This window comes from Dankookia rubra (genome assembly GCF_004355005.1).
Classification (GTDB): Bacteria; Pseudomonadota; Alphaproteobacteria; order Acetobacterales; family Acetobacteraceae; genus Paracraurococcus; species Paracraurococcus ruber_A.
Genome location: NZ_SMSJ01000024.1, coordinates 1 through 57421, shown reverse-complemented (window position 1 = coordinate 57421; position 57421 = coordinate 1). Strand labels below are relative to the sequence as shown.

General features: G+C 64.6%; 48 protein-coding genes and 4 pseudogenes (1 of these 52 cut by a window edge). 29 read left to right on the top strand and 23 right to left on the bottom strand.

The annotated features are described in order from the left end of the window. A protein-coding gene (locus E2C06_RS17910; protein WP_133289985.1) for a helix-turn-helix domain containing protein crosses the window boundary here: on the top strand, positions 1-9 show its end. Its footprint begins 141 nt before the window's first position; only the last 9 of its 150 coding nucleotides appear in the window; the start codon falls outside the window, past its left edge; it ends in the stop codon at positions 7-9. A gap of 108 nt (positions 10-117) precedes the next feature. Here E2C06_RS17910 and istB (E2C06_RS17905) read toward each other — a convergent pair whose 3' ends face one another. Together istB (E2C06_RS17905) and istA (E2C06_RS17900) are read right to left on the bottom strand one after the other, a co-directional pair. Continuing rightward, positions 118-936: an IS21-like element helper ATPase IstB gene (gene istB / locus E2C06_RS17905; protein WP_133289950.1), complete on the bottom strand. Its 819-nt coding sequence runs from the start codon at positions 934-936 to the stop codon at positions 118-120. After that, positions 933-2465: an IS21 family transposase gene (gene istA / locus E2C06_RS17900; RefSeq protein WP_133289949.1), complete on the bottom strand. Its 1533-nt coding sequence runs from the start codon at positions 2463-2465 to the stop codon at positions 933-935. Before istA (E2C06_RS17900) ends, istB (E2C06_RS17905) begins: the two co-directional genes overlap by 4 nt. A gap of 481 nt (positions 2466-2946) precedes the next feature. Here istA (E2C06_RS17900) and E2C06_RS17890 point away from each other — a divergent pair, with 481 nt between their 5' ends. The 10 genes from E2C06_RS17890 to E2C06_RS17845 all read left to right on the top strand — a co-directional run bounded on the left by E2C06_RS17890 (position 2947) and on the right by E2C06_RS17845 (position 14639). After that, positions 2947-5406, top strand: coding sequence for a VirB4 family type IV secretion/conjugal transfer ATPase (locus E2C06_RS17890; protein WP_133289984.1), 2460 nt, complete (start codon positions 2947-2949; stop codon positions 5404-5406). A 64-nt stretch (positions 5407-5470) separates the two neighbouring features. Beyond that, complete coding sequence (locus tag E2C06_RS17885) at positions 5471-6142, top strand: hypothetical protein (protein WP_165982463.1); 672 nt, start codon at positions 5471-5473, stop codon at positions 6140-6142. A gap of 214 nt (positions 6143-6356) precedes the next feature. Further along, the gene (gene trbL / locus E2C06_RS17880) at positions 6357-7715 is read left to right on the top strand and encodes a P-type conjugative transfer protein TrbL (protein ID WP_165982462.1); all 1359 of its coding nucleotides are present in this window, start codon (positions 6357-6359) and stop codon (positions 7713-7715) included. Continuing rightward, positions 7712-8485: a type IV secretion system protein gene (locus tag E2C06_RS17875; protein ID WP_133289981.1), complete on the top strand. Its 774-nt coding sequence runs from the start codon at positions 7712-7714 to the stop codon at positions 8483-8485. The genes trbL and E2C06_RS17875 overlap by 4 nt, the downstream gene beginning before the upstream one ends. Positions 8486-8508: 23 nt before the next feature. Beyond that, the gene (locus E2C06_RS17870; RefSeq protein ID WP_338324217.1) at positions 8509-9507 is read left to right on the top strand and encodes a TrbG/VirB9 family P-type conjugative transfer protein; all 999 of its coding nucleotides are present in this window, start codon (positions 8509-8511) and stop codon (positions 9505-9507) included. Positions 9508-10234: 727 nt separating this feature from the next. Beyond that, the gene (locus E2C06_RS17865) at positions 10235-11245 is read left to right on the top strand and encodes a TrbI/VirB10 family protein (RefSeq protein ID WP_165982460.1); all 1011 of its coding nucleotides are present in this window, start codon (positions 10235-10237) and stop codon (positions 11243-11245) included. Then, positions 11242-11760 carry a conjugative transfer signal peptidase TraF gene (traF, locus tag E2C06_RS17860; protein ID WP_133289978.1) on the top strand — a complete coding sequence of 173 codons (519 nt, stop codon included), beginning with the start codon at positions 11242-11244 and terminating at the stop codon, positions 11758-11760. The genes E2C06_RS17865 and traF overlap by 4 nt, the downstream gene beginning before the upstream one ends. Further along, entirely contained in the window at positions 11760-12323 is a 564-nt protein-coding gene (locus tag E2C06_RS17855; RefSeq protein ID WP_133289977.1) for a lytic transglycosylase domain-containing protein, read from the top strand. Before traF ends, E2C06_RS17855 begins: the two co-directional genes overlap by 1 nt. Positions 12324-12366: 43 nt before the next feature. Next, complete coding sequence (locus E2C06_RS17850; RefSeq protein WP_133289976.1) at positions 12367-12747, top strand: hypothetical protein; 381 nt, start codon at positions 12367-12369, stop codon at positions 12745-12747. Beyond that, positions 12744-14639, top strand: a complete 1896-nt coding sequence (locus E2C06_RS17845) for a type IV secretory system conjugative DNA transfer family protein (protein WP_133289975.1) — start codon at positions 12744-12746, stop codon at positions 14637-14639. Before E2C06_RS17850 ends, E2C06_RS17845 begins: the two co-directional genes overlap by 4 nt. 379 nt (positions 14640-15018) lie before the next feature. On the opposite strand, the gene E2C06_RS17840 is transcribed toward E2C06_RS17845, so the two are convergent. From E2C06_RS17840 to E2C06_RS17820, 5 genes are all read right to left on the bottom strand, one after another. Further along, entirely contained in the window at positions 15019-17478 is a 2460-nt protein-coding gene (locus E2C06_RS17840) for a PAS domain-containing protein (RefSeq protein WP_133289974.1), read from the bottom strand. A gap of 723 nt (positions 17479-18201) precedes the next feature. Further along, positions 18202-18870, bottom strand: a complete 669-nt coding sequence (locus tag E2C06_RS17835; RefSeq protein ID WP_206664578.1) for a basic helix-loop-helix domain-containing protein — start codon at positions 18868-18870, stop codon at positions 18202-18204. Positions 18871-19217: 347 nt separating this feature from the next. Then, complete coding sequence (locus E2C06_RS17830) at positions 19218-21233, bottom strand: hypothetical protein (protein ID WP_133289973.1); 2016 nt, start codon at positions 21231-21233, stop codon at positions 19218-19220. Positions 21234-21320: 87 nt separating this feature from the next. Then, positions 21321-22316: a DUF3991 and TOPRIM domain-containing protein gene (locus E2C06_RS17825; protein ID WP_133289972.1), complete on the bottom strand. Its 996-nt coding sequence runs from the start codon at positions 22314-22316 to the stop codon at positions 21321-21323. An 86-nt stretch (positions 22317-22402) separates the two neighbouring features. After that, positions 22403-23482, bottom strand: a complete 1080-nt coding sequence (locus E2C06_RS17820) for a coiled-coil domain-containing protein (RefSeq protein ID WP_133289971.1) — start codon at positions 23480-23482, stop codon at positions 22403-22405. Between the two features lie 234 nt (positions 23483-23716). Between E2C06_RS17820 and E2C06_RS17815 the strand changes: the two genes are divergently transcribed. Beyond that, a complete protein-coding gene (locus tag E2C06_RS17815; RefSeq protein ID WP_133289970.1) occupies positions 23717-24319 on the top strand; it encodes a recombinase family protein in 603 nt (200 codons plus the stop codon). A gap of 27 nt (positions 24320-24346) precedes the next feature. On the opposite strand, the gene E2C06_RS37655 is transcribed toward E2C06_RS17815, so the two are convergent. The 4 genes from E2C06_RS37655 to E2C06_RS17800 all read right to left on the bottom strand — a co-directional run bounded on the left by E2C06_RS37655 (position 24347) and on the right by E2C06_RS17800 (position 31175). Then, positions 24347-24679 (bottom strand): hypothetical protein, encoded by a 333-nt coding sequence (locus E2C06_RS37655; protein WP_165982459.1) that lies wholly within the window; start codon positions 24677-24679, stop codon positions 24347-24349. A 46-nt stretch (positions 24680-24725) separates the two neighbouring features. Further along, complete coding sequence (locus E2C06_RS17810; RefSeq protein WP_133289969.1) at positions 24726-26042, bottom strand: replication initiation protein; 1317 nt, start codon at positions 26040-26042, stop codon at positions 24726-24728. Between the two features lie 1121 nt (positions 26043-27163). Further along, a complete protein-coding gene (gene mobF, locus E2C06_RS17805) occupies positions 27164-30625 on the bottom strand; it encodes a MobF family relaxase (protein ID WP_133289968.1) in 3462 nt (1153 codons plus the stop codon). A 211-nt stretch (positions 30626-30836) separates the two neighbouring features. After that, positions 30837-31175, bottom strand: a complete 339-nt coding sequence (locus E2C06_RS17800; protein WP_133289967.1) for a hypothetical protein — start codon at positions 31173-31175, stop codon at positions 30837-30839. A gap of 1115 nt (positions 31176-32290) precedes the next feature. On the opposite strand from E2C06_RS17800, the gene E2C06_RS17795 reads away from it, so the two are divergent. The 10 genes from E2C06_RS17795 to E2C06_RS17750 all read left to right on the top strand — a co-directional run bounded on the left by E2C06_RS17795 (position 32291) and on the right by E2C06_RS17750 (position 42786). Next, positions 32291-33157, top strand: a complete 867-nt coding sequence (locus E2C06_RS17795) for a hypothetical protein (RefSeq protein ID WP_133289966.1) — start codon at positions 32291-32293, stop codon at positions 33155-33157. 107 nt (positions 33158-33264) lie between these two features. Then, the gene (locus tag E2C06_RS17790; RefSeq protein ID WP_133289965.1) at positions 33265-34260 is read left to right on the top strand and encodes a hypothetical protein; all 996 of its coding nucleotides are present in this window, start codon (positions 33265-33267) and stop codon (positions 34258-34260) included. A gap of 602 nt (positions 34261-34862) precedes the next feature. Continuing rightward, positions 34863-35813 carry a tyrosine-type recombinase/integrase gene (locus tag E2C06_RS17785; protein WP_133289964.1) on the top strand — a complete coding sequence of 317 codons (951 nt, stop codon included), beginning with the start codon at positions 34863-34865 and terminating at the stop codon, positions 35811-35813. 744 nt (positions 35814-36557) lie between these two features. Next, complete coding sequence (gene copM / locus E2C06_RS17780; protein ID WP_241671341.1) at positions 36558-36998, top strand: CopM family metallochaperone; 441 nt, start codon at positions 36558-36560, stop codon at positions 36996-36998. Then, positions 36995-38425 carry a YncE family protein gene (locus E2C06_RS17775; protein ID WP_133289963.1) on the top strand — a complete coding sequence of 477 codons (1431 nt, stop codon included), beginning with the start codon at positions 36995-36997 and terminating at the stop codon, positions 38423-38425. The genes copM and E2C06_RS17775 overlap by 4 nt, the downstream gene beginning before the upstream one ends. Positions 38426-38502: 77 nt before the next feature. Beyond that, positions 38503-39036 (top strand): RNA polymerase sigma factor, encoded by a 534-nt coding sequence (locus tag E2C06_RS17770; protein WP_133289962.1) that lies wholly within the window; start codon positions 38503-38505, stop codon positions 39034-39036. Then, complete coding sequence (locus E2C06_RS17765) at positions 39033-39884, top strand: anti-sigma factor family protein (RefSeq protein WP_133289961.1); 852 nt, start codon at positions 39033-39035, stop codon at positions 39882-39884. The genes E2C06_RS17770 and E2C06_RS17765 overlap by 4 nt, the downstream gene beginning before the upstream one ends. A gap of 107 nt (positions 39885-39991) precedes the next feature. Beyond that, positions 39992-41209, top strand: a complete 1218-nt coding sequence (gene sorA, locus E2C06_RS17760; RefSeq protein ID WP_133289960.1) for a SorA family sulfite dehydrogenase catalytic subunit — start codon at positions 39992-39994, stop codon at positions 41207-41209. 11 nt (positions 41210-41220) lie between these two features. Then, entirely contained in the window at positions 41221-41532 is a 312-nt protein-coding gene (sorB, locus tag E2C06_RS17755; protein WP_241671340.1) for a SorB family sulfite dehydrogenase c-type cytochrome subunit, read from the top strand. 150 nt (positions 41533-41682) lie between these two features. Continuing rightward, positions 41683-42786 carry a YeiH family protein gene (locus tag E2C06_RS17750; RefSeq protein ID WP_133289958.1) on the top strand — a complete coding sequence of 368 codons (1104 nt, stop codon included), beginning with the start codon at positions 41683-41685 and terminating at the stop codon, positions 42784-42786. A gap of 3 nt (positions 42787-42789) precedes the next feature. Here E2C06_RS17750 and E2C06_RS17745 read toward each other — a convergent pair whose 3' ends face one another. From E2C06_RS17745 to E2C06_RS40610, 6 genes and pseudogenes are all read right to left on the bottom strand, one after another. Further along, entirely contained in the window at positions 42790-43698 is a 909-nt protein-coding gene (locus tag E2C06_RS17745; RefSeq protein WP_133289957.1) for a LysR family transcriptional regulator, read from the bottom strand. A gap of 359 nt (positions 43699-44057) precedes the next feature. After that, positions 44058-44195: pseudogene (locus tag E2C06_RS17740) on the bottom strand (IS5-like element ISRso1 family transposase); the annotation flags it as partial. Continuing rightward, positions 44143-45858, bottom strand: a complete 1716-nt coding sequence (locus E2C06_RS17735; RefSeq protein WP_133289956.1) for a recombinase family protein — start codon at positions 45856-45858, stop codon at positions 44143-44145. The pseudogene E2C06_RS17740 and the gene E2C06_RS17735, both read right to left, overlap by 53 nt. Beyond that, a complete protein-coding gene (locus E2C06_RS17730; RefSeq protein ID WP_133289955.1) occupies positions 45851-46054 on the bottom strand; it encodes a hypothetical protein in 204 nt (67 codons plus the stop codon). Before E2C06_RS17730 ends, E2C06_RS17735 begins: the two co-directional genes overlap by 8 nt. A 138-nt stretch (positions 46055-46192) precedes the next feature. Continuing rightward, positions 46193-46885 (bottom strand): annotated as a pseudogene (locus E2C06_RS17725) (IS5 family transposase); the annotation flags it as partial. 90 nt (positions 46886-46975) lie between these two features. Further along, positions 46976-47098 (bottom strand): BrnA antitoxin family protein, encoded by a 123-nt coding sequence (locus tag E2C06_RS40610; RefSeq protein ID WP_241671339.1) that lies wholly within the window; start codon positions 47096-47098, stop codon positions 46976-46978. Positions 47099-47511: 413 nt separating this feature from the next. Between E2C06_RS40610 and E2C06_RS17715 the strand changes: the two genes are divergently transcribed. The 5 genes from E2C06_RS17715 to E2C06_RS17695 all read left to right on the top strand — a co-directional run bounded on the left by E2C06_RS17715 (position 47512) and on the right by E2C06_RS17695 (position 50549). After that, positions 47512-47961 (top strand): RusA family crossover junction endodeoxyribonuclease, encoded by a 450-nt coding sequence (locus tag E2C06_RS17715; protein ID WP_241671338.1) that lies wholly within the window; start codon positions 47512-47514, stop codon positions 47959-47961. Then, a complete protein-coding gene (locus tag E2C06_RS17710; RefSeq protein ID WP_133289953.1) occupies positions 47958-48662 on the top strand; it encodes a hypothetical protein in 705 nt (234 codons plus the stop codon). Before E2C06_RS17715 ends, E2C06_RS17710 begins: the two co-directional genes overlap by 4 nt. 94 nt (positions 48663-48756) lie before the next feature. Continuing rightward, entirely contained in the window at positions 48757-49131 is a 375-nt protein-coding gene (locus tag E2C06_RS38755; protein WP_206664576.1) for a helix-turn-helix domain-containing protein, read from the top strand. A gap of 70 nt (positions 49132-49201) precedes the next feature. After that, a complete protein-coding gene (locus E2C06_RS17700) occupies positions 49202-50212 on the top strand; it encodes an ATPase, T2SS/T4P/T4SS family (protein ID WP_133289952.1) in 1011 nt (336 codons plus the stop codon). A 1-nt stretch (position 50213) separates the two neighbouring features. Beyond that, a complete protein-coding gene (locus tag E2C06_RS17695; protein ID WP_133289951.1) occupies positions 50214-50549 on the top strand; it encodes a TrbC/VirB2 family protein in 336 nt (111 codons plus the stop codon). A 140-nt stretch (positions 50550-50689) separates the two neighbouring features. Here E2C06_RS17695 and istB (E2C06_RS17690) read toward each other — a convergent pair whose 3' ends face one another. Then, positions 50690-51508, bottom strand: coding sequence for an IS21-like element helper ATPase IstB (gene istB, locus E2C06_RS17690; protein WP_133289950.1), 819 nt, complete (start codon positions 51506-51508; stop codon positions 50690-50692). Beyond that, positions 51505-53037 carry an IS21 family transposase gene (gene istA / locus E2C06_RS17685; RefSeq protein WP_133289949.1) on the bottom strand — a complete coding sequence of 511 codons (1533 nt, stop codon included), beginning with the start codon at positions 53035-53037 and terminating at the stop codon, positions 51505-51507. Before istA (E2C06_RS17685) ends, istB (E2C06_RS17690) begins: the two co-directional genes overlap by 4 nt. 185 nt (positions 53038-53222) lie before the next feature. On the opposite strand from istA (E2C06_RS17685), the gene E2C06_RS37650 reads away from it, so the two are divergent. Then, positions 53223-53387 carry a hypothetical protein gene (locus E2C06_RS37650; RefSeq protein ID WP_165982458.1) on the top strand — a complete coding sequence of 55 codons (165 nt, stop codon included), beginning with the start codon at positions 53223-53225 and terminating at the stop codon, positions 53385-53387. 925 nt (positions 53388-54312) lie between these two features. Here the strand turns inward: E2C06_RS37650 and istB (E2C06_RS17680) are convergent. The 3 genes and pseudogenes from istB (E2C06_RS17680) to istA (E2C06_RS41145) all read right to left on the bottom strand — a co-directional run. Beyond that, positions 54313-55074 carry an IS21-like element helper ATPase IstB gene (gene istB, locus E2C06_RS17680; RefSeq protein ID WP_133289948.1) on the bottom strand — a complete coding sequence of 254 codons (762 nt, stop codon included), beginning with the start codon at positions 55072-55074 and terminating at the stop codon, positions 54313-54315. After that, complete coding sequence (locus E2C06_RS41150) at positions 55074-55727, bottom strand: Mu transposase domain-containing protein (RefSeq protein WP_408869914.1); 654 nt, start codon at positions 55725-55727, stop codon at positions 55074-55076. The genes istB (E2C06_RS17680) and E2C06_RS41150 overlap by 1 nt, the downstream gene beginning before the upstream one ends. Further along, a pseudogene (gene istA / locus E2C06_RS41145) lies at positions 55713-56366 on the bottom strand (IS21 family transposase); the annotation flags it as partial. The gene E2C06_RS41150 and the pseudogene istA (E2C06_RS41145), both read right to left, overlap by 15 nt. A gap of 208 nt (positions 56367-56574) precedes the next feature. Between istA (E2C06_RS41145) and E2C06_RS37645 the strand changes: the two are divergent. Next, the gene (locus E2C06_RS37645) at positions 56575-56751 is read left to right on the top strand and encodes a transposase (protein ID WP_165982457.1); all 177 of its coding nucleotides are present in this window, start codon (positions 56575-56577) and stop codon (positions 56749-56751) included. Positions 56752-57123: 372 nt separating this feature from the next. Here the strand turns inward: E2C06_RS37645 and E2C06_RS37640 are convergent. Then, positions 57124-57309: pseudogene (locus E2C06_RS37640) on the bottom strand (IS66-like element ISBrsp5 family transposase); the annotation flags it as partial. Between the last annotated feature and the right edge of the window lie 112 nt (positions 57310-57421).

Below are 57421 nucleotides of genomic sequence, written 5' to 3'. Positions count from 1 at the left end.
TTGGTGTAGCGCGACACGAAGGATGGCCGGTCAGCGACAGCAAGGATGTCCGGTCGCTGGCCTGTGGATGATGGGGTGACAGGTACTGCGCGACAAGGTTCGTGTCGGCGCAAGGGGTCAGCCCTGTGGCGTGGTGGTCCTGGTGTCGCGCTTGTTGTCGCTGGCTTTCCAGCGGTTTTGGCGCGTTGCGGCGGCTCGTTTGCGATAGCTTTCGACGTTCATCTCCAGGATGGTGGAGTGATGGACGAGGCGATCGACGGCCGCGAGCGTCATGGCGGCATCGGGAAAAACACTCGTCCACTCGCCGAAGGGCTGGTTCGAAGTCACCAGCAGGCTGCGACGCTCGTAGCGGGCAGCGATCATCTCGAACAGGACGCTGGTTTCTGCCTGGTCACGGCGGACGTAACAAAGATCGTCGAGAATGACCAGGTGGTACTTGTCGAGCTTCTCGACGGCACTCTCGAGAGCCAGGGCCTGGCGCGCGGTCTGCAGGCGCTGGACCAGGTCGGTGGCGCGGGTGAACAGCACGCGGTAGCCGTTCTCGACGAGGGCGTGGCCGATGGCGGCGGCAAGGTGCGACTTGCCGGATCCGCTTGGCCCAAACAGCAGGATGTTGGAGCCCTTGTCCAACCAGGCATCGCCGGTGGCCAGCGCCGAAACGTGGGCGTGGCTGACCATGGGAATGGCGTGGAAGTCGAGGCTGCCGAGGGTCTTGCCGGGCGGCAAGCGGGCCTCGACCAGGTGGCGCTGGACGCGTCGTCGGGCGCGGTCGGCAAGTTCGAGTTCGGCCAGCGTTGCCAGCAGCTGGGCGGCGGGCCAGCCCTCGCGGTCGGCGCGGGCTGTGAACTGCTGCCACATCGCGGCGATGGTGGGCAGGCGCAGCTCCTGCAGCAGCAACGGCAGGCGCGCGGCGTCGACGGTGATGCTGTCGTTCATGCTGTCGCCCCGGCGATCACCTGTGGGCTGGAGAGGAGGGCGTCGTAGCTGGCGATCGGCGGCAGCTCGACGCGGACCTGGGGCGGTGCGGCGATGGCCGGGGCAAAGCGTGCCCGCAGCACCGCCAGCTCCGGCACGCCGCCGCCCCGTCCCAGCTGCTCGGTGATGACCTGGGCGAGGTCGGCCTCGCAGCCACCCTCATGGGCCAGGGCCAGCAGGTCGACCAGGATGCGGCAGGCGGCGCGCGGATCACCGGCGGCGAGCAGATGCTCCCAGGCGGCGCGGTATGCGGGGCGCGGGAACAGCGCGTCGCGGTAGACCAGGTTGAGCAGCGCCATCGGCTTGCGCCGCAGGCTGTGGATGATGTGGCGGTAGTCGACCACCTGGATGCGCCGCCCGTCGCCGGGGGCGCGGCCGCGCGGCAGGGTGAGCACGTGGCTCTGGGCGAGGAAGCATTCCAGCCGGTCGTCATAGATGTGCAGGCTGAGCCGGAAGCCGATCAGCCGCGACGGCACGGTGTAGAACACCTTTTTCAGCACAAAGCCGCTGCTGGAGGTGACCTGCACGACGGCCTCGTCGTGGTCGGTGGTGCGCCGCGGCGGCAGCCGCCCGAGGACGGCCCGCTCCAGCCCGACCAGCCGGTCGCGCCGGGCATTGCGACGCCCGATCAGGTCGGCGAGCCAGCCGCGATAGGCGGTGAGGCTGTCGAAGTCGGCGCTGCCGCGCAGCATCAGGGCCTGGGCGATGGCGCGTTTGAGATGGCCGTGCTGGCTCTCGATGGCGCCGTTCTCATGGGCGATGCCCAGGTTGTTGCGGGTCGGCTGCATGCCGTAGTGGCCGCACAGCGCCTCGTAGCGCCGGGTCTGATCCTCCGCGGCGTCGCGGTCGAGGTTGCGGAAGGCGGCGGAGAGGCTGTCGGAACGGTGCTCGACGGGGGCACCGCCGAGCGACCACAGCGCGTTCTGCAGGCCGCAGGCCAGTGCCGTGAAGCTCTCGCCGCCGAGCACCGGCTCGGCATGCTCCCAGCCGGAGTAGGCGAGGACGAAGTGGTAGAGGCGGTGCGCGAAGGGCGTCCCGCTGAGGCGGACTGCCACGTCGCCCATATCGGTGAAGTCCGACAGGCCCTGCTGTCCCGGCGGATGGTCCTGGCGGAAAATGACCTCGCGCTCCGGGCCATGCTCGCCGCGCCAGCTGCGGACCCGACGCTCCAGGGTGCGCCGCAGCCGGTCCCAATCGCGGCCGGGGTGGCGCAGCTGCATCTCCTCCAGCAGCGTGACCGGCCGCAGGCCAGGGCGGCTGAGGAGCAGCGGCAGCACGTCGCTCTCCCAGAGCCCGTCGAGCGGATCGACCGTCTTTCGCCTGCGCGGGCGTTCGGCCGCCTTCTGCGACGGCGGCCGGGGATCACGCTCGATCCGACGGCCGGTGCGCTCGCTAATGCCGCTGGCGGCGGCGGCAGCGCGTTGGGGATGGTGATGACGGGAGGTCATGTACAGATTCACCTGCTGGTCGGTGGCGGGGCGTCCGGGCACGTCGGACCTGCTCCTCGAAGCGAGGGTCCGATCCTGCCCACACACGCCGCGACCAGAGGGAGGGCGATCAAACCCGCCCGCCGGTTTGGCCGGACTACGGCCGGGCTACGCCCGCCCTGCGTCCGGCCAAACCGGCCAACCTACGTGTCGCTGACCGGCCAAGGTTGCTGTCGCGCGATATCGGCGTCCCCTTCTTCGCGGGTGTGAACTCCCCCCGGCTTTTTGCCGGGGTGGAGCGTACCGCGCTTGGCTGGGTAATCGCGCCTGCGGCCGGGTTCGGAATGCTCGCATTCCAGATGCCACTCCTCTCTTCGCGTCAGTTCGCCGCAGCCGCCCTGGCTGCGCTCGTGCTGACCGGTGGCTTGTGGGGGCTGCGTCGTGTGGCTCGGCACGATCCGATTTTCTGGCGGGTCAGCCGCCGTAACCGCCGGTATCGGCGCTTCTATCCAGCCCGTTCAACCCCGTACCGGAGCCGATAAGCATGCGCCGCTACGTGCGATCGAGTGCCGAAGCATTCTCTGATCTGTATCGCTGGGCAACCCTGGCAGACAGCGGCCTCGTGGTTACGCGTGGCGGCGAAATCCTTGTGGGTTATTGGCAGCGTCCGCCTGACACGGCCAGTTCAGCGAAGGAGATTCGCGCCGCAATCTCGGGGCGGACCAATGCCGCGCTTCAGCGGTTTGGGACCGATTGGTCCTTGTGGAGTGACGTCGCTGTCGTGCCGGTGACTACCTACCCGGCGCCACACCTCAGCGCCTTTCCCGACCCATTGAGCCGCGCGATTGATGAGGAGCGGCGCCAGATGTTCCGCACGCCGGGGCGCTTCTTCCACTCGGGCCGCGCACTGGTTTGGTGCTATTCCCCGCCGCCGGCAGCCGCCCGGAGGCTTGCTGACGCGATGTACCGGGACGACCGGCCGCAGGACCGTCGCACTCCGTTTGCTCTGGCGGTCGAGACAGTTACCAAGGCTATGAACGAATTCGAGGACACTGTTGGCCCCTTACTCGGGCTGCAGCGGATGGTGACCTACACCAGGCCGGACACGTCAGGGGTAGAGCACGCATACGATGAGCTCGTGAACTACTTGGCGTTCACTGCCTACGGTGTGCCATTCGAACTCCAGCTGCCTGACGATGGAGCGTTCCTGGACGCTGTGATCGGCGGGGAAGATTTCACGCCAGGCCACACGCCGTTGCTGGGCCAGGAGTATGTCGCATCCATCGCGCTGGAAGCCTTTCCCGCGCAGTCGACGCCAGGGATTATTGATGGTTTGGCGGCACTTGGCATGCCCTACCGCCTAAGTCAGCGGTTCATCTTCCGTGATACGGCGGACGCGGAACGCGACATCAAGGATGCTGAGCGAGATTGGGTGTCGCTGCAGCAGAACGCAATCCTGCGGGCTCTAGGCTTCAAGAACCTACCCACCAACCAGTATGCGGTGGAAATGGCGCAGAGCTGCCGCGAGGCGCAGGCGATTGCCCGCGAGAACCGGGTCAAGTTTGGATTTTATAACGCCACTTTGGTTTTGCGTCATGAGAACCCGGCAGAACTGGCCGCGATGATCCGCGTGGCCCGGAAGGCGATCCACGAAGCTGGCTTCAAGACGCGCTTGGAAGAGGAGAACGGGACCGAGGCATTCGTAGCGACGTTGCCTGGTAACGCCGAGGCCAATGTGCGACGGCCGATGCTCCACACAGCCAACCTAGCCGATCTGATCACTCCGACCGGCATTTGGACAGGTGAGCCGGAGAACCCGAACCACCTTTATCCTCGGCCCGCGCCAGCCCTGATGCAGGCTGTTACGACGGGAGGGGAGCCCTACTGGTACAACAACTGTGTAGGCGAAAACGGCAACTTCCTGTTCTTGGGCGTGCCCGGGGCCGGCAAAACCACACTGATGAATGCTACCGCGCTGCAGGCCTTGCGCTATCGCGGCGCCAAGGTGCGGGGCATCGACTACAAGAGAGGCATGAAGACCACGGCTCTGTCAGTCGGCGGTCGCCACTATGAGCTGGGTGCTGACGGCGGTCCTGCTTTTGCGCCACTGGCCCATCTGGAAACAGACGCCGAGATGCTCGCGGCGCAGGAGTGGGTAGAGACCTGCTTTGCACTCATCAAGCACAAGACGCCTGATGACGGCGAGAGAGGGGCAATCCGTGAAGCGCTGATCGGCCTCCAGCACCAGCCTGGCCGGCGTTCGGTGACAAACTTCTGCGTCGCTGTGCAAAGCCAGTCCGTGCGCCGGGCTATGGAATTCTACTGTCTGGACAAGGGAGCCGGTGGCTTCCTGTTCGATGCTGCCGATCTCGGGGTGTCAGAGACCCATTTCGACGTCTTTGACATCACGCGCTTGATGGCGATGGGGGATGCCATCCTTCTGCCTGCGCTCTTGTCATTGTTCGCTCGGTTTGACCGCGGCCTTGATGGTCGCCCTCAGTTCTGGTTGCTCGATGAGGTCTGGGTGGCGCTCAAGTCGCCGGTCTGGGCACCTCGCCTCTATCGAGACCTCAAAACCCGCCGCAGCTACGCCGTCTCTGTCGGGCTTGCGACCCAGAATATCGCAGATTTTGCGGCATCCGACCTGCTGCCGGTGATCCTGGAAAACGTGCCGACACGGGTATGTGGAGCAAATCCTGAAGCTCAGACTGGAGATATTGACGCGAAGAACAGCCCGGCCGGCCTTTACGCCGCATTAGGGTACGGCTGGCAGCAGCGCGAGCTGATCCGGACGCTGGAGGCGAAGAGGGAATACTTCGTCACTCAGCCGGCCGGAAGCCGAGTGATCCGACCGGAATTCGGCCCGCTGATGCTCTCTGTGGCCGGCACTACCGGAGAGACGGAGATCCGCCAAGTCGAGGCGCTGATCGCCCAGCACGGCGCCGATTGGCTTCGGCATCACCTCGCAAGCAAGGGGTTGGATTACCATGCGCTCGTTGGCTGATCGCGTCCGCGCTGTGGTCCTGGGGCTTGGGGCTACGACTACCCTCTTCCTTCCGTTTGCCCCCATGGCACCGCAGAAGGCCTTTGGGCAAGCGGCCGTCGCCTGTGTGAATTGCGCGACGTTGATTCAGCAGCTCATGCAGTACGCCAAGGAAGCTGAGCAGCTCTCCGAGACTATCACTATGCGCGTGGCGCAGGCGCAGATGCTCCAGAACCAAATCACTAACATGATGTCTATTCCCGGCCAGGTGCAGGCCGCGATTGCAGGTAACATCGCCGGAGTGAATGGGCTTCTTCAGCGGGGCTCACATCTGACGCTGAACGCCGGGATGGCGTCCTCGCAGCTCGGATCTTTCACTGGATACCTGCGAAACACCGTAGATATGCCAAGGCAGTTCGCACGATGGAGCAATCAGGCGAACGATAGCGTCACAGCCGCCCTGACGTCTCTGGGCCTCCGGCAGCAGCAGGCGGCTGACGAAGGGACGATTAGGGACGCGATCCAGGCACGTGCAGCCAATGCTCCCGGTATCAGGGGGGTTCTCCAGGCGAACACGGAGATGGCGGGGTACCAGGCCGACCAGCTTCGGATGCTCGCAGTAGAGCTCCGGGCTGATACGCAGATGCGTGCGAATGCCCTGCAAATCGCCGCTGACCGGCAAGCAGTGTCGGATGCCGCCGTAACCACATTCCTCGCCCCCAATCCGCCGGCATTTACCGGCGGCGCGCGTTACTGAGGAGAGTACGTATGACCTCTGTCCGGTTTGTCCTCTCCCTTGCTGCGGCATGCGCCGTTGGTGGTGGGCTCACTTATGCGGCGACGGTCGCTACTCGTGTCGAGCTCACGTGCCCTCCGCCCGTCGCTTCATCTCCTCTCGCGGACGAGGTGCCGCCGTCTCGGGACTGGCTGGCTCCGGTCCCACCCCCGGTCAGAGGTGGAGCGCGCTACTGATGCGACTGTTCTCTAAGCCGTCTGCCCGCAAGGTTGCAGGCTTCGCGGTTCGCGAAGCGATCTGGATGGCAAAGCATCTCGCGGTGTTCGGTGCGCTCGCCGCGGTCATCGTGCTCGGCATGGCATGGGCTTCGAGTGCTGATGCGCAGCCGGCGCCCGCCGGTGGGGCAATGAACAGCATTGTCGACCTGTTTAACGGCACGGTTCGCCGCTTCGAAGCCACCCTGATTGCCAGGGCGAGTGAGCTGTTTCTGGCTTTGGCCGCGATTCAGATGACGATCGCTACCGCAAGGCAGGTTCGCGTCGGAGGCGACGTCTTCGACATCATCGGTGTGGTCCTGTGGGAGATGGTGGTCCTCGGCCTCTTTTACTTCTTCCTGGTCAATAGCCCCGAGATCATGCGGGCCATCATCGCTTCGTTCGCTCAACTGGGAAATGAGGCGAGCACCTTGGCGGGTGGCTCTGCCAATATGTCGCCATCGGACGTTTTCAATGCCGGCATCAATGTCGCGCGGGCTATGTGGAACGGCCTGACTTGGCGCGACGTGCCCCTGTCGATCCTGCTCGTCCTCGCCGGATTGGTGGACCTGTGGGTATTCGCGCAGATCTGCGCGATGATGATCGAAGTCATGGTGGAAGGCTACATCGCGGCCTCGACCTGCGTGGTCTTGATGGGCTTCGGCGGCGCAGTCTGGACCCGCGACATTGCGGTCACTCAGTTCCGGTACGCGATCAGTATCGGGATGAAGCGGCTGATGCTGCAGATCCTCGTCGGTCTCGGCGAGGCCATCGTTCTGCGTTGGGCTGAGCAGCTGCAGAACAACACTGCGACCCCTGATTACCTGACTATTGCGACCTTTATCGGTGCTCCGCTGGTCCTGCTGCGCCTAGTGCAGACCCTGCCACAGCGGGCCCAGGATAGCCTGACCGGCATCCATTCAGGCTCGGGCGGCGGCTCTCTCATGGGCACAGGCGGTGCTGCCGCCGCGGCCGGCGCGGCAATGGCGACGACTGCGGCTGGAGGCGGCGCGGCCGTGGCTGGTGCTTTCAGGCAGTCCTCCGCTGCTGTTGCGGCGCGGGAGGCGGAGGGTGGCCGTTCTCCTGCCGGTGGCGCGGTCGGCCGCGTTGCAGCCGTCACGGGCGGGGCTATCGGCAATCTCGGTAGGTCATTCGCTTCCGACATGGGGCAGCGCCTGGCCGGCAACTACGCCGCCAGTCACGGCAGCACCCCTTGGCGTATGGCGCAGGGCATGAACTCCGCGGCTGCGGAAGCCCGCGCCAGCATCGCTGACAAATCGGGGAAGGGCGGTAACGGCAGCGCCGGTTCGGCCGGCAACAGCGGTGGAGAAAACCCGTGAGCCTCTTTTCGATGAGGAAGACCCCTGACGCCACCCCTGTCCAACGTGGCAGCGGCAAGCCCTTCCGCAAGCAGAGGCGGGTTTGGGACGAGTGGATTGGAGACGCGCAGCGCCGCGAGCGGACTGCTTACGGCATCGCGTTCGGCTCTCTGGTCCTGGCGGGGTTTGCGCTTTGGGATGCGCGGACGGAGCACGCTAAGGGGCAATTCGTCCCTTATGTGGTCCGGCAAGACGCTCTTGGTCATGTCCTTGATGCGAGACGTGTAGACCCGAAGCGCACGCCGACTGAGGCGGATCTGCGCAAGATCTTGACCACCTGGGTTCTCGACGTGCGGAGCGTCTATGTCGACTACGCCGCGATCCAGAGGGCTATGCGCAGCGCGTACGCTCACACCGAGGGCGGAAGCCAAGCAGAGAATGCCATCCGCGCGTTCCATCAGGCCGACCCGCCTGAGGATCAAGCGGCGCGGTGGAGCACATTCGTCTACCAGCAAACCGCGTTCCCGCGCGGGGGAGACACGTGGCAGGTTGACTGGCGCGAGCGTCGAACCAGCCGCGACAACAGCCTTATCAGTGACAAGGCTTACCGGGCGGTCCTCACCGTCCGAATCGTCACCCCTTCGACGGCAGAGGCCTTCGCGGAAAACCCCGAGGGCGTGTTCGTCACGCAGTCTTCCTGGGTTGAGGTCAACGAAGGTCCGCGGTTTGTCGACCAGCCGCGCACGCTCGGCCCAGGCGTCAACTCCCTTCCAATTGGAGCCAACCAGTGATCCGCGCCACTACCGCCGCAACCATGCTGCTATTCGCAGGTACTCCGGCGATGGCGCAGCTCGTGCCCAGCTTCGCGGAGGCAAATGCCGGGGCCAGCACGCAAGGCGCTCGGGCCAGTGCTACGGCCGTTACCGCCACTGGTCCGCAGGACCCTGCAAGCGGGGCAGGGGGCACGCGGCAGTTCGTCCCGAGTGGGCCGCCGCCCGCTATCCCAGCTCTTTCCCCAGAACGACCGCTCGCCCCTAGGGAGCGCCAGGCTGTGGCAGCGGTGAACCGCTGGCGGCTCCGCGCATGTCGCGCGAATGTCGACACAGAGGGTGTATTTCACCTTCGCCAAGGTCAGTGCGAACCGACCGTTGTGTGCGCTCCAGGACACCCGTGCGATATCGCATTTGAGCCGGGCGAGTACCCGACTTCGCCTGCCGATCGGGGCGATAGCCGCTGGGACGTTCATCCGCGATTTTCTGGCACTGGCGCGCAGCGGACGTTGCACCTGGTCGTCACGCCATCCGACGCCGGCCTCGACACGAGCCTCGTGGTTCGCACAGACCGGCGGGTAGTCTCGATCCGACTGATCTCCCGTGCACGGGACTACATGCCTTTAGTGGCAATCGATCACCCTCAACGCACTGAGGCTGCGGAGTGGGCAGGGGTAATTGCCAATGGGCAGCGCCAGGCAGCACTCAGCAGTGTCAGCAGCAACCCGTGCGACCAGGCGCCGGTGGTGCCGCCGGAAGCGTTCAAGATTGGGTCTGGGCGCTACTCGTGGCGGCCTGTCCAGGTCTACGCGGTCGGCACGCCGGTCGGCCAAAAAACCTGCATCGAGTTCAGCGCGAGTGTCGGGTCGGTCGGCCTTCCGGTCTTGATTGCTTACGGTGCGGGCGGAGGCGAGGAAGTCATTAGCTACCGGCCGAGCGGCAGGCGGTTTGTGGTCGATGGCTTGCTGGACAAGGCGGCACTCGTCGCCGGAGCCGAAGGCTCCATGGACAGCATCAGCATCGAGCGTCGGGGGTATCGCTGATGCGCGCCCGGGCTCTGGCCAGCCTGCTACTGGCGGCCACCCTACCTGCATGTTCCGGCCTGGGCAGTCTGGGGCCAGTTTTGGGCCTTGGGTCGGGCCAGGCGAGCTCTGTCAGCACATCGATTGAACCGGGTGATGCTCCGGTGCTTGCTGCGTCGATTGCTGACCTCGTAGCTCGTCGTGTTTCCAGTTCCGCGGCTCCCCTGCGGTTAGAGCGCGCAGCAAACGATGGCTTGCTCGGGCCAGAAATCGCCAGAGCCCTGGAGGGATCGGGTTACCGGATCTCAGACAGCGAGGGCTACCGCGTTAGCTACCGAGTGTCTGGGCTGGGCGATGGCCTGCTCGTGCAGGTTGGTCTTAACGGCGCTCGGGCCGCTCGGCTGTTCACCCGAGGACGCGAGGGGGTCCTGATGCCCCGTGGTCCCTATTCCCTGCGGGAGGCAAGCCGGTGAGTGATAGCCAGCAGCAGACACCCGTTATCCTTACCGCTGCTCCTCGAGGGACGCGCCGGCTTGGTTCCATTCCGACGTACGGTCTCCTGGCACTAGGTGGTGCGCTCGCCGTCGGCGCGGTGCTGATCCTACACAACGCCCGCGATAATTCGGCCACCTCTGGGGGTGACACTAAGCCCGTTGCGTCAGGTTCCACATCGGCGCTTGCGGGAATGCCGCCTCAGGGTGAGATCCCCGCGACGCGTCTTGCTGCGGCGCGGGCGCCGGCACCGAATGTGACGCCGACTAGGGAGGCGACCGCCGCGCCGGCCACCACCCTGGCGCCCGCACCAGCTGCCGTCGAAGACGACATCCGCGCGCAGGCGCTGCGGCAGCAGTGGCAGCAGTATTATCAGCAGATCAGCCAAGTCCGCGAGCAGCGCCGGCAAGCTGCTGTCGATGCTCTGCGGGGGGACACGAGCATCGTCATGGCCGAGGGCAACACCCGCCAGTCTGGTGGCAACGCCGATATTGCTGCCGCCAGGGCGGAGCTTCAGCAAGCACAAGCAGCCGCAGCCGCTGGCGTGGGCGGTGGGGGAGGGCAGCAGGTGTCGCGCACGCCCCGGCCGGGCTCGCTATACGAGGGCCCCTCTGATCCGTCGCGGGACTACCTGAATGCAGGCGTGACGCCTCCCATCAGCCGGTATGAGGTCAAGGCAGGCGACCCAATCCTGATCCGGTTCACGAGTGGCGTCTCGAATGAAGCGCCTGGCCAGTGGACAGCGATGGTCGCCAAGCCGGTATTCGATCACGCCACTGGTCTGCACACCTTGATCCCTGCAGGGACGCGCGTGGTTGGCACCTACGACCAGATGATGACGGTCGGCAGCGAACGCCTTCCCGGCGGCGCAACCCGGCTCATTTTCCCGGGCGAGGGCGGCGGTAGCCTGGACCTGGGCTCTATGCCGGTCGGGGACCAGGCCGGTTATTCGGGCATGCGGGATGAGGTGAACCATCACTACGGTCGCCTGATCCTAAATACGGTCCTGATCGGCCTTGCCGGTGCAGGCGCTCAGCTCACGCAGCCGCATGGCAGCAGCAGCTATGGTCACGGCATCGACGCGTCGCAGATTCTGGCGGCGCAACTCGGCCTGCAGTTCGGCCAGGTCGGCGCGGAGTACGCACGGCGCCAGCTGCAGAACAAGCCCACGCATACGATCCGGCCCGGTTGGACGGGCACGATCCAGGTAACTCAGGACGTGGCGTTTGCTGGCGAGTGGGTTGAGGGCGTGGGGTTCGTGCCATGAAGACCCGCACACTCGCGGCGCTCTCCCTGGTTGCCGTCGTGGCGGCAGCTCCGTGCGTTGCCGGCCTACGCTGGAATGCGTCTCCGTCCATGCCGATCGGCGTATGGCAATTTGTCCTGCTGCAAGGGGATCTCGGGCGGGGCCAGGTAGTCGGCCTGTGCCTGCCTGCCGAGTGGGCGAGGCTTGCGCTTTCCCGCGCCTATACAGACGGAGGCGGATGTCAGGAGGGCCATGAGCCCTTGCTGAAGCCGATCGCGGCCGTCCCCGGCGATGTAGTGGACGTCTCCCCCGATGGGGTGCGGGTCAATGGTGTCCTTACTGTGCCGCCGGCTCTCCCCGAGGACGCCGCCGGTCGTCCGCTGACGGCAATGCCGCAAGGCCGCTACCTAGTCCAGCCAGGATCCGTGTGGGTGCTGAGCGACCACAATCCCCGCAGTCTGGATTCCAGGTACTTCGGCCCGGTCCCCGTCTCGGGGCTGATTGCTGCGGCCAGGCCTGTGCTGGTTGGCCGCTGATGTTGGACCTGCCGGCTCTCTACGCCGAATGCGCGAGCGATGTGCATCCGGTCACTATGGATCTGGTGGTACGCCACGAGAGCGGCGGCAACCCACTTGCGATCTACGACAACACGGCCAGGCGCTCGTATCGCCCGACCGATGTAGATGCGGCAATGGACATCATCGCCACCATGGAGCGTCTTGGTCATGACTTCGATTTGGGTCTTGGGCAGATCAATCGTCGCAACCTTCCTCGCCTGCAGCTGAGTGCCCGTCAGGCGCTGGACCCGTGCACCAACCTGCGGGCCGCATCGCTGCTCCTCTCGAGCAACTACGCTGCTGCGCTGCGAGCTGGATTCTCCTCAGGCAAGGCGGCACTGGATGCCGCACTGAAAATGTACAACACGGGCACATTCAGTAGAGGCGACGCATATCTGGCGCGCTACTATGGTCGAGTTCCAGCGTTGTCTTCTGCACCGGCACAGGCCGTTGTTGTGAGGGCGACGACGCACGGTGTCGCAGCAACGTCGCGGCCTCGCAATCCCTTTGCCGGCGACACCACTATCGCCATGGACGAGTGACGAAACGCCCCTTTTCCTTCCTCTTGCCCATGAGGGCCGAGTTATGCGGCGCATCATTTATGTCCTGAGCTTGGCGTTCTTCGGTGCGCTCGTCTTTCTTGGTATCCCATTTTTGCTGATGATGGTGATTGCCGTTCTGTCGGTCGGCTGGGTGGCGGCGTTTGGGCTGGTGGCAGGCACGTTCTCCCTGGTGGCGGGTATGCTGCTCCATGAGCCCGCGGCCTTCCGTGGTGCGCTGTTCCTGCTCGGTGTAGGCGTTATTGCCTTCGTGATCCTGACCCTGACTGGTGGCGCGTGGCACACGATGCGGGCACGACTTCAGAGGGGGCGGCCGGCTTACCGGCAGGCTAGGCCGCTACGCATTTCGCTGCGTCAGGAGCGTGATGCGAGCTTCTTCGATAACCGGAGGGGGGCGCGGCGGTGACCCGCAGGAGACTGCTCCTCTCTGGCAGCGCGGTCGGCGCTGTTCTTCTTGCCGGCAGTGCCGCCGTGACGCAGTTCGGGGCATGGCGCCTGGGTTACGACCAGGCTCTCGGTCAGCCCTTGATCGGGCACGTCTATGCTCCCTGGTCGTGGCTCTCCTGGCAGTTTGAGCAATGGCCCGCGGCGGAGGGGACGCTGCGGATGATGCGCCAGGGCGGGTACTGGACCGGCGGGGCTGCCTTCCTGGCGGGTCTGAAGGTTGGCATGGGCCGAGGGCCTGATACACCCCTTCATGGGGAAACCAAGTGGGCCACAGAGCGTGACATTCGCCGCGTGGGCCTGCGAGACCAGCACGGCGGCATCGTCGTCGGCCGCACTGGCGGCCCAGGCGACGGCCTGCTGGTGCTGGGAGGTCAGGAGAGCGTTGCCCTGATGGCGCCGCCCAGGTCCGGTAAGGGCGTGGGTGTCGTGATCCCTAACGCTCTCGGGTTCGAAGGATCGGGTTTGGTTTTGGACCTCAAGAGGGAGGTATGGGACGCGACCGCAGGATACCGGGCCGAAACCGGTCACCAGGTCGCGCTATTCGATCCGCTGAGCCCTACAGGCGAAACACAGCAGTACAACCCGTTGGCCTACGTGCGTCGTGGCACAGTGGACTGCTACGGCGATGTGGAGCGTCTGGCCTTCATGCTTATCCCGGACGTGCCGGGACCCAACGGATTTTTCCCGAAGGCAGCAAGGGGTGGATTCGTCGGGGTTACCACCATGGTCGCGGAATCCGATGACATCAGGTTCTGCATGGGCGAGATCGTTCGAATTCTAGTCCGCTCAGACGTGAAGGAGTTTCTGAAGAAGCGTTTGGATGAAGCCAGAGATGGCGGGCGCCCGTACAGCCGGGCGTGCGCCGATGCCTGCCGCTCGTTCATCAATGCCCGCAGCGATACCTTCGAGGACATTCGTAAGACGATCACCTCGGATCTCGGGCTGTTTCTCAATCCGCGCGTCGCGGCGGCGACGGAAGAGAACGACTTCGACTTCCGGCTTATGCGTCAGCAGCGCATGTGGGTCTATTTCGCTTTGACCCCGGGGAACGTCGATAGGCTAAGACCCCTGGTCAATCTGTTTTTCCAACAGTTTGTAGACGCCATGGCCGAGGTTCGGCCGGAGCAGGATCCGCTCTCGCGTCACAAAGTCCTGCTGTTGCTGGACGAGTTCCCGCAGCTCGGCCGCATGCCGGTCCTGGCCGGCGCAGCGGCGTTCATGGCCGGCTACAATGTCAGGGTGCTGTATGTCATGCAGGCCAAGCGACAGCTGAGGGAAATCTATGGCGATGCCGGCGGCGAGGCGCTGATCGCAACCTGCGGCCTAGAGGTCGTTTACGGGACCAAGGACCAGCAGTTGGCTGAGGAGCTAAGTCGGCGCATCGGGACCAGCACTGCTAAATCGCGGAGCCTGTCCCGGCCGAGCTCGTGGCTCGGCGGCGGAGGGCGGCAAAGTGAAACGCTGAGCGAGACGGCTCGGCCGCTCCTACTTCCCCAGGAGATCACACGGCTGGAAGCACATGAGGTTCTGCTGTTCCGCTCTGGAGCACCGCCGATCAAAGCGGAGCGGATTAGCCATTTCCGGGAATCTCCGTTTCGGGATGTGTTGCGTGAACCGCCGCAGGTTCCCATTCTCGAGGTCCCCCTGGATCTCGATGAGGGGCACGGAGCCACTGCAGCAAACCCGCAGGCAGGGGGCCGGGGTGTCAGCTCGATGGGTGCGGAACTCATCTCTCCGGAGATGGCCGAAGCGTTCAAGACTGTATTCGACGCCACCTCAGAGGCCGAGGAAGTTGACAAGATCTCCGCATGGATCGAGCGGGATGGCGCGGTGCAGGTTGGGCAGAGCTAATACCTCTGCACAGAGGTTTTGACCGGTTGGATGGCGGCTAGGCAGACCGTCCGGCTGCCCCGGATTGAGGCTCTGCGTGGAAGAGCCGCTTCCGACCCTTCTCAGACCTTCCTGTGCAGTCCTCCAAGGTCTGGATTCGAATGCGAAGCAGTCATATGCCCTAGGACATCCTGATCGGCGGCTTCGCGCCCATCCTCGCCGTTCGGCCCGCGAATTGCTAATCCCAGTACCGGCCGCCCATTCGCGTGCTTTGCCGGGCCACTGGACACCGGCAATTGAGGATCAGGACACTCAGTGCTTTCGTGTCCTGACCCCAAAAAGGCGCACCGCGTCACTACACCCGGGTTCCCCTCGTGCGGTCGCCGGGATTCGATGCCGCTCACGGAGCCTCCAGCGCGTCCCGGCGGCGGTTCCTCCGGCGTGCCTGCCACGCGACGGCGCGACGCAGTACGCGCGAGAGCTGCTCGATGGAGTAGGGTTTGTGCAGCAGTTCAAAGCCATGTTTCCCGTTCTGCGCGAGGACGTGGCTGTAGCCGCTCGTGAGCACGATCGGGATGTCGGGATGGCGCCGGCGGACCTCCTCCCCGAGCTCGATGCCGCTCAAGCCCGGCATGACTACGTCGGAGAACACGATATGGAAGCGCTCGCAGTCCCTCTCCAGTTCCGCAAGGGCCGCCGCAGCGTCGAGCGCGAGGACGCCCTCGTAGCCGATCTCGCGCAGCGCCGCGGTCGCGAACTCGCCCACCCGCTCGTTGTCCTCGACGACGAGGACGCAGACGCCCCCACCCGGGATGGCGTCCGTCGCCTCCTCTTCCTCCGCCTCCTCCGTTCCCGGCTCGGCCCGGGGGAGATAGAGCGTGAAGGTGGCGCCCCCGTCCGGCGGGCTTTCGACGCGGATGTCGCCCCCCGACTGCCTCGCGAAGCCGATCACCTGCGACAGGCCGAGCCCCGTGCCCTCGCCGACGCCCTTCGTCGTGAAGAACGGCTCGAAGATCCGGACCAGGTCGGCGTCGGGAACGCCCGGGCCGGTGTCCGTCATCGTGACCGCCACAAAGTCGCCCGCGACCGGCGCATGGGCACGGATCGCGGGGATGCCGGAGACAGGGCCCGCCGCGATCCTCAGGACGCCTTCGCCGCGCATTGCGTCGCGGGCGTTGATCGCCATGTTCACGATCGCCGTGTCGAACTGGCTCCGGTCCGCAAGGATCGTGAAGGGGGCCTCGGGCAGGTTTAGGTCGAGGCGGACGCGTGAGCCCGTCAGCGAACGGACCATCCCCGCCACCTCGCGGAGGCTGGCTGCAACGTCGAAGGGCAGGGGGGTGAGCGCCTGCCGCCGGGCGAAGGCGAGGAGTTGGCCCGTCAGCCGTGTGGCGCGCCCGGCCGCGTCGCCGATCGCCTCGACGTAGCGGAGCCGCCGCTCCTCCGGCAGGCCCGCCCGGCGGAGCAGTTCCACCGATCCGCGGATGACCGTGAGCAGGTTGTTGAAGTCGTGCGCGACGCCGCCGGTAAGCTGCCCGATGGCCTCGAGCTTCTGTGACTGGCGCAGCTGGTCCTGCGTCGCGGCGAGCGCCTCGGCCGCGGCGCTGTCGGCCGTGATGTCCACGGCGGTGGAGTAGAGGTGCCCGTCGTCCGGCACGCAGGACCAGCGGAGCCAGTGGTAGTCGCCGCGCTTGGAGCGATACCGGTTCTCGAAGCGCAGGAGCGGCACGTGCGCCCGCACCTGGGCCCAGGCGGGGGCGAGGGCCGGCATGTCGTCAGGGTGGACGAAGTCCGTGAAGGGCCGCCCGACGATCTCCGCCTCGCTCCAGCCGAGGACGGCGTGCCAGGCCGGGTTCACGCGGCTAAAGGTGCCGTCCGCGAGCGAGATGACGGAGAGGAGGTGGGGGCTGACCTGCCACGTCAGGCTGCGCTCGTGCGCCCGGTCCGCCACCTGCCGTTCGAGGTCCTGGTTGAGGGCCCGAAGCTGCGCCTCGCTCGCCCGCAGACTCGCGTCGGCCCGCAGGCGCTTGGTGACGTCCACCCCCTCGACAAAGATGCCGGTGACCTGGCCCTCCATGTCACGGAGGGGCTGGTAGACGAAGTCGACGAAGACTTCGCGCGGCGGCGCCCCGCCCTCGCCGTCGAGCACGAAGCGCGCACCGTCGGCGGCGTGGGCGACGCCGGTGCGGTACACGCCGTCGAGGAGTGCCAGGTAGCCCTGGTCCACCACCTCCGGCAGCGCTTCGACGACCGTGTGGCCCACGACGTCCCGATCCCCGACGACGCGCCGGTAGCCCGGGTTCGCCCGCTCGAACCGGTGCTCGGGGCCGGTGAGCAGGGCCATGAAGGTTGGCGCCTGCTCGAACATCTGAGCCAGGCGCAGCTCACTGTTCCGGTGCAGCATCTCGGCCCGGACGCGTCCGGTGACCTCGACGACGGTGACGAGCACGCCCGACACCCTGCCCTCGGCGTGCTCCGCGTCAGGGCAGTCGTGGAGGGGGCTGTAGGTCAGGTCGAACCACGCCTCCTCCGGCCTGCCGTGCCGCTCGACGACGAGGAGTTGCTCGGCGAAGGAGCGGGACCTGCCGCCGAGCACGGCCGCGTAGATCGGGGCGTTGAACGCCCAGACCTCGGGCCAGCACCCGCGCGTCGGCTGGCCGAGGCCGCCGGGGTGCTTCGCGCCCATCACGGCCCGGTAGCCATCGTTGTAGACCTGCACGAGGTCCGGCCCCCAGAGCACGATCATGCCGAGGGGCGAGCCGAGGACGAGGTCCACGGCGGCGCGCAGGCTGCGGGACCATTCCCCCATCGGACCGAGCGGGGTGGCAGCCCAGTCGTGGCCGGAGACGAGGGCGCGCATCTCCTCACCGGCTGCCGCAGTCGGCGCCGGCGCGCCGGCCGTCACCCGCGTCGCACCAGGAGGATCTGCGCGGCGGCGACGATCGGGGCAGGCCAAGCTACTTCGACCTGGACGAGGACGTCCGGGGCCCTGCCCACCCCGTCACGCGGGGTCCAAGACCGGCCCGAGGCAGTCCGCTCGGCGCTGGTGCGCCTGGGTTTCAGGCCGTGGAAGGCGTCGAGACTGGCGCGGTGGACCATCATCGGCCCAGCCTACTGACTTCGTGAGGGAAGTCACGCCGTTCCGCGGATCGGGTCGGAGTGGCCAGGAAGGACAGATCTCCTGGCGGCTCGGCAGATGCAGCGAAGAGTGTGATCGGCGCCGCTGTCATGCGACCTGTCAGCGGGACAGCGGACTTGTGCTGCGGCAGGGATGGGTGACGCCATTGGTACCGGAAGCCCGCGTCACGCTGCCATCCAACCTGGGACGTGAAGTTTTCAACTCGTCGAACGAGGGCTCCAGCCCGCCCCTGGCAGCGCTCAGGCTGCTGCGCACGGCCTTCAGCCTCGCCGCCTGAGTTCCGCCTCTGTTCGCGCGAACCGGACGCTAAGAGCACTTTCGTGTCCGGACCCCAATTGGGACAAAACCGCCTCGGGAAAAAATTTACCGAATGGCAGGTTATAACTAAGAGCAGTCGTTATAGAAAAAGCCAGGTTACGCCGATAATCTGCTCAGCCGAGATATTCAAAACACAGTGACGCGGGCTCCACGCTTACCACATTTCGAGCACTTAAGCCGATTCGTTAGGTCTTTCAGACTCATTCCTGCTGCGACATGCCGTCGAAGGTCGTTTATGGTGAGGATCGCGGGTTTGCGACAGAAGTATGTAGATCCGCAACGTACTAGCATTTCCGAGTCCTCCTCTATCCATTCGGTCAGAGTGTCGGGCGACCTCGAAAGGCGTTCTATATCCGACCGCCACTCCTGGGCTTCGTCACTGTTCCAGTCAATCCGGATGGTGGCCGATCTAGCAACGAAACGGGTTTTACCGCAGTTTATAGAGGGCTCGTAGTCCTTGCCATGATCCTTAATAAGGTCGGCTTCGTAGAGGAAATTGTCGTCCTTCCCGAGTGTATAATCAAAAATGATTTCGAATAAATGTGATGTATCCTTCCCGTCGCTTTCTCTTCTGATGTAGAGGCCCTGTATTCCGCTGCCGTTTAAGTCCCGGCTGAAATTGAAGCGGAGACCTCGGCGAAGGGAGAAGAAATATTCATGATCGTGCATGGCCAGTGCCAATCTGGCTATATCGTCGCACGTGATCTCCTGCAGGGTAGGCCCATTAACCGGTAATTTGATGCTTTCTCCCTGCCGCACGCTACGGATGATCGGTTTTTCGGCGTGCACATTCATGATGTTTCCTGTGTTTAGTATCCAGTCGTGCCCGTGCAGGGTTCTTCCGAATATACGTCGTTTAGCGCGGCTCCGACTACCTGCCATCCATCGAGCGAAAGGCGGCTTTTGTCAGGGCCACGCCATACCGGGCGAGCGGGGCGGACTGCTTCTATGCTCTCCCATGAGGGTATAGCGGACATTTTGGCTGTAACCTCTACAGCCGCTACCCGCCCCAAAGGGCTGCTCTTAGGGAGCCTACCCTTCGCCCGGGCCAAGGCGGCGTGGAGCCATGAGGCCGGAGAACCGCTCCGGCAACCGGTCAAACCTCTGGGCAGCCGTCCTCCATTTTCTATCTGCTCCTGAGTTCAATCGAGACCCAGATGCTTGAAGAAGGCTTCGTTCCTAATGCGGGCGTCGTGCAGGATCTTCTCGTACGGCAATACCTCGATGCTCGCATTGTGTTCGGTCGACACGCCAAAGAACCCCTGGCCGTCGGCGGTGCGGTGGTTGGCGGGTGAGTAGCGCAGCACCCTCAGCAGGCTATCGGTGAAATCGGCGATGACGAAGCAGACGAAGCGCGTCGCTTCGTTGATAGCCTTCACCTGCTTGCCGTTTTTATCCTGCACGGCCTTTCCGGCGCGGAACAGGTCGACATACTCCAGCACCTGGGTAACGGGGTTTGAGTTGCCGTCGTAGTTGTCCCGCCCGGGGCGCTTAAACTCGATGATGACAACTGGCTCGTCCTGACCCTCGCGGCGGAAGGCCAGCGACTGATCGAAGATGATGGCCAGGTCGGGTTCCTTGCCACTGACGCCGCTCGTGAAGGTGCGGAACGGCTTGTCACTGCGGAAGAAGGTGTAGAACGCCAGCCGGTCGTCGAGAATCCAAAGGTTGTGCTGGTTGTAGTCGAGATCCTCCGAGTTAGTCCGCAGTGGCACAATGAGCTCGTGGATCACCTCTTCGCGGTAATGCTTCCGCTTTTCCGGGTCAGCGAACGCCAGCGACGAGTCCAGTAGCTCTAGGATGGCCTTGCGCCGCACGACATACTCGGCCAACGAACTCTTCTTCTCGTCGTTGAGCGCCTTGGTGATTTTCTCGACGCTTTCGTCAATCCCATCGGGGCCATCCCGCTTCAGTGTGCTCAGCTGACCGTCCAGTCGCCGCTTGGCGCGGAGCTTTTGCCGGCTGAACACAAGGAAGATTTCTTCTTCGCTTTGGGCATTAAGCGGCAGATGGGCGGCCACGAATTCCGGCAGCGTCTCGCGGAACTGCAGGAACTGCGGGTTGTTGCGGATGATGTTGTCGGCCGCGCTCATCTGCTGGTCGCGGATGCGGTTGATGTACTGGCCGAGGAAGGCCTTTGCCGATACCACGGCCGCCTTGTGGATCTCGGCCATCCGCTCCCGACCGAAGGAGAAGCTGGTACGCTCTTGATTTACATGGCCGTCTAGGTAGGTGCCCGTGACTAGCCCGACATAGACGCAGTCCTCCTCCTCGCCGACGTAGCGCAGGCCCAACTGGCCATCGATCGCATCCTGCTCAGCGACCCGCTCGTTGCCCGCGAAAAAGATCCAGTGCAGACCGGCCTCGAGGAACTTCAGCTGCTTGCGCAGCAGCACATGGTAAACTTGGAACTCCATCGGGTCGGATCCCGGGTCCAGCTTGACCTCGATGATATCGATCTCGCTGCGCTGCTGGTTATCCGAGTAGTAGCGGCCCAGATCGATCACCTCCGTGCCGTCAATGAGGGTCATCCGCGGCACCTTGCCGACGGCGAAGTAGGTTAGAAAATGCCCGACCAGCTTGGCGGCCAAGGTGGCGGTCCGCTTCGGGCAATGGGCCTCGAAGTTCAGTTGAAAGGGATGCAGCCGGACGGTCGTCCCGCATTCTTCAGTTGTCTCTTCCCGCAGCAGCTTATGCGCATGGATCGGGTTCTTCCCCTTGCGCAACGCGAAAGAGAAGGTGCGGCGCATCGTGGCACCGGGCTCACCGAACCGGCTGACGACCTCACAATTGCTGAAAGCCTTCAGCCACGCCAGACGGCCGACACCCTTGCCGCCCCTGGCCACTTTGAAATCCGAATCCGAAGTGCGGAAGGAACGCCAGTTGGCCTCGTTCAACCCGATCCCGTTGTCACGTACTGTGAAGCCCTGGACGCTACCGGCTTCGCCGTCCTCTCGCCGGTGCACCTCGATCTCAATCACTCCGGCGGTAATAGTCTCATCATTCCAGCGGGCTTCAACCGCATGCAGTCCATTACTGACCGCCTCGAATAAGGGGATCAGCGCGTTGACCGGAGAGGCAGGAAGGCTGAGGTTTCTGACCCGCCCGGCAAGGTCGAACTCGAAGTCTGGTTCGACGCGGGCTTCGAGCGTGTCCATTGGGCACCCAGTTATGCAAGGCTAAGGAACTATGCCGTAGTTCTACCGGAAGGCAAAGGGGAGCCGAGATCAAGACGGCCAGGTTGGTCACACGCGACGGATCGAGAGGGAGGGCGCGGGAGCCGGGGCCTTTGGCTGCGGCCTAGCGCGGAGCTCATCATTCCAGTCCGCCGCAGCCGGCGGCACAAGCCGGGAAAACTTGGCCCCCGCTGCCTGTGCCAGACGCTCGAGCCGCTCAGCCAGCCGATCGCCGCCAATACCACGGTCGGTTGCAGCAACCAGATTGACTCCTTGGCGGAGCAAAGCGCCGAGTGTCCGCTCCGTATTGGGCCCAAAGCCGCCGCCCGTAGAAATCCAGAGGACCGGCCCACTTCCGCTTTGTCGGCAGTGCCAACGCTCAAGCGCGGCGATGCTTAGGGCGTCGATCATCGCCTCGGTCACCACTATGCGGTCGGCCGCGCGCTCGCCAAGGCTGAAAACCGATTTGTCGCCGCCCTTTGAGAACCCTTTGAACTGCGGCCCTCGCATCTCCCATCCAGTAATGTCGCCGTTCTCAGTATGGTGTGCGCCCCAAAGCGTGCCGTAGATACCCTCCCGCAGCACGTCCGCCTGGACAGCCGCGCGGATCATCTGCTCTGGAATGCTTCGCTGCTCACTGAGATAGCGCCAGCCAGCAGATCCTGGGCGGGGAGGCTCCGCTGCTCGCCAGCGTAAGGCGGGCTCGGCCGAGGGGGAGGGAACACTGACCTGGCTGCTGCTTGGTCGGCTCATGGGGATCAAGCGCGGTGCCACACCGGAGAGCAACCGGAGCCGTTTCCGGACGTGGCCCAGACTGCCACCGTTAAGCCGCTGATCCAGAGCGATGACGTCGCCCCTTTCCTCGTTGAGACCCTGCCCCTTAGAAAGCGGATCAAACCAGCCTCGACCATTGTGGGTGACGATCAGGATCTCACCTTCGCTACGGCGGAATTTAACCGCGCCCTCGATGCTCTCGGCTTGATCGACCTTCCAGCCCGCGCGATCGAGAACGGTGCGGCAATCAACGGTCTCGCGGAAATGCTCCAACTCAGGATCGCTTGCCACCGTCTTTCTTCCTCTTGCCCCGCGTCATTCTGATGCGTCCCGCATAGGGACAGGCTCCCATCTGAGGTCCGACCACAGTGCGCGTTCTATGTCGCGCCATTGCCGCTCTCCGACTTTGCTGTGCGTTTGCGCAGGGCAGGCATCGGCGCCGCCTGTGGGATCAATCCCCGGAGCGCCTCCATGGCCTTCTCTGCGGCGTCCTGCGCGCCTTCCGCCCGTTCTGCGCGGCGCGTCATTGCGGCGAGCTTGGTGCTCAGCTCTTCCAGGCTGGCCTCTGCTTTATCGGCTCTGGAGGTGAGTGTCCCAATGCTGGCTTCCAAGCGGACAGTCGCGGCCTCGGCGGCCTCGGCTCGCTGGCTCTGTGCCGTGCGCTGCGTCTCGGCCTCCGAAGCTCTGGCGGAGGCGCTGGTAAGCCGGGCGTGCAGGTCGACGGCCTGCTTTTCGTAATCTGCAATCTCGTTGCGCAGATCAGACTCTAGCTTGGCGGCTGCTGTCAGGTTCTCGCGGGCGGTCCGCAGTTCGTTCGACATAGCAGCCGAATGCGCCCGCGCTTCAGCGAGCGCACCCTTAGCGGCTTGAGCCGCGTCGCGTTCGCCGTCGATCCTGCCGGCTAGTTCGTCGCGCTCGGTGCTTGCTTTGTCCCGCTCAGATTCAGTGCGGGAGAGATTAGCTTGCAGCACAGCGAGGCTTTCGCGGACCTGAGCAAGGTCGGACACAAGCTGGTCGCGCTCCTTCTCCAGCGCCTCCGCTTTGTTATCGGCATCAGCGACGGCACTTGATGCAGCCGAAAGCTGCTCGTCTGCCTCGGCCCTCTTGCGCTGTAAATCCGCAAACTCGTCGCGGTATCGGCCGTCATAGGTCTCGGTGGTGACGCGGACCAAGGAGAGCACCAGGCCGTCCAGATGCGCCTCCATGGTCCTCTTCGTCTCGGTGAGGGCTTCGGAAATGCGAGACGGGATTGAAGTATGGCCAGTCTCTTCCGGGTTCTCGGGGACCTTTCCCTCGCCCTGCGTCTCTAGCCAGCGCGTCCACACCGATTCCAATCGATCTGGGCGACCCGTTCCAATCGCGGCGCGCAGCGACCAGCCGTGGACCTTTCGACCCGCTTCAGCAATGCGCCGGCCTTCCTCAATAATCCTGTCGTCAGAAACCTGTGCCTTAGCCATCAACGGCGACCCTTCGGATGATGAATGACATATAGGGTCCTGAGGTAAACAAACAAACAACAAACATTCAAACAAACTATGTCACGACGTCCTAACGCTAAGGGCTCCGAGAAACCCTCGTTTTTGAGAGAGTTGTGCTGATCCGGCTGGGACCGCCGATAAGTGCCTCCGAAAAGGCTCTCTTGAAACCGGCTCCGAAATCCTCCATTCCGAGATGAGTTTCGGGAGGATGGGATGCTGGTTGGCTATGGTCGGGTCAGTACGCGTGACCAGAATCCCGAGATGCAGGACCAAGCGCTCCGCGGCGCCGGCTGCGAGCGGATCTTCATAGAGCGAGCGAGCGGGGCGCAACGGGATCGACCACACCTCGCTGCCGCACTCGACTTCATGCGGGATGGAGACGTGCTGGTTGTCTGGAAGTTGGATCGACTGGCACGATCGCTCAGGCACCTACTGGAAACAGCGGCCGACTTAGAGAGTAGGGGGATCGGCCTGCGTGTCCTGACGCAACCGATCGACACCACGACCTCAGGCGGCAGAATGCTGTTCGCTATCTGCGGCGCTATCGCTGAGTTTGAGCGAGAGCTCACACGGGAGCGGACTTACGCAGGTCTTGCCAGTGCGAAGGCAAGGGGAAAGAAGGGAGGCCGTCCGCCGTCGTTGTCGGCCAATGATTTGACCGCAGCTCGTGCGATGCTCCGGGACCCTGAGTTGTCGGCGGGTGACGTGGCGCGGCGCCTCAGGGTCTCTCCGTCCACGCTCTATCGGCACCTACCGGCAGCCAAGTCCGCGGCCCTAGAAAAGCCGTCCGAGGACGATCCCGGCAGAATACCGTAACCGCCTCGGGCTTGATGCTCGCGGTGTCTAGCGTGCCTGTGCTGCGCTAGGCGACGGCAACTCGATAAGGTTGGCGTCACGCAAGCGGCGAAGGGCTTCGTTGAAGCGGCGCGCTCGATCCTCCTCATCCTGCTGCTCGAGGGCGGCCTGGAGATAGCAATAGCCGCGGTCCTGGGTTGATGGCTTTGCGTCGCAGACGGCGCGGGAGATCAACTCCTGCAAGGACGGGACCTGTTGAGACATTCGCCTCGTCACGTCGGCTAGGTTTTGCTGATCCTTTGCGTCTGGCCCTTGGGCCAACGCCTCAGGTGCACCAACGAGAAACGCGGCCGCTGCTGCCGCAAACGCAAGGCGAAGCATCTTGTAGGGTATCTCCATTTAGGTAGTAACGGGGGCGGGCGATCTCTTACCCTCTCGCACGCCGCTGCGGTGCTGACCGTGGCGTCGGATCATCCAGATCAATGACCGACGTGGCGCGTCGCCCAGCAATCTCGATAGCCTGCGCCCAGGAAGCCTCGTTCGGGTCGTCGGTTCCGCTTACGGCAAAAACCGAAGCCTCTTCTGCCGGGTTCAGATTCAGCCGAGCTTGCCGATCGTCAGGCACGCTGCGCCGCAGTTCCTCCAGCGCCTGCAACATCTTGGCAGGCATATTGGACTGCCGGACTTCGTCCTTCCGCGTCGCCTTGGCTTTGGCCTTGGCCTGATCCAGGCGCCGAGCATAGGTCAGCAATGTCGGTGAGATGCTCTCGGAGCTTCTGTCTCCAGAAGCAGGCTCCGGCAGCTCACCGCTGTCGCCGGCAGCGTCGGAACGGGCTTTCCGCCGTGCGCGAGATGCCTTTTCCACTTTGGAGCCAGCCTCAGTTTGCTCACCTGGGCCCTTGGGCCTGAACGAGACATCGACCCTCGTAACCCGCCCGCCCTGGCCTTGGCGTGTCACTGCCCAACCAATCACAAACGGTGCCAGCTGATTAACCTCTGCGGCGGGGTCACGTAGGACACGTCGTTCAAGCTGCGCCCAATTTGGATACGCGCCCTCCGCTACGCACAGCTGGCGCCGCAACTCCTCGACCGATACCTGCCATGTCGAGTGCCGCCGCCGGTAAAACAGCATCCCAATTTCGTACAGCTTAAGTGCGTATACCGACCGAAGAGACAGAGCGATCAGCTTGTTGATCTCAGCGAAAAACTCAGAGTTCCGGAGAGCATACTGCAATGCCCGCGAGAACCTGAAATATACTCGAGCCTGCCTAGCCGTGATGATCTCGGTCGTTCTCTCCGACAGATATGGGGCCTGGAGAATCGCGTCCAGGCCGCGCTCGCTTTTAACGGCGATGGCGATCTCAGTCGTCGCTAGTTCGTGCAGAGTTCTAGCGATGCGGGCCGAATCCGAATGCAGGTCCATCAGCTCCCCTTTGCTGATGAAGTGCTGGACGTCCTCGCGCCAGGCGTCGCCCCCCGCCTTTTGCAGCATCAGCAGCAGAGTTTTGAGCGCATACAGGCTGAGCCCTTCGCCGGATCTGGGCGCCGACAGGATCACCTCTCCTGCAGCGATGATCCCCACTTTCTCCGGCCTGCCTCCGACTGCTTCAGCGCGCTCTGCGGCGATAGCCAGCGTCTTGCCGGTGGCGCCCTTTTCGGACGGGCGCTCGTGCAGGTGCAGAGTGTCCAGGCTCAGCTGGGGCTCGGCTGCGGCGGTCGCGGCGGCTTCGGGCTTGCGAGGCATGGGCAACTCCAATCCGCGGACTATTTAATAAGTGTGCCGTGCCATGACAAGAATTTTGGCACGATACACTTTATGGCCGCGCTACGGCACACTAGACTACCTTAACCCCTTGATCCGTCAGGATAGGCAAAGGGAATTAGAGAGGATGGGTTAGGCACTCGGCACACCAAACGTGCCGTTCAAGCACTGCGGTACAGGGCAAAATGCTACCTAGCGGTTAAGAAAACGGCGAATCTCCTCGGCAGGCTAGGCAGAATCAGGAGGAAACTGTGCCGCGCTGCGGACAGGAAGTGTGCCATGCCTGCCTGTGGATAATGGCACCAAGATTCTCGCAGTTTGGCACATAGAACCTCGCGCTATGGCACATAGAACCTCGCGCTGCGGCACAGTTATGCCGCGCTACGGCACAATTTCGCCCGTAAGCCATTGATTTGACGAACGAAAAAAGGGGGGAACAATTAGAACCTATATAGAACTCTTCTGAACTTAGAATTCCTGCCATCCTAGGCCTCTCAGCACACAACCAGAGGGGGCGGACCTACGGTCCTCCCCCCGGCGCTCCGCGCCGGCTCCCCCCTCCCCCAGCGCTTCGCGCTGGCTCCCCTTCCCCTACGCCTAAAGGAAAAGCCCGCTGACTCGGTAGAAGGGCAAGAGGAAGAAAAAGACAGGCCGTGCGCCGAGACCATCCAGAGCGATTTGAGCAACTAGATCGAGACGTGCGGGCCGCCCGGCAGAATCTCGCTGCCGCCGTGCGTCGCGGTGATGATGCGGCGGCTCTGTCTGGCTTTCGAACCGCCGTCGACGTGACGGCGCACCAAGTGCAGCGCGCGGAACTCGCGCTGAGGAGCGGACAACGCTGGGAGCTGTTCAGGTCTGCCCACGAGGCTGCACCGAGGCTCCTTGCCGAGCTCTAGGAACGGGAAAAGGCGATCCTCCCGGCCGAGGCAGCTTCGCTGGAGGGCGCCATCAAGGCCAGTGACCTCAGCGCCCCTATCCGAGAGATGGCGCCGGAGCCGCAGATGGAGGACGCGCCGGCATTTAGGCTGTGAGGGTTCCTGGCCGCGGAGACCCTCATTTTAGGGGATACCCTGGTCATCACTGCCCTATTTTAGGGGATAAACCTATCTGTAGGTCGGCCCTTGGATCTCAGGCTGCTGCTCGTCCAGCGTCGGCTCTGGTCTCGTCAACCCCAACCGTTCGCGCATGGCGGCAACCACTGCCCTGATCTTGGGAGCCGCCTCACTGATTGCGCCCGTGATGGTCTGCACCAGGTTTCTAGCCGCGACCTGGACCTCTCCCCTCGACCCCGCGGTCAGGCTGGCGCCCAAGTCACGGATAACCTCACGGGTGGCCGCAGCGGCTCGCTCAGCGCGCTCTACAGCTGCCTCGACAGTCGGCAGCACGGTCCGCACTGCCTGTTCTTCCTGGCGTCGCGTGGGAAACGCTTGGTCGGGGTTTTGCCCCCTGTTTAGCCGGGATGCGCGGTCGATCTGGTGTCGCAGCAGCAGGTCGCCGGCGGCGCGACGGAGATCCTGTGCCTTCTCCGCTAGGATCATGGCAGAGGTTTTGGCGCCGGTCCTCGACAGGTTGGCTGCGACCCGTTCCCAGACCTGATCTTCCGAGATGGGAGTGCTGTCGCCCAAGGGCCTCTCGCGCAAAATCGCTTCGCGCTCGGCATCTTCGCTGACCATCAGCTCGTGCCGGAGGCGATGGCGCGAGCCGGTGACGTAAGCCTTGCCGGCTGTCATTGCGTCCGATCCACCGCCCATCGTGTCCAGCATCAGATGCCGCGTGATCCCCTGGCTGCCATCGGGCGTGAACACCTCGCCCCTGTTGAGCTGGATCCGACCGCTCTCCTTGTGGGTCAAAGTCTTCCACTTCACGAGGCAGTCGATGTTGTTCGCGCCGCGTAGGATTAGCCCTTCGTCGGTGATCCCTCGCACCTCGACGATCGTCCCGTTGACGCCCAGCTGCATCCCGCCGCCGCGTCCATCCAGGCGCTTGCCTCTGGTCTTGCGGAATAGGCGCACGCGGTCGCCCACAGCGAGGGACAGTTCGAAGGCATCGGCACCGCGACTGTCGGTACACGCAATCACCCGGTCCTCTCCGGTGATCTCGCCGCGTTCGCGGCGGATCTCGCGGATGGCGTTTCCGATGATGCGTGCCTGTGCGTTAGTCGGAGCGGTCACCCCGACCGTCAATCCCTGCGCCGCAGCCTCGTCCGTCATCTCAGCCCATCGCGTCGCTGCAGCAGCGGCGAAGGCCTCGCTGTCTCCGCGGACCAGCTGCGCGGTACCGTCCTCGCGCTTGTTCCCGATTACGACTGCGGCCTGACCTGTTCGCCAGAGCCCGGCGTTGATCTTCTCTTTGTCAGCTTTTTGGCGAATCGTGGTGATGATTGACGGCACATTCTCCTCGCCGAGGGCGCGAATCATTAGGTCGATCGTCGGGCCGGCCTCGACGCTGACGCACTGGAGTGGGTCTCCGATCAGCTTGAAATGGCAGCGGGTCTTTCGCTGGATTTCGAGAAGGCGCCTCGCATCCTTGATCCCGAGCTGTCCAACCTCATCAAGCAGGACGACGGTGTTGCTGTCGATTTTCAGCTTCCCCATGTCGTATCGCCGGATGAAGGCAGCGACGGCGTGGAGGCGATCACCAGACACGCCTGCGTCACGCATCTCCCTCGTCGCGTCCTCGCTGTTGTCGGCGCCTCGTCCTCCGCGCCTACGCTGCTTTCTTGCCTGAGGCCCCTCCCCCTCTCCGTCCGGTGCAGCAATGCCGGCGCCCTCGAGGTCGTTTGCCTGCCTCCATGCCACGGCAATTCCGTGGACCGTCATGCCCTTTTTGGTCCAAGCGTCAACGAGCGGCTGCATCAGGGTGGTCTTGCCGCTGCCGGCGACGCCGATCAGCAAGGCGACCCTGCCGCCCTCCCCGAGGTGGCGCATGCCCCGCAACTGCGCCTCACCATGCTCGTCTTTGAACGACAGTGGATCCTTCGCACGCGTTTCAGCGCGTCGGACCGCAGCCTTGATCTCAGCGTGCGTCAGCGCGCCCGTGCGGTCTGCGGCGGCCTCGCGCGTCAGCTTCACCACACGCTGCTCGTTGTCGATGTGGCGCTGGGTTGTGACAAGCGTCTCGTCGCCCCGGAGGGATTGGCCGTTCCTTCCGCGGACCCGCTTTCCTCCCGGCCGACCTTCGCCATCTGCCCCCTGCCCCAGGTCTCGTTCAGGGCGCGTCTCGTCAATGACCGGGAGATGGCCGACGATGATAGCAGTCCGCTCGTCGTCCATCGTCACGCCTCGTTCCATCAGGGCGGCCTGGATTCGGTCCACATCCTCAAATCGCTCGTAGAGTCCAATCGCGGCTTGGGCGCAGCACACACGGAGCTGCTGCAGGGTAAGGACGGATTCCTTGGCGAACAGGCTGGCGGCAAGGGCGTCGGCACGTTCGACGGTCTTGGCGAGGCGCTCCTCGTCGCCCAGGGGCTCCGCTTTTGGGCGAGCTGCAAGCTCGTCGTCGGACGGGACGACACCCTGGTGCTCGTAGCCCGCGGCCCGCGCTTGAGCGACCCATTCCTCAAACCGAGCCTGAAGACCCTCCTTCTTGTTCCGATCAAGACCGAGGCTCGCCCGCATCAACTTGTGCTGCTCAATCGGATCCAGGTTGTCGTAGTCGATTCCCTTCTCCGCCGCCCATTTCTTAGCGGCGGCGAGGCCGGCCTTTGCCCGCTTCGAGAAAAGATCCCTGATCTCCTCGGGGATTGCCTTCACGCGCACGGCGCCAGCGCCATCCCACTCTGTCTCGATACCCAGGCGCTGCAGATGGACGGCAAGCCTGGTTTGATAAAGCGCACCAAGCTCGTGCACGCGGCCGCGCAACCGCTCGCTGTCGACGGTGCCGACGTGAGCCTTGCCGTCCGCGTCGTGGGTCAGGACAAAATTCGGGATGAAGGTATGAGTGTGAAGGTTGGGGTCGCCTGGGAGGATCGTATCCTTCACCGTCGGGTCGTCGGCGTAGAGTGCGGAGGCCGGAACCGGTCGGCTGGCGGTGTGGTCAAATTCAAACCAAGCCAACTCGCCTTCAACGGTCTCGACGCCGTCCTTACCTCGCCGGGTGTAGCCCATCTCAACGGCGATCTCGCGCATCGTGTCTGCGACCGCCTGGCGGTGCGCGCTTAGGATCGCTGCGCGCTCGTGCGGGGTCTGCGCTAGGGCGAAGGCGACCGATACGGAGCGGTCGGCCGAGAAAGTGTAATCGAACCCGGCAACCGTCGCCTCTTTGTTCAGCCACTCGTGCCGCCCATTGGCCGTCTTGCCGGTGATGACGTTTTCCAGGGCCTTGGTGTCCGGCGCGCTGTCCTTGCCGATCCCCAGGTAACGGGCAACAGCGTCGCTGACCCCGGCCCCCACCCGCACCGGGCCCTGGCCGCCGGGGTAGGCCGCCATCCCTTCGGCCTCCTTGCGGTGATACTGAGCGAGGCCGGGATCGAGCCCGGCCTCGAGGTCCAAGTTCAGCTCCTCGCTGAGATAGTCGATGATGTCTCTGGCCTTCGCCTGCCGGGAGACCTTCTTGGCCGTCATCATTGCCGGGGTGCTCCGCGCCGCTCGGCCAGCGGCAGATCAGGCCAGGTGGGCGCCATGCCGGCGCTGAAAGCCGCGCCGGGTAGGGGAGGCGCGGTAACGGAGGGGGGCACGACGCTCCGACCGGTGAAATAATCAGCCAGGTTGTCGAACGGCCTCTCGATCTTCCGGATGGTCACCATAGCCCTATGCCTTCCCCTTCCTCTTGCCCGGCTCAGGCCTGTGGCAGCCCGGTGTTGTTGATTGCCATGTCGATGCCTGTAGCTACGGCTGTTCCAATCTGCTGGGTGAGGGCCTCCTGGAACGCCGATTGGGCGGCTCGAAGCGCCTGGAGCTCGGCGCTCTGGCGGTCGATTGAGGCGCTGAGCCGGTCCATGGCGTCAGCCAGCTTCTCAAGCCCCTTCGTCTCCGGCTCGGCTTTCACGTGCGATAGGACTTCGGTGAGGGTGCGGGTGTGCTGCTGGACGATGTCCAGGGTCGCCCGCTGTGTGCTGGTCGTGGCCTTGGCATCGCGGACAAGGGCCGCCAGCAGGGCTTCTGGGGTCTCTGGCATAGGGCGTTGCTCTCGATCAGAGGTTGCGGAAAGAGTGAAACAAAAAGAGTTACAGCAAGGTTGGGCGGGCCGTTCTTTGGCCGGAGTGTAGCCCCGAACTCTGAAACCGTACCAGAGGATGCATTGGTATGGAAGATAGGGGAACCTATTTTAGGGCTCCTCTATCTTGGGCAGACCCCTATTTTTGGTGCGTGCTTTGAAAGTGCTTGACCCCTAAAATCGGGTTCCCTATCCTTCCGAAATCGTCTCTATTTAGGTTACGTTTGGAGCAACCGTGCCGCGTATTGCGCCTAGGACCAGGGAGGAGATCGGGTTGTTGTCGGAGGAGATCCGGCAGCACCGGCCGTTCACTGGTACGGTGCGGGGGTGGCTTCGGGCGAACCTAGACCTGATCGACGCTCTACAGGCTGGCACATGGCAGCCAACTAGGCAGCCGGGTGAGCCACCTAGGTTTGTCTATCCCCGTCGCTGGCCGCTCGACAGCGTTCGAGAGGCGCTGGTGTTGGGGGGGGTTCACTACGCGAATGGGTCGCTCACGCTGCACACCGTTAACAGCGAGCTCCGGGACCTCCGGCGTGAGGCGGCCTTGGCACAGGCTGTCCAGGGTGGGCAACCCGAGCAGCTGGCACGCTACGTGTTTGGCGCGGCCTCTGTGGGGCGTGATTCAGTTCGTCCAGTAAAGGCACCGAAGCCCGTGCGGGTTCTTTCAGCCGAGGAGCCGAGAGAACGGGAGGGCTTAGCCAGTCCGACACCAAACTCCGTGCAACAGGGCCCTCGTCCGGCGGAGAGGGTGCCGGAGTGGAAGCGGAAGGCGGAGGAAAACCGGGGCAAGGTCCCACCATCATCGCCCATGCTGTCGCGGGCGAACCAGATCCAACAGCTGATCGACGGGGACGATTCCGAAGGGGAAGCCTAACCGGCTGTTTGGAGAGGCCGGCGACACTGGGCCTTGGAAGCAAGTGTCGCCGGCCTGCTGCCACACAAACTAATAGGAGCTTGAGATGGCAACTAATACTTTGCGCGTTCTGACCGCTGGAGGCAAGGGCGGTACAGCCAAGACCACCACCACGGCCCTAGCAATCTGTCTCTTGGACAGTTACGGGCGGTCTCCGTACGTGCTCGAAGTCGAGCGCGAACAGACTGATAACGCCGAGGCTGACAAACTCCGCAAGTTGTCCCGCCTTTTGCGCACCGCTAAACGCGAGGTTGATGTTCGCGTGGACCTGCCCCAAGGCCTCGATGTGCAGCGTAACCCTCAGGGGGCTCTCCGGCCGTTCGAAGCGGTTATGTCGGCGTTGGAGGGGACGCGGCCTGCAGACGGCCGGGATGTCGTAATCGACACGGGTGGCGGTATCGCAGCAGAGCTCCTGCGGCTCTGCGAATATGCAGATCACGGCGAGATCACCGAAGGCGGCGAGGGGATCATCCTGATCGTGTGCTGCAAGGTCGACGACGCTTCCTCAATCGATGACGCGGAAGCTCTCGCAAAGCAGTTTCGGGCGATCTATCCCAAGGGCCGCGTCGTCGGTGCGCTGACCTTTGTCCAAGCCGACGCGAATGGCGCGAATAGCAATGCCGGGCGAGCTCGGCAGGTGATGCGACCGGTTTGCGATGCGCTGGCCGAGATGCGAGTAGAGACATCCGCCTATATGTCGGTGTTGTACGGCCAGGGGTTTTACTGGCCGGCGCGGTTGGCTGGCTACGTCTCTGACGATCTCAAGGTTTCCGCCCCGAAGGCGGCAGATGCTTTGAGCAAGCTGGCGGCTTTAGACGAGGGGACGCAGCAGGTTCCGTTGTCGGTGGCGATGACGAACATTGCGAGGAAGCGTTACCTCGAATGGTATGACGAGTGTATGCAGCAACTTGACCAAGCACTGATGCCTCAGGCGCCGGGGATTGCTGCAGACCCTATCGAAGCCGGAGCCGGGACCGCACCCGCTCCGGCCTCCAAGAGGGCGGTAAGCGCTGGGAGCCGAGTCTAACCGAATGGCGCGACTGGCGGGCGCAAACGGATCAGGAGGTACGCACCGCCTCTGAGGCGGCGCGTACCGAGTTCGAGCGTCTGACAGAGGCCAAGTTGGCGGCGGCAATGGACGGCGAGGGACCCCTCGCCGCCTATTTCACGCTGTTAGACAAGGCTGACAGGACGCGACTACGGCGCCGACTTCATGTTGTCGATCAGGCGTGGAAAAGCGTGATTGATCAGCGGCAAGCTGTCCAGGCCATACTGTCGCCGCCGCCTGTCCCTCCGGAGCGTCCAACGCTTGCCACGACCTACGAGTATTGGCGGCGCATCTACAGCGATGCGGCCAACAGCGGTGGCAGGCCAACGACGGCACGCCAGGCACGTGCGGTGATGGATCTGGCTGGTCGTGCCCGCAGGATCTGCGGCGCGGAGCCGGATGACAATCTCGACCGCTCGGTGGAGACGCCGCGGGATGCCGTGCGGGCCATTGTCGAGCTCGGTAAACGGACCTGGCTGAGCCGAAAAAATCCGCCGACTGCGTCCACCACTATCAGGCGCGCGTGGCAGTGGTGGCATAGGGGCTGCCTCAGGCTGGTGGAGTTTGACCTACCTGGATCTCTAGTGGCCGCAGGTGAGGCGGACAGTCTCGAAGAGGCTGATAAGCGGATAAAGCAGGCTGTTGCGCCCCTGCTGAATCGGCTTCCGGAGGCAAGCCTCGATGCCTCAGGCAGCGGTGATCTTGCTTTGGAGCGCTTACTGGGGGAAGGATGGGAAGATCTGAGGGCCGTGCTCAAAATCGAAGCAGTCCTCGCTAAACACAAACGGACCCTGGCTGAGCAAGACGATGTGCCTCTGGCCTGCGCTCCGAATGACCACCCAAAACTAAGTGCAGCAATCGCACGGCTTGGGAAAAATGATGCGCTGGCTGCTGCCACCGGCAAGCCGCGCACAATCGCAGTAAAGCCGGCACCATCCCGCAATCCAGCGGTCGCAGTGCAAGAGGGAGGGGAGGGCGGTGGGAGACGGAAGTCGACCGCGATGGTGGCTCCGCCTCCAGGGCCGCTTGCTCGTCTCGTGGCGGGTCTGCGTCGCTGGGTAGGTGGTCGCGCCCCCAGCTGACACCGGCCACTCTGATAAGGTTGCGCGCCGAGAAGCCATTTGTGGCACGGCCGGCTATGTGTCGATAATACAGGATAATTATGCCTTGATCGGCCCGAAATGGTGCTCGCCGTCGACGGGGTGACGCAGTAGGGCAGGGGGCATGCGTGACCCCATCCGACAGGCTGAGCGGCTTCTGGCTACTCGCCTCCGCTACACAATCAATACTAACTACGAGGATCGGGCCATTACCACTTCGGCGGCGATCAGCGCTGCGATCGGCTTGCCCGCAGCAGAGGCCATAAGTCTTATAAATCGTCGGCAGTGGCGCGCTGAAGACATGCCGTTCTTCAAACCGTGGCAAGGCGGCTCGAGCTCGACGTCGTGGCGCCGGATACCGACCTCTTGCGGGGGAAGGAGTGAGCCGGTGATGGCCCCGAAAGCTCTCTCGGACCTCCGTTGGCAGCTGGCAAGGCCGTCAGGCTGCGCTAGCCCGGTTGGTTTTACCGGCTGCTGCTGCCCAAGTCCTGCGGTGACTCAGGCTCCATAATAGTTCTTCTGGAGCCTTTGATGCGCATGCCATAATCTCTGCCTCAGTCCGCCGAACCCGTTGGAAACGCTGCATGTCCGAGCTGACCATCCTCCCCGCCGCGGACCTGGCCTTGGCCGCCGACTATGCCCGTCAGGCCCTCGCACCGGCGACGCTCAAGGCCTATGCGGCGGACTGGGCAGAGTTTTCGACGTGGTGTCAGCAGAAAGGTGTCTCGGCCTTGCCTGCCGCCGCCACCACCGTCGCGGCCTATCTGGCCTCGATCGCCATCAGCCATGCCCGCTCGACCCTGCGCCGTCGGCTGGCGGCGATTGGCCGGGCGCACCAAATGAAAGGTGTCGCCTGGACGACGTCGCACCCGGCGATCCGCGACACGCTGGCCGGAATCTTTCGGCGCCACGGCATGCCGCAGCGCCAAGCTGCGGCGATCGGCACCGTCGAGCTGCGTCAGCTGGTGGCCACCTGCCACAGCGATCTGGCCGGTCAGCGCGACCGGGCTTTATTGCTACTGGCATTCGCCGGTGCGCTGCGTCGCTCGGAACTGGTCGCCGTGCAACGTGAGCACATCACCTTCACCGCCGATGGGATGAAGCTGCTCATCCCCCGGGCCAAATCCGATCAGGAAGGCCAAGGCGTCGAGCTGGGCATCCCGCGCGGCCGCAAGCCCGAAACCTGTCCGGTCCGGTCGATGGAGGCTTGGTTGCGCACCTCGGGCTGCGCGTACGGCCCAGTGTTTCGGAAGGTCGACCGCTGGGGTACGGTAGAGCGGACCGCGCTACACCCCTACGCCGTGCCGAAGCTCCTGGCGCGGCGGGTCGCCTTGGCCAAATTGAGCTGCACCGAGCTCGAGAGGTTGTCCGCGCATGGCCTGCGCGCCGGCTTCATCACCGAGGCCTATAAAGCCGGGGCCCGCGACGAAGCCATCATGGCGCATTCCAGGCACAAGGACGTCAGGACGATGCGTGGCTATGTCCGACGCGCGAAGCTGGTCGCCGAGAGCCCGGCTGGACTGGTCGGGCTCTAATTCGAAAAACCTGCCGCTGCACCTTGCTGCGAGCGGTTGCAAAACCTGGCAAATGCTCGCTGACGATTCTGCGGACCTGAACCCGGCAGCGCGTGGCAAGCCCGCTCCATGCCCATTCTGGTCGTGTTTGGCATTCGGCCAGTAGCCACAAAAACGCGCTCGGCGGAAAGCGTTACGGTGGTGCCCTCGCTGTCGTGGGCGACGAGTTCGACCTTGCCGTCCTCGACCTGTCAGATGGCTTCGTAGGACACACCGTGTCGGATATCGACCTCTGCCTGGGTTAGCACCATCCCGATGCCGGATGGCGGGCTCACCGCCACTCTTCTGCTGGCGGTCGAGGATCAGATCGCTCTTCGTCGTCAGCATCCAGGCATACCCGCTCGACTAAACGCTGACTTGGTCAATGGGCTGCTAAGGCGGCCATTCAGGGCAGGGTAGGGAGGAGCGCGATGACCATCCTGCCACCCTAGCCTGGCCTCGCGCCGGTCACTGGATGCTGGATCCCGTACAGTAGGCCCGGGCTGCCATCGCGGACTTGCCGAGATCACTGCTTGGTTGCGCCTCGGCCAAAGCCGAAATTTCACCATCCCCGCAGGCGTCACTAAGCCAGCGGTGCCCGCGCCGGACCTCCGCCACACCTCTGGGCGAAGAATTTTGAGTCGGCGGGAATAACCTGCCGCGGCCAGCGTCTTATGCACGACCTATCGACCGTGATTACGAAACAGCTGCAGGGCAAGGCGCGGAATGGCTTCTGAAATGATGCCGGTTGCTGTTCGAACTTTTCTAAAGCGTTCGCGCTTCGCACTCGTCATGGCCACCTCATTGCTGCTTGCCTTTGCCGCGGGTGGAGCTTCGACGAATGCCAGCGCCACCCCCGACAGCTTTCAAGGTTTGATGGAGGCGGCCATGCGCCGCATGCACATCGCCATGACGGCACCGGACACCGGCAACCCCGACCATGACTTCGCCGCCATGATGATCCCGCACCACCAGGGTGCCATCGACATGGCCGAGATTCAGCTCCGCTTCGGCAAAGACGAACGGCTTCGTCGCCTGGCCCAAGGCATCATCGTCGAACAGCGGCAGGAAATTGTTGTCATGCAGCAGGTGCTCGAGACGCTACCGGCGCAGTCGTCGGCAACGGATGCCCATTCCCATACTCATCCCAAAGGTACCGTACGATGACCGGACGCTTTGCTGCTTTGCTTCTGCTGACCACGGCGCTACCTGCGTTCGCTGGTCAGGCACCAGGACCCGCGGATGCGCCGGACATTCCCATCAGCAAGCAGGATCGCTTCTACAGCTCCGATCAGTTCTCCAACACAGTCTCGGTAATCGATCCGTCCAGCAACACGCTGCTCGGCGTGATCCGTCTTGGCGATACAACGCCGGCAAATCTCAGTCCGTTGTATCGCGGCCAGCTGCTGGTGCATGGGATGGGCTTCTCTCCAGATCATCGGACGCTCGCGGTCATCTCGATCGGCTCGAATTCGGTCAGCTTCATCGACACTGCGACGAACCTCGTGAAGCATGTCGCCTATGTCGGCCGTTCGCCGCATGAGGCGTTCTTCACGCCTGACAGGCGAGAGGTCTGGGTGAGCGTGCGCGGTGAAGACTACATCGCCGTTCTCGATGCCGGGACGTACCAGGAGACCGGCCGCATCAAGGTGCCGAATGGTCCGGGCATGACCATTTTCTCGCCCGACGGCGCCTTTGGCTACGTCTGCTCCAGCTTCAGTCCTGAGACTGTCGTGATCGACACGAAGTCTCACGCGATCGTCGGCCGGGTGAAGCAGGAAAGCCCGTTCTGTCCTGACATCGCGGCGACACCCGATGGGCGGCAGGTCTGGCTGACACTCAAGGATGTGGGCCGCACCATGGTGTTCGACGCACGCCCCCCCTTCGCGGTCCTGCGGGTGCTCGATACCGGCCCCATTACCAACCACGTCAACTTCATCCGGACGCCGCGTGGCCAGTTCGCGTATGTCACCGTTGGCGGCCTGAATGAGGTCAAGGTCTTCCGCACCGACACTTTCGAACAGGTTACTGCCATCCGGGTCGGCGCGCTGCCGCATGGCCTATGGCCATCCGGTGACGGAACCCGGATGTATGTCGGGCTGGAGAATGCCGACGCCGTTGCGGCGATCGATACCGCGGCCAATGCGGTCGTAGCGACAATCCCGATTGGTCAGGGCCCCCAGGGTGTGGCCTACGTGCCTGGCGCCGTGCCGCAAGGCGAGGGCAGGGACAATCTGCAACCCCCCGGTCTCGCGGCCAACTCCGTGCAGCTCCTGCTCACCGGCGCGGATGGCCGCACTGGGACGCAGGTGACGCTCTTCGATCAGGGCCCGCTTCAGATTCTACAGGCGGCAGCGACCGGCCTGCCGCCTGGGAAACCGCATGTCCTGGCTCTCTCAACCCAGGCGGACGGGACAGGGCCGCTGCAGGTTCTGGCATCCTTCATGACAAACCCCGCCGGGGCCGCCATCGTCAATACGGTCGGACCAATCCGGCAGGTCGTCCAAGAAAATGCTGGCCCGGTACGGCGCTATCTGGTCATCGCCCCCGGCTCCGCCGCCCAGCCCGGTGCTGCGCTGCAGATCCAGAAGTAGCACCGCTTGGGATCGACGATCCTACTCTGAGAGTAAAGGGATGACGGTGGATGGGAATGCGTAGCCGGGAGGGAGAGATGGCGGCGCTGATCGAGCCGCATATTCCCGCCCTGCGACGCTTCGCCTGGGCGTTACTGCGTGACGGCACCGTCGCCGATGATCTGGTGCAGGATTGCCTGGAACGGGCGATAGCCGGCTGGCACCTGCGTCACCACGATGGCAACCTCAAGGCCTGGCTCTTCGCTATCCTGCACAATCTGTTCCTCAGCAACCGGCGTCGCTCTGCCCGCGGCGGCATGGACCGTTCGTTGGACGATGATGGCGCGGCGGCGCTTATGCGGGCCGACCCGACGGCGACTCTCGCCGCCGAAGGCCGACTGGTCTGGCAGGATGCCCTCACCGCGCTCGAGGCACTGCCGGAGGACCAGCGGGCAGTGATCCTCCTCGTGGGCATCGAGGATCTTTCCTATGAGGAGACGGCACGTCTGACCGGTGTACCAATCGGCACTGTGATGTCGCGTCTTTCCCGCGGACGGGAGCGCTTGCGCCGTCTGCTGGACGGCGAGGTGGTCAAGGCTGGCGCCCAACAGGCGCTCAGGAGGGTGAAGTGACGGCCGCCAGCAGCTCTGAGGTTCCAGTCGGCGAGGATGACCTCCAGGCCTGGATTGATGGTCGTCTGTCATCGTCCCGGCGCGATGCGGTCGAGGCTTGGTTCGCCATGAACCCCGAAGTGGCCGCTCGGCTCCGCAGCATGGCTTCTCAGCAGGAGAAGCTGCGTGCCGTCTTGCAGCTGAAGCACGATGAGCCGGTGCCGGCGCGGTTGCGGGTTGCCAATTTGGTCGCGGCACGGCGGGTCGCGCGTTGGCAGGGAATGCGTCGAGTCGCGTCCGTCTGCGTCTGGCTAGTGGCAGGGGGAGCAATGGGGTGGGTAGGTCATGCTACCCTGTCCGACGCCACGCGGGACCGTGCACCGACTGCCACCGCGATGGCGACACGGCCGATGGTGGCGGAGGCCATCGCAGCCCACCGGGTCTTCGCGGCCGATCTCGGCCGCCCGGTGGAGGTGGCTGCGGCACAGGAAGCGCAACTTGTAACCTGGCTGTCGAACCGGCTTGGGCGTCCACTGGCTGCGCCCGACCTGCTACCGCTGGGATACCGGCTGATCGGCGGCAGGCTGCTTGCGGGCGCCGGCGGCGACCCGGCTGCGCAACTCATGTACGAGGATGCCCGTCGCTTGCGCCTTACCGTCTATCTGCGCGCCGACCACGCCGGCCCGACCGGAACGGAGTTTCGCTTCTCCGATGATCCGGCGCAGGGGGTCACCGCGTTCTGGTGGGTCGACCGTGGGTTCGGCTACGCGGTGTCGGCGGAAGGCCTCGATCGCCCTGTTTTGCTGAGTGTGGCTGAAGCGGTGCATCGCCAGGTTACCCAACGCGGTACACCGAGCCCAAGCCTGTGACCCGACTACGGTTCCGTGCGGAACACTGGCACCCATCGGACGCTGAACAGGAAACCGCGCCAACGGTCGGGCCTCGCATCGACCAGTGCGCTCAAAGGGAGGACTGCATGATCGGGACGGATAGGTTTCTGATGAACCGGCGCGGTGCGTTGCGTGCCGGTGCCGTGCTTGGGTTGGGCATTGCCACGGCGAGCCGGGCGGAAACGGTCATGTTGCCTTTCGGCAATGGTGAGCGGCCCTTGGTGACCTATCCGCAGAAGCGCCCGCTGATTCGCCTCACCACTCGGCCACCGCAGTTGGAGACGCCCTTCGCGGTTTATGCTGAAGGTCTCATCACCCCCAACGACGCCTTCTTCGTGCGCTACCACCTCTCGGGCAATGCGCCGCCGCAGGATCTCGACCCTGAGACCTTCCGACTCTCGGTGCAGGGCCGAGTGCAGAAGCCGCTCTCGTTGTCGTTGGTCGAACTGAAAGCGATGCCCGCGACCGAGATCGTCGCCGTGAATCAGTGCTCCGGCAACAGCCGCGGCTTTTCCGAGCCACGGGTTGCCGGCGGGCAGGCGGCGCATGGGTTAATGGGCAATGCGCGCTGGCGCGGCGTCACCTTGAAGTCGGTGCTCGACCGTGCCGGCATCGCCGCCGGCGCGGTACAGGTCAGCTTCAATGGCCTGGACGAGCCGCCGGCACCCGACACGCCAGACTTTACCAAGGCACTCGACCTCGACCATGCGCTCGACGGTGAGGTGATGCTGGCCTGGGCAATGAACGGCGAGGACCTGCCGATGCTGAACGGCTACCCGCTGCGTCTGGTGGTTCCGGGCACCTACGGGACCTATTGGGTCAAGCACCTTCATGAGATCACGGTGCTCGACAAGCCCTCCGACAGCTTCTGGATGACCTCGGCCTACCGCATCCCGGACAATGACTGCGCTTGTGTGCCGGCCGGCACAGCCGCGCCGAAGACTCGGCCGATCGGGCGTTACAACGTCCGCAGCTTCATTACCGCTCCGGTGGAAGCAGGGCATCTCGCGGCCGGTCAAGACTTGACTGTCAAGGGCATCGCCTTTGACGGCGGGTCGGGCATTGCCCGGGTCGAGATCTCGGCTGATGGCGGCAAGAGCTGGATAGATGCGCGCCTCAGCGAGGATCTCGGCAAGTATTCCTTCCGCGGCTTCGAGGCCAGCCTGCGCCTGCCGGCCGGTGCGCATCGCCTGATGTCGCGCGCCACCGGCAAGGATGGCAGCACCCAGCCGATGGACGCGCAGTGGAATCCGCCGGGATACATGCGCAACGTGATCGAGACTGTCTCTGTGACCGTGGCGTGAGAGGGATGCACATGCGCGTACTTATACTCGCGGTGACGCTGACTGCCGGACTGGCCGTGGCGGCAACCGCAAAGCCGATCCAGTACGAGTTGCCAGAAGAGACGGCGGAACTTGCGCCCGGGCCGGGCCTCGATGTTGCGCAAGCCAATTGCGTCGCCTGCCACTCCGCTGACTACATCTCCACCCAGCCCCGCAATCTGCGGGACCCAGGCGCGTTTTGGACGGCCGAAGTGAATAAGATGCGCCACGTCTACGGTGCGCCGGTCGAGGAAGCGGATATGAAGGCGATCGTGAGCTATCTGGTCGCCGCCTATGGACGGTAGCGGCCGTCAGAGGCGGCACTGACACGTCTTGTGTCGGACAGACAGGTCGAGGGTGCGATCGATCAGCGAGGCGATTTGGATTGATCGGAATCCAGCGTTGGAACGATCATTCGTCAAAGCCCAGCTTGCTCCTATCTCAGGGAGCCTGCCATGCCCGCCTTGCCCTCGAACCTGCCTGTCACGCCGACCGCTGCGATACTAAGGATCGGCCTCGTTCGCTTGCTGCCTGGCCTCCTGCTTTGTGTCGGGGTAACCCTCGTCGCCATCGGCCTGGAGCATGCCGAAACAGCGCTGTTCGGCCGCGCCTGGCTGGAGGCGCTGGTGCTCGCCATCCTGCTTGGTGCGGTGGTGCGCACCGCCTGGACCCCGAATGCCCGCTGGCGGCCCGGCATTGAGTTTGGCGCCAAGACGCTGCTCGAGATCGCCGTGGTGTTGCTGGGTGCTTCGGTCAGCGCCGCCACCATCCTGATGGTGGGGCCGGCTTTGCTGCTCGGCATCGTCGCGCTCGTGGTCGCTGCAGTTTGCGGCGGCTACGGCATCGGCCGGCTGCTCGGGTTGCCGCGACGCATGGCCATCCTGGTCGCTTGCGGAAACGCCATCTGTGGCAACTCCGCGATTGCCGCCGTCGCGCCCGTGATTGGCGCCGATGGCGACGACGTCGCTTCCTCCATCGCTTTCACGGCAGTCCTGGGCGTGCTCGTCGTGCTTGGGCTGCCTCTGCTGGCGACGGCACTTGGCTTGTCCGGCATTCAGTTTGGCGTAATGGCTGGCCTCACCGTTTATGCCGTGCCGCAAGTGCTGGCAGCAACCGCGCCCGCCGGTGCTCTGGCCATTCAGATCGGCACGCTGGTCAAGCTGGTGCGCGTGCTGATGCTCGGTCCGGTGGTCCTTGTGTTGTCGCTGCTGACAGCCCGGCTGCGCGAGGAAACCGACCAGGTGGCGCCGCAAGTCAGCGCGGGGGATCACCCGGCACTCGGTCGTCCGCCCCTGCACCGGCTGGTCCCCTGGTTCATCCTGGGCTTCCTGGCGCTGGCCACGCTGCGTTCGCTAGGCCTGGTGCCGCAGGTGGCGCTCCCACCGATTGCCACTCTAGCTACCGCACTGACCGTGGTTTCGATGGCCGCGTTGGGTCTCGGCGTGGATGTGCGGGTGGTGGCCCGGGCTGGCGGGCGTGTGACTGCCGCGGTAAGCCTCTCGCTGCTGGCACTTGGCGCCGTTGGCTTGGGGATGATCTGGCTGCTCAGGATCACCTAATCATCAGCCGGCCGGGCCGGATCGGGGCGTGGTAGCGGCAATGAGCGAAAGCAACGCCTCGGCGGCCCCACTGGGGTGCCGTTCGCGGTGACGCAACACGTGAAACTCGCGTTCGGGCAAAGCAAGCGCGACCCTGTGCAGCAGCCCGGCCTCCAGGCTTGACACGGCGACGGAGGCAGAGATCACGGTGGCACCCATGCCGCTCTCGACCGCGGCTCGCACCGCTTCGTTCGAGGGCAGCTCCAATGTGATCCGCAAGCGGCTGAGCGGTATCCCTGCCGCGGCCAGGGCTGCTTCGAAGGCCGAACGGGTACCGGAGCCAGGCTCGCGCAGGACCCATTCCCCCTGTTCGGCGGCGTCCCTCAAGGTCAGTTCGGCTTTGGCCGCCCAAAGGTGGTCCGCCGCCACCACAAGTACGAGCTGATCGGTGGCGACAGTCGTGCTGCTGAGCAGGCCGTCCTCCACTGCGCCCTCGACGAAGCCGATCTCCGCCAAGCCCTCATGTACCGCAGCGGCGACCTGTGCGGTGTTGCCGATGGTCAACCGGATCTCGATACCGGGATGTGCCCGGTGGAACGCCACCAAGTGGCGCGGCAGCCAATAGCTGGCGATGGTCTGGCTGGCCCATACCGACAGTGTGCCACTTACCAAGCCACTCAGTTCGGCAAGCATCAGCTCTGCAGCCTCAGCGCGGACCAGCACTGCCCGTGCCTCCATCAGGAAACGACGCCCGGCTTCCGTCAGCTCGATACCGCGGCCAACCCGGTTGAAAAGGCGAATGCCATATCTGGTTTCCAGAGCCACGACCGCAGCGCTTGCTGCCGATTGCGCCATGCTCAAAGCCTCCGCCGCACGGGTCACGTGCTGCCGCTCCGCCACAGCCACGAAGACGCGGAGCTGGTCCAGTGTCATTCTCATCACGCCCAAGGGTATCTGACCTCGCCACCGTGATGAAGCCTCTGACCGAGGGGGGAGTACCCTGGAGATGCCCCGATCTCCTGACTCGGACCGAGGTCTGGTCCGGCGGGCCGCGGCAACCGCCGGACCGATCATTGGGTGATGGAGCTCTGGGCGGCCGACTGGTCGCATTGCCGTACGGTGGTTATGACCGTGCACTCAGCGAAATCGCTGCTGCGGTGGCACCGGGCGTACCCCCGTTGCTGCTACTCGACCAGCAGACAGGCATCTCTGCCGGTCGAGCTGTCCATAGCTGTGAATCTGATGCGTGCCGCCAGCCACACCCCAAGATCTTAGACCCCGTTTGAGAATGGCTACGGGTGGGCGACACGGCGGAGCAGGAGCGCGCCGAGGCTGACGCGGATCATGGCTTCGCTGACGTCGCAGCGGCGCTCGTAGTCACGGACGAGGCGGCGCCAGCGTGTCATCCAACCGAAGGTCCGCTCGACGACCGCCTGTACAATCTTGCCAGTTTGGGGCGTTTCCGCCAGCGGGGCCGGGCGGCGGGGGAGCGCTGCCGCTTGGCGGTGGGACGCGGAACACCACTTCGATGTCGTCGCCATCAATCTCGATCCGCCGCACCAGCGTTCGTATGATGTCCCGTGTGCCGAGCCAGTCGAGGGTATCAAGCCCAGCGCGCACCTTGGTGGCGAAGTTCTCCAGCTGACTGGTGACCAGGATCAACTCCCGCTCGGCGTCTGCCGCCTCGGCCGCGTCCTGTTGCCGTTGCTGAAGTTGGGCCACACGCGTCTTGAGCCCGGCAACGCGCGGCTCGAACTCTGAGCGGTCAATCACGCCGGCTGCATAGCTGTCGATCAACCGGCCGATCCCACGCTGGAGAGCTGCAATCTGGTGTACGATCTGCGCCAGTTCCTCGGATTTGGCCCGACCATCGTACGCCTCCTTCAATCGTCGTTGGTACTCGTCGGCCAGCCTGTCGGGAGCCTCCAGCAGCGCGCGCACGTGACCCCAGACAGCCTGCTCGAGATGGTCGCCGCGAACGGGGTGGTTGTCGCAGATCGCGGTGCCGCCAAAGCGGTGAGCGTCCGTCCCGGTGCAGCGATAATGGCGATACTCGCCCTTGCTGCGGTCACGGCCCGATACGGGCGCCGTCTTGCCGTAGTAGGCATACCCGCAGCGATGGCAGACCGTCAGCCCCTGCAGCAGCCAGCGAGGTCCACGCAGGCTGTCGCGCTTGCGTTGGCGGTTTTCCGCCAACTGGATCTGGGCAGCCTCGAATACCGCTGGGTCGACCAGGGCAGGCACCGGCACCTCGATCCACTCCTCGCGGGGCACGGCGACCCGTATTCCTGGGCGCTTCGGCGGCTGCGGATGGCCCCGTAGGGGCCGCAGCCGCGGGCGGCTGGGGAGGTAGCGGGAATGCCCGTACATCGCCCGCCCGATATAGGCCATGTTGCTCAGCATGCCGTGCAGGGTCGAGGCATACCAAAGGCCGCTGCCGCGTCGGTTCGGAACACCGGCCTGCTGCAGACGGCGACATACTTCGCGCAGGCTCAACCGCTCCAGGCCGATCCAGGCGAAGATGAGCCGCACGAACCGTGCTTCCTCCGGCACCACGTCGAACCGCGCTACGCCACCACCTTGGTCCTTCGGCACGTAGCGATACCCGAACGGGGCGGTGGTGAAAGCGCTCAGCAGACCCGCACGTGCCGCGTGACGGCGTCCACGCCGGCTACGCTCCAGAATCTTGGACCGCTCATACTCGGCAATCACGCCTTGCATCTGCAGCAGCAAATCATCCTCGGCCGTGCCGCCAATCGGCCGGTTCATGAACAGCACCTCCATCCCGGCGCGGCGGAACTCTTCCATCAGCAGAGCCTGGTGTGCGTGGCGCCTGGCCAGCCGGTCGGGAGCAAGGACATACAGTTGGTCGATGCGCCCCGCCGCAGCCGCGTCGCGCAGCCGTTCCAACGCCGGACGAACAAGGACAGAGCCGCTGTAACCCTCGTCGACATAGGCGTCATCAGGCTCGAGTTGCCTACCATCGGCGGCAATCCGCTCGCGGAGGGCCGTGATCTGGCTGGCAATGGTGTTGTCGCGCGCCTGCCCCTCGGTCGAGACGCGTGCATAGAAGGCGACATGACGGTCAGGCATGCTTACCTCCGCCTCTGCGGACCAGCCTGTCCGCCTGTCCCGGGGTCTTGGGTTCGGACGCCACGCCTGCCCGCCGGATCGGGAACAGACGGGCGTAGGCGTTGATCAGGCACTGCTGGCCTACGCGGGTCGTCTCGAACGCCTCGCGCACCATCAGGCGAGGGCGATCCTTGCATCGGACCATCCGCTCCTCCATCGGAAGCGCCTCCTGTCGAAGGCACCCGATGCAGATTCAGTCCGGCCTTACCGCCGGCAAACCCCAGGTCGCGTAGCTCGCTACGCCGGATCGTTTTGGACCACTCGAAGTCCGGCCTGGCAAGATTGTACAGGCGGTCACCACCCAGCGTCTGGGCAGGACCCGGAAACCCTTCTGGTCAGCCAGCTTGCGGACGATCTCGATGACGAAGTCGCGGTAGGCGGCCTGGCTCATCAGCCTGCCCCGGTCATAGGCGCCGTCGGCAAACAGGTGCTTCAGCCAGGGCCAGCGTTTGCGCACCGCCTCGATGATCCGCTCCGCCCCGGCCGCGTCCTGGATGTCGGCTGGGGTCAGGTTGACCATCAGCAGGCGCCCGTCCGTGTCCACGGCGACATGCCGCTTGCGCCCCTTCATCCGCTTGGCGGCGTCGTAGCCGCCGCCGTCAGGCGCGTGTGGCGCCTTCACTGTCTGGCTGTCGAGCACCCCTCCGCTCGGGCTGGCCTCCCGGCCCTGTCGCTCGCGGTCCAGCATCAGCGCAATGTCGTGGATGGTCTGGAACAGCAGGCGCCGGGCGAAGCGCCGGAACCACCAGTACACCGTCTGCCACGGCCCAAAATGCACCGGCAGCATCCGCCAGCCGCAGCCCGCACGGGCCAGGTAGCGGATTGCGTTGAGCATCTCCCGCATGTCCGCGCTCGGTGGCCTGCCACGCCCTGCAGTAGGCGGCAGCAGCGGCTGCACCGAAGCCCATTCCTCGTCCGTCAGATCGGTCGGATAGCGCCGCCGACGCTCAAACGCCGCCTGCCGCGCCCGGTGCTCCTTGGTCCACATCCCTTCCATTTGGGCAGAGCCAGAACCCAAAGCACTGCCGGCCGGACATTCTCAAACGGGGTCCTTAGAGGCAACAGCTTGGTGACATTGTCACCCTACTTGTCTCCCCTTTGGCAGTATACGGCGCTGCAGGTTCTGAAGCATTGCCGCCCGCAGGTCTCGGTTCATGCGGGTAAGGTAGCCAGGGCCTTGCGCCTTGTGGAATGCCAGCACGTCGGCCTCGATACCCCAGCCTTCCGCCTGTGCTACTAGACTAGGCCCTAGTGGCACTGGAGTAGCGGTAAAGGTGGCGACGTGATTGGATGCAACTGAAGTCGCGGATCAATAGGAAGGCTCGACTGGACTTGCTGCGGAAAAGTGTAGGGTTCCTGATGAGGCAAGAGGGGCTTTATAACGCAGCCTTGGCACGGGGATCGAATAAGCCTGAGGCAGAACAGGACTGCAGCCGCCGCCAGTGGGCATGCGGATCGCAACCGGATCCTTGGCCTCGTCTGTGCCGGTGGTCTCGTAGAGGTATGTCGGGGCCATGGTCAGGGCGCGATGGGTAGGGGGATAGCAGGTCTTTCTCAGCCGGCGCGGCAGCCCTATGGTGTCGCAACCCGCATTGATCGGCAGGCTTCTATCCGTTGAGTGATCTTTGGAATTCCGAGCTGAGCCTGCCGTTTCCCTTCGAGTTCATGATCCAGGACACGCCGCGCTCTCTCCAGACCAAAAACAACAAAGCCCGAGAGGCGTGGGAGAAGAAAGTTGGCGAGCTGGCCGGCGCACATGCGAATGAGCTGCAGGAGGCCTACCAGATCGATAGCCGCCCACTGGCCGCCACCATATTCTACTTTCCCGTGGCGCCGATGGACGGCGACGTCGATAACATCATCAAACCGATCCTCGATGGCATGGACAAGGTAATCTACCCCACCGACAGGCTGATCGAACGCGTCGTGGTACAGAAGTTCGAACCGGGTGTGCCATGGATATTCAAATCGTTGACCCCCATACTTGAGGCGGCGCTGGAAATGGAGCGGCCATCGGTCTACATCCGACTCGATGACGACCTCGCCTGGAGGGAGGTGCCATGACATCAGCTGCAAGCACCGCCGGACCGGAAGCATCCTTCTGGGCAAGCAATGTCCTTCGGAACCTCAAGCTCTCCCTTGAGGCTAAAGGCATGCAGTTTTTCGTTGATCCCCCACGCAATGTCATCCCGTCGTTTCTGGGTGACTACAAGCCCGACGCGATCGCGCTGGGTCGGGATGGGGGCATCGTCTTCGAAGTGAAGCGCGGGCCGAACATGGGGGCGAACCGCCGAGTTGCGGACATCTCCGAGCGGGTCTCCCGTGAGAAAGGCTGGGAGTTCCGGGCGATCTATCTCACACCTCCTGCCGACCGGCTACCTGATATCCCGGTACCAACTTGGCAACAGCTACAGCGCGCGCTGGGCGAGGTGGAGGCACTTGCGACGGGTGGTCATCAGGGGGCTGCACTTTTGGCTGGATGGTCGGCCCTAGAGGCCATGGCGCACCTAGCCCGCGCCAATAGCGGCTCTGCGGCCCCGAAGCCGCTCTCACCGCTCCAAGCCGTCCAGGCATTAGCAGAAGAGGGCTACGTCGAGGCCAATGTTGCGACCCGCCTCCGAGGCTTTGCCACGACCCGCAACGCGGTCGCCCATGGCAACCTCTCGGTGGAGGTGACCCAGGAACAGGCTGAAAGCCTGCTCCAGGATCTGCGATCTATCTTCACCGCGATCGAGGAGGTCGAGCATACCCCGGCGGGGGGTTAGGCGCGGCCCGTCAGCAGCTTCTCTGTCAGCTTGCGGCTCCAAAGGAAAGAAAATCTGGATGGGAGGCAGCTGAAGGGATTAGGAGCCTAATTGCATGACCGACCACCCTTGGAACTCCGCCGTCGGTGTTGAGCCAAAGCCGGATGCCGGTCGTTCGCTAGTCTCCAAGGCTGTCAATTCGGCGCCGAACGGTGTTACAAGCCCCGCGGTCGAGAGCGGTTCTGACTGGACCTGGTGGTGGGGCGACGATCGGAACATGACCGAGGAGGGTAAATCGCTGTTTGCGCGGCGCTTGAAGGAAGCGCGCCAGGCGAAGAGTCTAACTCAGGCCGAACTGTCCAAGGCGACCGGTATTGCTCAACCCGACATCAGCCTAATCGAGCGGGGGCAAGCGAACATTACGCTGGATACGATGGAGCGGCTCGCCTCGGCTGTCGGCGTACCCTTGCACCGTCTCCTAACACCGTAATCTGAATTTGTTTATAGGATAAAAGCTCTATTGCGGAGGCCTCTCGATATAGGATAAAACCTATATCGCCATGCAGCATTCCGCCCTTCAGGGCCTTGCCCCTCGTGATGTCTCGATTGCACGCCGCCTAGATCACCTGCGCCATGCGCTGGGCCCGCTTGTGCTCGGTTTGTTGAGTGATCCCGGCGTCACCGATGTCTACCTGAATCCCCCTGAGGCGGTGGAACCCCCGGATCTCGTCTGGGTCGTGCGCCGCGGCGAGATGCCTGAGCCAGCTGGAACCATGGGGCCGGCTCAAGCCCGCAGCTTGGTAGAGGCTGTTGCCGGCACCCTGGAGACGGTGGTCAACAGGGATCGGCCGAGCGTCGCAGGTGAACTGTACGGCGACGGGCCTCGGTTCCAGGGATGGCTTCCTCCGGCAACGATCAGCCCGGCTTGGGCAATCCGGGTTCCTTCCAGCCAGCTCATCACCCTCGAGGAGTATGTTGCGGCGGGGACGATGACGGCTAATCAGTGCGCGCGCATCGAGCGTGCGATCACTGCGCAGGAAAACATCGTGGTCGTCGGTGGGACTGGCACCGGCAAGACGACGCTGCTGAATGCCTTTCAGGACGCGATCCGCCGGCTTACTCCCTGGCACAGGCTCTATGTAATCGAAGGCACGCGCGAGCTCCGCCGCGGCATTCTGCGCAATGTGCTGTTCGTCAGGACGACGGACACCTACTCCGAGCAACAGGCCCTGCGCGACGGCTTACGCGCGTTCCCGGATCGCATCGCCGTTGGCGAGGTCCGAGGTGCCGAGGCACTCGATTTACTGATGAGCTGGAATACCGGGCACGATGGAGGGTTTTGCTCCCTGCACGCTCGTACTTCCCGCCCGACACCTCGCACCGCCCTGTTGCGTCTTGAGCAAATGGCGGCGTTGAGCGGCACTCTCGCACGTCTGCAACCGATGATCTCTGAGGCGGTCGATCTGATCGTCTGCCTTGAGAAGTCCGCTGACGGCGTCAGGCGAGTTTGCCAAATGGCAACTGTCTCTGGTTGGGACGGTGCCGATTATTCCCTAACCCTGGAGATTTAGCATGAGAGTACCGAGTGCTCATCGGCTACGCGACACAATCGCGGCGGCCACCCTTCCTGCGCTGATGGCTATGTCGTCGACGCCTGCGCACGCCTCGGCCGGCGGTGGTTCGATGCCTTACTCCAGCTGGCTCCAGACGTTGAAGGCGTCGCTGCAGGGCGAGGTCGCGCAGATCATCTGCATCGCGATCATCGTTGGATCGGTCGGCGGCTGGATCGCCAGCAACCAGATGGAAGGTCTGCTGCAGACCCTCGTCAGAATCGGGGTCGGGATGGGGATTATTTTGGGCACTACGGCGCTCATCACCTCTCTGTCCACTAGCGGAGCTCTGGTGTGAGCTCCGAGAGCAAACAGGACTTCGGCGTGTAGCGCGACACGAAGGATGGCCGGTCAGCGACAGCAAGGATGTCCGGTCGCTGGCCTGTGGATGATGGGGTGACAGGTACTGCGCGACAAGGTTCGTGTCGGCGCAAGGGGTCAGCCCTGTGGCGTGGTGGTCCTGGTGTCGCGCTTGTTGTCGCTGGCTTTCCAGCGGTTTTGGCGCGTTGCGGCGGCTCGTTTGCGATAGCTTTCGACGTTCATCTCCAGGATGGTGGAGTGATGGACGAGGCGATCGACGGCCGCGAGCGTCATGGCGGCATCGGGAAAAACACTCGTCCACTCGCCGAAGGGCTGGTTCGAAGTCACCAGCAGGCTGCGACGCTCGTAGCGGGCAGCGATCATCTCGAACAGGACGCTGGTTTCTGCCTGGTCACGGCGGACGTAACAAAGATCGTCGAGAATGACCAGGTGGTACTTGTCGAGCTTCTCGACGGCACTCTCGAGAGCCAGGGCCTGGCGCGCGGTCTGCAGGCGCTGGACCAGGTCGGTGGCGCGGGTGAACAGCACGCGGTAGCCGTTCTCGACGAGGGCGTGGCCGATGGCGGCGGCAAGGTGCGACTTGCCGGATCCGCTTGGCCCAAACAGCAGGATGTTGGAGCCCTTGTCCAACCAGGCATCGCCGGTGGCCAGCGCCGAAACGTGGGCGTGGCTGACCATGGGAATGGCGTGGAAGTCGAGGCTGCCGAGGGTCTTGCCGGGCGGCAAGCGGGCCTCGACCAGGTGGCGCTGGACGCGTCGTCGGGCGCGGTCGGCAAGTTCGAGTTCGGCCAGCGTTGCCAGCAGCTGGGCGGCGGGCCAGCCCTCGCGGTCGGCGCGGGCTGTGAACTGCTGCCACATCGCGGCGATGGTGGGCAGGCGCAGCTCCTGCAGCAGCAACGGCAGGCGCGCGGCGTCGACGGTGATGCTGTCGTTCATGCTGTCGCCCCGGCGATCACCTGTGGGCTGGAGAGGAGGGCGTCGTAGCTGGCGATCGGCGGCAGCTCGACGCGGACCTGGGGCGGTGCGGCGATGGCCGGGGCAAAGCGTGCCCGCAGCACCGCCAGCTCCGGCACGCCGCCGCCCCGTCCCAGCTGCTCGGTGATGACCTGGGCGAGGTCGGCCTCGCAGCCACCCTCATGGGCCAGGGCCAGCAGGTCGACCAGGATGCGGCAGGCGGCGCGCGGATCACCGGCGGCGAGCAGATGCTCCCAGGCGGCGCGGTATGCGGGGCGCGGGAACAGCGCGTCGCGGTAGACCAGGTTGAGCAGCGCCATCGGCTTGCGCCGCAGGCTGTGGATGATGTGGCGGTAGTCGACCACCTGGATGCGCCGCCCGTCGCCGGGGGCGCGGCCGCGCGGCAGGGTGAGCACGTGGCTCTGGGCGAGGAAGCATTCCAGCCGGTCGTCATAGATGTGCAGGCTGAGCCGGAAGCCGATCAGCCGCGACGGCACGGTGTAGAACACCTTTTTCAGCACAAAGCCGCTGCTGGAGGTGACCTGCACGACGGCCTCGTCGTGGTCGGTGGTGCGCCGCGGCGGCAGCCGCCCGAGGACGGCCCGCTCCAGCCCGACCAGCCGGTCGCGCCGGGCATTGCGACGCCCGATCAGGTCGGCGAGCCAGCCGCGATAGGCGGTGAGGCTGTCGAAGTCGGCGCTGCCGCGCAGCATCAGGGCCTGGGCGATGGCGCGTTTGAGATGGCCGTGCTGGCTCTCGATGGCGCCGTTCTCATGGGCGATGCCCAGGTTGTTGCGGGTCGGCTGCATGCCGTAGTGGCCGCACAGCGCCTCGTAGCGCCGGGTCTGATCCTCCGCGGCGTCGCGGTCGAGGTTGCGGAAGGCGGCGGAGAGGCTGTCGGAACGGTGCTCGACGGGGGCACCGCCGAGCGACCACAGCGCGTTCTGCAGGCCGCAGGCCAGTGCCGTGAAGCTCTCGCCGCCGAGCACCGGCTCGGCATGCTCCCAGCCGGAGTAGGCGAGGACGAAGTGGTAGAGGCGGTGCGCGAAGGGCGTCCCGCTGAGGCGGACTGCCACGTCGCCCATATCGGTGAAGTCCGACAGGCCCTGCTGTCCCGGCGGATGGTCCTGGCGGAAAATGACCTCGCGCTCCGGGCCATGCTCGCCGCGCCAGCTGCGGACCCGACGCTCCAGGGTGCGCCGCAGCCGGTCCCAATCGCGGCCGGGGTGGCGCAGCTGCATCTCCTCCAGCAGCGTGACCGGCCGCAGGCCAGGGCGGCTGAGGAGCAGCGGCAGCACGTCGCTCTCCCAGAGCCCGTCGAGCGGATCGACCGTCTTTCGCCTGCGCGGGCGTTCGGCCGCCTTCTGCGACGGCGGCCGGGGATCACGCTCGATCCGACGGCCGGTGCGCTCGCTAATGCCGCTGGCGGCGGCGGCAGCGCGTTGGGGATGGTGATGACGGGAGGTCATGTACAGATTCACCTGCTGGTCGGTGGCGGGGCGTCCGGGCACGTCGGACCTGCTCCTCGAAGCGAGGGTCCGATCCTGCCCACACACGCCGCGACCAGAGGGAGGGCGATCAAACCCGCCCGCCGGTTTGGCCGGACTACGGCCGGGCTACGCCCGCCCTGCGTCCGGCCAAACCGGCCAACCTACGTGTCGCTGACCGGCCAAGGTTGCTGTCGCGCGATAGTTTGGTGAGCGGCAAGCGCGGGCGCAAGCCCGATGAGCAGCGGGTGCTCGATGCGGCGCAGGAAGCCGAGGTGCAGCGGCTGATCCGGACCCATTTGCGGGGTGAGTTGAGGTTAGACTTCGCGCTCTGGGGCCGGGCGGCGGTGGGCGAGGTCATCCGGCAGCGCTGAGGGGCTTTCCTTGCGGTGCGCACGGTGGGCAAATACCTGGCGCGCTAGGGCTTCACCCCGCAGAAGCCGGTGTGGCGCGCCTATGAGCAGGACCCGGGGCTGGCTGCGGCGGGAGTATCCGGCCATCGTGCGGTAAGCCAAAGCGGCGAACGGGGTGATCTTTTGGGGTGACGAGAGTGGCATGCGCTCGGAGGACGTGCGTGGTCTCAGCTATGCCCCGCGCAGCAAAACCCCGGTGGTTCGCCCAACCACCGGCGGGCCAATGTCGGCTTGGTCTCAGCGGTGACCAACAAGGACGAGTTGCGCCGAGTAGGTGGGGACGTTGCCGTCCCCACCCCTCACAGACCCGGACGTGCAGATTTCCCGCATCCGGTTCCTCACGGGAGAGCTTCGCTCGCCATCATGTGGCGACGCGTAGATCGGCTATCCGCTGGCGTTCTGTGGACAGGTTTGTGGGGTTCAGTGTCCCCTCCCATGTTTCCCGCCACCGGCTCTCTCCCCGTGACGCCTCCCTTCCCTCCGTCGGGTCCCAGCGAGCCCGGTTCCCCGACTTCGCAGGTACTATGAAGGCGCTACGACTTCCCTCGCAGGCATGTCCCGGTCCCTTATGGGTTCGGTTCCAGGCTCCCCAGGCTTCCCTGTCTTCGTGCTCGCCGAAGCGCTCCCGGCGCGGCAGGGATCCGCGTCCGGGCCTGGGCCTTGATGAGCCGGGCTGCCCTGTCCGGCACTCTGCCTGAGGACCTACAAGGGATCTCACAGGTTTCCTGACGTTCCATCCCAGACCTTTGCCCGGCTCTCGGATCGCTGTGTCTGTGAATGTTGGCCCAGCAGTGCTGGCGAATTCCGGCCCACCTGCCGCTTCTGACCGTCCTGGCCGGGCCGCGGCCCGGCCAGGACGGTCAGCGTCGCGGTTCTGGTGCTCTCCTCATGGCTTGGCGGCCTTGCGCTGCGCCGTGGTACGGCGGAACCGGTAGGAATCTGCGCCCGTGGTGATGATGTGCGCCCGATCGGTTAGGCGGTCGATCAAGGCCTTGCACAGCCGTGGGTTCGGGATGACCTGCGGCCATTCGGAGAACGGCAGGTTGGTGGTTACGATCACCGCCGCCTTCTCCGCCCGATCGGCAATCACCTGGAACATCAACTCGCAGGCGGTTTCGGCGAGGGGCACGTATCCCAACTCGTCGATGCAGATCAGGTCGAGCCGCTCCCAGCGGCCGAGCGCACGGCTCAGCTGGTTGGCATGCGCCGCCTCGGCCAGCTCGTTGATCAGCCCGGTCGCCGTGGTGAACCGCACCCGCCGCCGCTGACGGCAAGCCGCCACGCACAGCCCTGTCGCCAGATGCGACTTCCCCGTCCCAGCCTCGCCGATCAGCAACACCGGCTCCGCCCTGGCGACATAGTCGCCCTCGGCCAGCCCGCGCAGTTGCGCGGCCGAGACGCCGGAGCGGTCGAACTCGAACGCCTCAAGGGTCTTCATTCGCGGCAGCTTGGCGTCGTGCAGCAGACGCGTGATCGCCCGGCTCTCGCGCTCCTCCATCTCGGCCGCCAGCAGGGCTTCGAGATAGCCGAGATGGGACTGCTTCTCGCGGATGGCGGTCTCCGCCAGGCGGCTGAACTGGCTGCCCATCGTCGGCATGCGCAGCACCTTGCAGTGCTGCCGGATCGCTTGGTCCTGCAGATCGCTCATCACGCCGTTCCCGCGCAGGGGCTGGAGAGCAGCAGTGTGTCGTAGTCGGCGACGCTGGGCATCGGCCGGTCGTAGCGGGCCAGTTCGCCGATCTCGACCGGCGTGGGCCGGGCCTTGTGCAACACCGCCTCGCCCAGCAGATAGCGCACCGCCGCGACGTCGCTGGCGCCGAGCGAGACCGCGGTGGCGATCGCCGCCCGCAGCCGCTCCTCGCCGAACTCCCGACCCAGCAGCAGCACCGCCACCATCGCCCGGGTGCCGTTCTGCTTGCCGTGCCGAGCCCGCAGCCGATCCCAGAGCACGTCATGGCAGGCGGGCCAGCGCCCGGTCTGGCGCCACTGCTCGAGCGGCCGGGACCCGGCCAGGGCGCCGGGCTTGTGGCCCAGCACATCCAGGTAGTGCTCGAGATCCAGCACCTGCTGGCGACGACCGTGGCAACGCTCGTGGCGGGCAATCCGCCGTCCACCCTGCCAGAGCTCGACATGCAGCGGATACACCCGCGCCTCCACCCGGCTGCCCGCCTGGGCGGGCACCGAGTAGGTATTGGTCTTGACCGTGACGCAGCCCTGCTTGTCCACCAGCGGGAACGCGACCTCGGCCAGCTCAAACCCCTCGGCCGCCGGGCGCAGCAGGTGGTCACGCTCCGCCGCCATCGCCAGGCCAACCGCCTCGCGGCGGCCATCCAGGATCCGTGCCTCATCCGCGCGGCACCCCGCCAGCAACAACGCATTCAGCGCGTCGAGGTCGGCCACAGCGGGCACCGGGACCAGGTGGTTGCGCCGGAAATAGCCGACCTCGCCCTCGACGCCACCTTTCTCATGCCCCTCGCCGGGCGTGCAGAACTCCGCGGCAAACCGCCAATGCGAGCGGAACGCCACGAACCGCACCGTCTCCTCCCGCCGGTGCCCGCGCAGGATCTTGCGCACCGCGCTGGCCAGGTTGTCGTAACGCAGCACACGGAACACCCCGCCGAAGTAGGCGAAGGCTCCCTCATGCGCCTCGAGGAAGGCCTGCTGCGTCGCGTGCAGGTAGGCGCGGTGGAAGGCGGCGCCGCTGGCCATCGAGCGCATCGCGAAGACCTGCACCCGGGTCCGCTCGCCGCCAAGGTCGGCCCAGGCCTCGTACCAATCGACCTGCGCCTCCTGGCCCAAGCCATAGCTCTGCGGCACAAAGGTCTCCCGACGCACCAGACCCATGGCACGACGGCGTTCGCGGACATGGTTGCGCACCGTCGACTCTGCCAATGCCGTGCCAGGAAACTCCGTCAGCAGCCGCCGATAAAGCCGTCGCGCCGTATGCCGCTGCTATATCGGGGCTCAACCCCGGGCTTTGGTCTCCGCTGCCTACGCTTCACGAGCGTCGTTGCCCGCGCCCATGCAAGGCTTGCTTCCGGCTGGCGGGCTGCGCCTTTGCCGGGAGGGTGTCGAACCCTCTGGAACGCGATGGAAGGTTTCAGATTACGTCATCCTCCTTCCCAGGACTTTTCCTGTCGCAAGTTGGATGGTGCTCGACGGCGCGATCAAGGCCGCCACCCTGATCCGCTTCCTCGAACGCCTGATCCGCGACGCCGGACGCAAGGTCTTCCTGATCCTTGACCGCCTTCCTGTCCATCGCTCCCGTCAGGTCCGTGGCTGGTTGGACGGGCGCCAGGATCCGATGAGGTCTTCCACCTCCTAGCCTACAGCCCCGATCTCAACCCGGACGAGGGCCTGAACGGCGACATCAAACAGGCGGTCACTGCCAAGCCGCCCGCCCGCAGCAAATCGCAACTCAAACAGAACGTCATTCGCCGTCTGCGCAAGTTCTCGAAGTCTCTCGCTCGGATCCGAATCTAATTCTGCAACTCTCAGTTCCGCTACGCCGCCTGAACTCAAAAAAATGAAGGCCGAATTAATAACTGTGGACATTAGAGCATCAGATGCCTGCCGCCGTGACTAGGGAGTAAGCCAAAGAGGCCCTGGCTCAAATGCTCAACCAATCACGCCTTTTGGTCTGAGAGAAGGCACGGGTGTGCTTCTATACGTTACTGCCCAGGTGCCGGGACGACAATCAGGCCAGCCGGAGGCGCGCAATCAGCTGCCTGGGATCGCTGGTAAGGGTCTGGAGCAGGTCCCAGCCTTGTTTTCTTGCGGTTGAGAGGAGCGAGCGGATCACGGCGAAGTCCTTGGCACCAGCCTCAGAGCGGAAGCCGCCGGAGATCTTCTGCCGCAGCTTCATCATCCGTCCGTCACGCTCCGTAATTACCCACCCCCCTTGCGCGGAAGTGGGATGCCTGATTCGATCCTGGCATGCAGCGGGATGCGCTTGAGCGGCTGAGCAAGGCAGAGCTGATCGAGCTGGTGCTGCG

Excerpts from the sequence above, each read along its gene's own strand:
- istB (WP_133289950.1), bottom strand. The coding sequence starts at position 936 with ATGAACGACAGCATCACCGTCGACGCCGCGCGCCTGCCGTTGCTGCTG.
- E2C06_RS17890 (WP_133289984.1), top strand. The coding sequence starts at position 2,947 with ATGCGCCGCTACGTGCGATCGAGTGCCGAAGCATTCTCTGATCTGTAT.
- E2C06_RS17885 (WP_165982463.1), top strand. The coding sequence starts at position 5,471 with ATGGCACCGCAGAAGGCCTTTGGGCAAGCGGCCGTCGCCTGTGTGAAT.
- trbL (WP_165982462.1), top strand. The coding sequence starts at position 6,357 with ATGCGACTGTTCTCTAAGCCGTCTGCCCGCAAGGTTGCAGGCTTCGCG.
- E2C06_RS17870 (WP_338324217.1), top strand. The coding sequence starts at position 8,509 with ATGCTGCTATTCGCAGGTACTCCGGCGATGGCGCAGCTCGTGCCCAGC.
- traF (WP_133289978.1), top strand. The coding sequence starts at position 11,242 with ATGAAGACCCGCACACTCGCGGCGCTCTCCCTGGTTGCCGTCGTGGCG.
- E2C06_RS17855 (WP_133289977.1), top strand. The coding sequence starts at position 11,760 with ATGTTGGACCTGCCGGCTCTCTACGCCGAATGCGCGAGCGATGTGCAT.
- E2C06_RS17850 (WP_133289976.1), top strand. The coding sequence starts at position 12,367 with ATGCGGCGCATCATTTATGTCCTGAGCTTGGCGTTCTTCGGTGCGCTC.
- E2C06_RS17840 (WP_133289974.1), bottom strand. The coding sequence starts at position 17,478 with ATGCGCGCCCTCGTCTCCGGCCACGACTGGGCTGCCACCCCGCTCGGT.
- E2C06_RS17835 (WP_206664578.1), bottom strand. The coding sequence starts at position 18,870 with ATGAATGTGCACGCCGAAAAACCGATCATCCGTAGCGTGCGGCAGGGA.
- E2C06_RS17830 (WP_133289973.1), bottom strand. The coding sequence starts at position 21,233 with ATGGACACGCTCGAAGCCCGCGTCGAACCAGACTTCGAGTTCGACCTT.
- E2C06_RS17820 (WP_133289971.1), bottom strand. The coding sequence starts at position 23,482 with ATGGCTAAGGCACAGGTTTCTGACGACAGGATTATTGAGGAAGGCCGG.
- E2C06_RS17815 (WP_133289970.1), top strand. The coding sequence starts at position 23,717 with ATGCTGGTTGGCTATGGTCGGGTCAGTACGCGTGACCAGAATCCCGAG.
- E2C06_RS37655 (WP_165982459.1), bottom strand. The coding sequence starts at position 24,679 with ATGCTTCGCCTTGCGTTTGCGGCAGCAGCGGCCGCGTTTCTCGTTGGT.
- E2C06_RS17810 (WP_133289969.1), bottom strand. The coding sequence starts at position 26,042 with ATGCCTCGCAAGCCCGAAGCCGCCGCGACCGCCGCAGCCGAGCCCCAG.
- mobF (WP_133289968.1), bottom strand. The coding sequence starts at position 30,625 with ATGATGACGGCCAAGAAGGTCTCCCGGCAGGCGAAGGCCAGAGACATC.
- E2C06_RS17800 (WP_133289967.1), bottom strand. The coding sequence starts at position 31,175 with ATGCCAGAGACCCCAGAAGCCCTGCTGGCGGCCCTTGTCCGCGATGCC.
- E2C06_RS17790 (WP_133289965.1), top strand. The coding sequence starts at position 33,265 with ATGGACGGCGAGGGACCCCTCGCCGCCTATTTCACGCTGTTAGACAAG.
- E2C06_RS17785 (WP_133289964.1), top strand. The coding sequence starts at position 34,863 with ATGTCCGAGCTGACCATCCTCCCCGCCGCGGACCTGGCCTTGGCCGCC.
- copM (WP_241671341.1), top strand. The coding sequence starts at position 36,558 with ATGGCTTCTGAAATGATGCCGGTTGCTGTTCGAACTTTTCTAAAGCGT.
- E2C06_RS17775 (WP_133289963.1), top strand. The coding sequence starts at position 36,995 with ATGACCGGACGCTTTGCTGCTTTGCTTCTGCTGACCACGGCGCTACCT.
- E2C06_RS17770 (WP_133289962.1), top strand. The coding sequence starts at position 38,503 with ATGGCGGCGCTGATCGAGCCGCATATTCCCGCCCTGCGACGCTTCGCC.
- sorA (WP_133289960.1), top strand. The coding sequence starts at position 39,992 with ATGATCGGGACGGATAGGTTTCTGATGAACCGGCGCGGTGCGTTGCGT.
- sorB (WP_241671340.1), top strand. The coding sequence starts at position 41,221 with ATGCGCGTACTTATACTCGCGGTGACGCTGACTGCCGGACTGGCCGTG.
- E2C06_RS17750 (WP_133289958.1), top strand. The coding sequence starts at position 41,683 with ATGCCCGCCTTGCCCTCGAACCTGCCTGTCACGCCGACCGCTGCGATA.
- E2C06_RS17745 (WP_133289957.1), bottom strand. The coding sequence starts at position 43,698 with ATGACACTGGACCAGCTCCGCGTCTTCGTGGCTGTGGCGGAGCGGCAG.
- E2C06_RS17735 (WP_133289956.1), bottom strand. The coding sequence starts at position 45,858 with ATGCCTGACCGTCATGTCGCCTTCTATGCACGCGTCTCGACCGAGGGG.
- E2C06_RS17730 (WP_133289955.1), bottom strand. The coding sequence starts at position 46,054 with ATGGAGGAGCGGATGGTCCGATGCAAGGATCGCCCTCGCCTGATGGTG.
- E2C06_RS17710 (WP_133289953.1), top strand. The coding sequence starts at position 47,958 with ATGACATCAGCTGCAAGCACCGCCGGACCGGAAGCATCCTTCTGGGCA.
- E2C06_RS38755 (WP_206664576.1), top strand. The coding sequence starts at position 48,757 with ATGACCGACCACCCTTGGAACTCCGCCGTCGGTGTTGAGCCAAAGCCG.
- E2C06_RS17700 (WP_133289952.1), top strand. The coding sequence starts at position 49,202 with ATGCAGCATTCCGCCCTTCAGGGCCTTGCCCCTCGTGATGTCTCGATT.
- E2C06_RS17695 (WP_133289951.1), top strand. The coding sequence starts at position 50,214 with ATGAGAGTACCGAGTGCTCATCGGCTACGCGACACAATCGCGGCGGCC.
- istB (WP_133289950.1), bottom strand. The coding sequence starts at position 51,508 with ATGAACGACAGCATCACCGTCGACGCCGCGCGCCTGCCGTTGCTGCTG.
- istB (WP_133289948.1), bottom strand. The coding sequence starts at position 55,074 with ATGAGCGATCTGCAGGACCAAGCGATCCGGCAGCACTGCAAGGTGCTG.
- E2C06_RS41150 (WP_408869914.1), bottom strand. The coding sequence starts at position 55,727 with ATGGCGGCGGAGCGTGACCACCTGCTGCGCCCGGCGGCCGAGGGGTTT.
- E2C06_RS37645 (WP_165982457.1), top strand. The coding sequence starts at position 56,575 with ATGGTGCTCGACGGCGCGATCAAGGCCGCCACCCTGATCCGCTTCCTC.